48 protein-coding genes and 2 pseudogenes (1 of these 50 running past the window's edge) are annotated in these 49,386 nt (G+C 70.1%); 20 read left to right on the top strand and 30 right to left on the bottom strand.

Annotation, left to right across the window (positions count from 1 at the left end; genetic code table 11):
- A protein-coding gene (locus ACIBM5_RS07035; protein ID WP_396005793.1) for an RNA polymerase sigma factor crosses the window boundary here: on the bottom strand, positions 1-380 show its 5' portion. 190 nt of this gene lie to the left of the window's left edge; only the first 380 of its 570 coding nucleotides appear in the window; its start codon is at positions 378-380; the stop codon falls past the left edge of the window.
- Between the two features lie 302 nt (positions 381-682).
- Positions 683-1,513 (bottom strand): hypothetical protein, encoded by an 831-nt coding sequence (locus ACIBM5_RS07040; RefSeq protein WP_396005795.1) that lies wholly within the window; start codon positions 1,511-1,513, stop codon positions 683-685.
- Positions 1,514-1,854: 341 nt separating this feature from the next.
- On the opposite strand from ACIBM5_RS07040, the gene ACIBM5_RS07045 reads away from it, so the two are divergent.
- Positions 1,855-2,784, top strand: coding sequence for a LysR family transcriptional regulator (locus tag ACIBM5_RS07045; RefSeq protein ID WP_396006361.1), 930 nt, complete (start codon positions 1,855-1,857; stop codon positions 2,782-2,784).
- A 380-nt stretch (positions 2,785-3,164) separates the two neighbouring features.
- Here the strand turns inward: ACIBM5_RS07045 and ACIBM5_RS07050 are convergent, their stop codons facing one another.
- Positions 3,165-3,386 (bottom strand): hypothetical protein, encoded by a 222-nt coding sequence (locus tag ACIBM5_RS07050; RefSeq protein WP_391585860.1) that lies wholly within the window; start codon positions 3,384-3,386, stop codon positions 3,165-3,167.
- Between the two features lie 148 nt (positions 3,387-3,534).
- The gene (locus ACIBM5_RS07055; protein WP_396005796.1) at positions 3,535-4,497 is read right to left on the bottom strand and encodes a zinc-binding dehydrogenase; all 963 of its coding nucleotides are present in this window, start codon (positions 4,495-4,497) and stop codon (positions 3,535-3,537) included.
- A gap of 206 nt (positions 4,498-4,703) precedes the next feature.
- On the opposite strand from ACIBM5_RS07055, the gene ACIBM5_RS07060 reads away from it, so the two are divergent.
- Positions 4,704-5,339 (top strand): TetR/AcrR family transcriptional regulator, encoded by a 636-nt coding sequence (locus tag ACIBM5_RS07060; protein ID WP_396005797.1) that lies wholly within the window; start codon positions 4,704-4,706, stop codon positions 5,337-5,339.
- A 96-nt stretch (positions 5,340-5,435) separates the two neighbouring features.
- Here ACIBM5_RS07060 and ACIBM5_RS07065 read toward each other — a convergent pair whose 3' ends face one another.
- Both ACIBM5_RS07065 and ACIBM5_RS07070 read right to left on the bottom strand, forming a co-directional pair.
- Positions 5,436-5,819 carry a PPOX class F420-dependent oxidoreductase gene (locus ACIBM5_RS07065; protein WP_396005798.1) on the bottom strand — a complete coding sequence of 128 codons (384 nt, stop codon included), beginning with the start codon at positions 5,817-5,819 and terminating at the stop codon, positions 5,436-5,438.
- Positions 5,820-5,881: 62 nt separating this feature from the next.
- Positions 5,882-6,481 (bottom strand): dihydrofolate reductase family protein, encoded by a 600-nt coding sequence (locus ACIBM5_RS07070; RefSeq protein ID WP_396005800.1) that lies wholly within the window; start codon positions 6,479-6,481, stop codon positions 5,882-5,884.
- 92 nt (positions 6,482-6,573) lie between these two features.
- Here ACIBM5_RS07070 and ACIBM5_RS07075 point away from each other — a divergent pair, with 92 nt between their 5' ends.
- The gene (locus tag ACIBM5_RS07075; RefSeq protein WP_396005801.1) at positions 6,574-7,059 is read left to right on the top strand and encodes a winged helix-turn-helix transcriptional regulator; all 486 of its coding nucleotides are present in this window, start codon (positions 6,574-6,576) and stop codon (positions 7,057-7,059) included.
- A 263-nt stretch (positions 7,060-7,322) separates the two neighbouring features.
- On the opposite strand, the gene ACIBM5_RS07080 is transcribed toward ACIBM5_RS07075, so the two are convergent.
- Complete coding sequence (locus ACIBM5_RS07080) at positions 7,323-8,438, bottom strand: MerR family DNA-binding transcriptional regulator (RefSeq protein ID WP_396005803.1); 1,116 nt, start codon at positions 8,436-8,438, stop codon at positions 7,323-7,325.
- 239 nt (positions 8,439-8,677) lie between these two features.
- Here ACIBM5_RS07080 and ACIBM5_RS07085 point away from each other — a divergent pair, with 239 nt between their 5' ends.
- On the top strand, positions 8,678-9,961 hold the full coding sequence (locus ACIBM5_RS07085) for a damage-control phosphatase ARMT1 family protein (protein ID WP_396005805.1): 1,284 nt from the start codon (positions 8,678-8,680) through the stop codon (positions 9,959-9,961).
- A gap of 170 nt (positions 9,962-10,131) precedes the next feature.
- Here the strand turns inward: ACIBM5_RS07085 and ACIBM5_RS07090 are convergent, their stop codons facing one another.
- The gene (locus ACIBM5_RS07090; protein WP_396005806.1) at positions 10,132-10,497 is read right to left on the bottom strand and encodes a darcynin family protein; all 366 of its coding nucleotides are present in this window, start codon (positions 10,495-10,497) and stop codon (positions 10,132-10,134) included.
- 71 nt (positions 10,498-10,568) lie between these two features.
- The gene (locus ACIBM5_RS07095; RefSeq protein ID WP_396005807.1) at positions 10,569-11,462 is read right to left on the bottom strand and encodes an NAD(P)H-binding protein; all 894 of its coding nucleotides are present in this window, start codon (positions 11,460-11,462) and stop codon (positions 10,569-10,571) included.
- A 103-nt stretch (positions 11,463-11,565) separates the two neighbouring features.
- Between ACIBM5_RS07095 and ACIBM5_RS07100 the strand changes: the two genes are divergently transcribed.
- Positions 11,566-12,519, top strand: coding sequence for a LysR family transcriptional regulator (locus tag ACIBM5_RS07100; RefSeq protein ID WP_396006362.1), 954 nt, complete (start codon positions 11,566-11,568; stop codon positions 12,517-12,519).
- A 784-nt stretch (positions 12,520-13,303) separates the two neighbouring features.
- Entirely contained in the window at positions 13,304-15,355 is a 2,052-nt protein-coding gene (gyrB, locus tag ACIBM5_RS07105; protein ID WP_396005808.1) for a DNA topoisomerase (ATP-hydrolyzing) subunit B, read from the top strand.
- Positions 15,356-15,575: 220 nt separating this feature from the next.
- On the opposite strand, the gene ACIBM5_RS07110 is transcribed toward gyrB, so the two are convergent.
- The 5 genes from ACIBM5_RS07110 to ACIBM5_RS07130 all read right to left on the bottom strand — a co-directional run bounded on the left by ACIBM5_RS07110 (position 15,576) and on the right by ACIBM5_RS07130 (position 19,106).
- Entirely contained in the window at positions 15,576-16,337 is a 762-nt protein-coding gene (locus ACIBM5_RS07110; RefSeq protein WP_396005810.1) for an isocitrate lyase/phosphoenolpyruvate mutase family protein, read from the bottom strand.
- Between the two features lie 7 nt (positions 16,338-16,344).
- Positions 16,345-17,157 carry an SDR family NAD(P)-dependent oxidoreductase gene (locus ACIBM5_RS07115; RefSeq protein ID WP_396005811.1) on the bottom strand — a complete coding sequence of 271 codons (813 nt, stop codon included), beginning with the start codon at positions 17,155-17,157 and terminating at the stop codon, positions 16,345-16,347.
- Positions 17,158-17,356: 199 nt separating this feature from the next.
- On the bottom strand, positions 17,357-17,695 hold the full coding sequence (locus tag ACIBM5_RS07120) for an ArsR/SmtB family transcription factor (RefSeq protein WP_396005813.1): 339 nt from the start codon (positions 17,693-17,695) through the stop codon (positions 17,357-17,359).
- Positions 17,692-18,141, bottom strand: a complete 450-nt coding sequence (locus ACIBM5_RS07125; protein ID WP_391584332.1) for an SRPBCC domain-containing protein — start codon at positions 18,139-18,141, stop codon at positions 17,692-17,694. Before ACIBM5_RS07125 ends, ACIBM5_RS07120 begins: the two co-directional genes overlap by 4 nt.
- A 149-nt stretch (positions 18,142-18,290) precedes the next feature.
- Entirely contained in the window at positions 18,291-19,106 is an 816-nt protein-coding gene (locus ACIBM5_RS07130; protein ID WP_396005815.1) for an SDR family NAD(P)-dependent oxidoreductase, read from the bottom strand.
- Positions 19,107-19,193: 87 nt separating this feature from the next.
- Between ACIBM5_RS07130 and ACIBM5_RS07135 the strand changes: the two genes are divergently transcribed.
- From ACIBM5_RS07135 to ACIBM5_RS07150, 4 genes are all read left to right on the top strand, one after another.
- A complete protein-coding gene (locus ACIBM5_RS07135; protein ID WP_396005817.1) occupies positions 19,194-20,045 on the top strand; it encodes a helix-turn-helix transcriptional regulator in 852 nt (283 codons plus the stop codon).
- A 258-nt stretch (positions 20,046-20,303) separates the two neighbouring features.
- Positions 20,304-21,137 carry a helix-turn-helix transcriptional regulator gene (locus tag ACIBM5_RS07140; protein ID WP_396005819.1) on the top strand — a complete coding sequence of 278 codons (834 nt, stop codon included), beginning with the start codon at positions 20,304-20,306 and terminating at the stop codon, positions 21,135-21,137.
- A gap of 87 nt (positions 21,138-21,224) precedes the next feature.
- Positions 21,225-21,716, top strand: coding sequence for a DUF3291 domain-containing protein (locus ACIBM5_RS07145; RefSeq protein ID WP_396005821.1), 492 nt, complete (start codon positions 21,225-21,227; stop codon positions 21,714-21,716).
- 172 nt (positions 21,717-21,888) lie between these two features.
- Positions 21,889-22,338: a hypothetical protein gene (locus ACIBM5_RS07150; protein WP_396005823.1), complete on the top strand. Its 450-nt coding sequence runs from the start codon at positions 21,889-21,891 to the stop codon at positions 22,336-22,338.
- A 190-nt stretch (positions 22,339-22,528) separates the two neighbouring features.
- Here ACIBM5_RS07150 and ACIBM5_RS07155 read toward each other — a convergent pair whose 3' ends face one another.
- The 3 genes from ACIBM5_RS07155 to ACIBM5_RS07165 form a co-directional block, all read right to left on the bottom strand.
- A complete protein-coding gene (locus tag ACIBM5_RS07155) occupies positions 22,529-22,924 on the bottom strand; it encodes a hypothetical protein (RefSeq protein ID WP_396005824.1) in 396 nt (131 codons plus the stop codon).
- A gap of 301 nt (positions 22,925-23,225) precedes the next feature.
- Positions 23,226-24,272 (bottom strand): NAD(P)-dependent alcohol dehydrogenase, encoded by a 1,047-nt coding sequence (locus tag ACIBM5_RS07160; RefSeq protein ID WP_396005826.1) that lies wholly within the window; start codon positions 24,270-24,272, stop codon positions 23,226-23,228.
- A gap of 290 nt (positions 24,273-24,562) precedes the next feature.
- The gene (locus tag ACIBM5_RS07165) at positions 24,563-25,066 is read right to left on the bottom strand and encodes a nuclear transport factor 2 family protein (RefSeq protein ID WP_396005828.1); all 504 of its coding nucleotides are present in this window, start codon (positions 25,064-25,066) and stop codon (positions 24,563-24,565) included.
- Between the two features lie 369 nt (positions 25,067-25,435).
- On the opposite strand from ACIBM5_RS07165, the gene ACIBM5_RS07170 reads away from it, so the two are divergent.
- Genes ACIBM5_RS07170 through ACIBM5_RS07180 form a run of 3 tightly spaced genes read left to right on the top strand, consistent with a single transcriptional unit; the run spans position 25,436 to position 27,278 of the window.
- On the top strand, positions 25,436-25,927 hold the full coding sequence (locus ACIBM5_RS07170) for a DUF3995 domain-containing protein (RefSeq protein ID WP_396005829.1): 492 nt from the start codon (positions 25,436-25,438) through the stop codon (positions 25,925-25,927).
- A gap of 8 nt (positions 25,928-25,935) precedes the next feature.
- Complete coding sequence (locus ACIBM5_RS07175) at positions 25,936-26,670, top strand: RNA polymerase sigma factor (protein ID WP_396005831.1); 735 nt, start codon at positions 25,936-25,938, stop codon at positions 26,668-26,670.
- On the top strand, positions 26,667-27,278 hold the full coding sequence (locus tag ACIBM5_RS07180) for a hypothetical protein (protein ID WP_396005833.1): 612 nt from the start codon (positions 26,667-26,669) through the stop codon (positions 27,276-27,278). Before ACIBM5_RS07175 ends, ACIBM5_RS07180 begins: the two co-directional genes overlap by 4 nt.
- Positions 27,279-27,338: 60 nt before the next feature.
- On the opposite strand, the gene ACIBM5_RS07185 is transcribed toward ACIBM5_RS07180, so the two are convergent.
- Positions 27,339-28,316 (bottom strand): Lrp/AsnC family transcriptional regulator, encoded by a 978-nt coding sequence (locus ACIBM5_RS07185; protein ID WP_396005835.1) that lies wholly within the window; start codon positions 28,314-28,316, stop codon positions 27,339-27,341.
- A gap of 158 nt (positions 28,317-28,474) precedes the next feature.
- Between ACIBM5_RS07185 and ACIBM5_RS07190 the strand changes: the two genes are divergently transcribed.
- Positions 28,475-30,007 carry an MFS transporter gene (locus ACIBM5_RS07190; protein WP_396005837.1) on the top strand — a complete coding sequence of 511 codons (1,533 nt, stop codon included), beginning with the start codon at positions 28,475-28,477 and terminating at the stop codon, positions 30,005-30,007.
- A 74-nt stretch (positions 30,008-30,081) separates the two neighbouring features.
- Positions 30,082-30,228: a hypothetical protein gene (locus ACIBM5_RS07195; protein ID WP_396005838.1), complete on the top strand. Its 147-nt coding sequence runs from the start codon at positions 30,082-30,084 to the stop codon at positions 30,226-30,228.
- A gap of 164 nt (positions 30,229-30,392) precedes the next feature.
- Here ACIBM5_RS07195 and ACIBM5_RS07200 read toward each other — a convergent pair whose 3' ends face one another.
- Positions 30,393-31,346, bottom strand: coding sequence for a hypothetical protein (locus tag ACIBM5_RS07200; RefSeq protein ID WP_396006363.1), 954 nt, complete (start codon positions 31,344-31,346; stop codon positions 30,393-30,395).
- Between the two features lie 14 nt (positions 31,347-31,360).
- On the bottom strand, positions 31,361-31,900 hold the full coding sequence (locus ACIBM5_RS07205; RefSeq protein ID WP_396005840.1) for a YbhB/YbcL family Raf kinase inhibitor-like protein: 540 nt from the start codon (positions 31,898-31,900) through the stop codon (positions 31,361-31,363).
- Between the two features lie 99 nt (positions 31,901-31,999).
- Here ACIBM5_RS07205 and ACIBM5_RS07210 point away from each other — a divergent pair, with 99 nt between their 5' ends.
- Complete coding sequence (locus ACIBM5_RS07210) at positions 32,000-32,680, top strand: GntR family transcriptional regulator (RefSeq protein ID WP_396005842.1); 681 nt, start codon at positions 32,000-32,002, stop codon at positions 32,678-32,680.
- Positions 32,681-32,771: 91 nt separating this feature from the next.
- Here the strand turns inward: ACIBM5_RS07210 and ACIBM5_RS07215 are convergent, their stop codons facing one another.
- A complete protein-coding gene (locus ACIBM5_RS07215; RefSeq protein ID WP_391584316.1) occupies positions 32,772-33,419 on the bottom strand; it encodes a response regulator in 648 nt (215 codons plus the stop codon).
- Complete coding sequence (locus ACIBM5_RS07220; protein WP_396005843.1) at positions 33,407-34,504, bottom strand: sensor histidine kinase; 1,098 nt, start codon at positions 34,502-34,504, stop codon at positions 33,407-33,409. Before ACIBM5_RS07220 ends, ACIBM5_RS07215 begins: the two co-directional genes overlap by 13 nt.
- A 110-nt stretch (positions 34,505-34,614) precedes the next feature.
- Between ACIBM5_RS07220 and ACIBM5_RS07225 the strand changes: the two genes are divergently transcribed.
- Positions 34,615-35,943: a serine hydrolase domain-containing protein gene (locus ACIBM5_RS07225; protein WP_396005844.1), complete on the top strand. Its 1,329-nt coding sequence runs from the start codon at positions 34,615-34,617 to the stop codon at positions 35,941-35,943.
- Between the two features lie 444 nt (positions 35,944-36,387).
- Here the strand turns inward: ACIBM5_RS07225 and ACIBM5_RS07230 are convergent, their stop codons facing one another.
- From ACIBM5_RS07230 to ACIBM5_RS07255, 6 genes and pseudogenes are all read right to left on the bottom strand, one after another.
- Positions 36,388-37,167: a hypothetical protein gene (locus ACIBM5_RS07230; protein ID WP_396005845.1), complete on the bottom strand. Its 780-nt coding sequence runs from the start codon at positions 37,165-37,167 to the stop codon at positions 36,388-36,390.
- Positions 37,151-38,380 carry a hypothetical protein gene (locus ACIBM5_RS07235; RefSeq protein ID WP_396005846.1) on the bottom strand — a complete coding sequence of 410 codons (1,230 nt, stop codon included), beginning with the start codon at positions 38,378-38,380 and terminating at the stop codon, positions 37,151-37,153. The genes ACIBM5_RS07230 and ACIBM5_RS07235 overlap by 17 nt, the downstream gene beginning before the upstream one ends.
- A gap of 558 nt (positions 38,381-38,938) precedes the next feature.
- A complete protein-coding gene (locus ACIBM5_RS07240; RefSeq protein WP_396005847.1) occupies positions 38,939-39,121 on the bottom strand; it encodes a hypothetical protein in 183 nt (60 codons plus the stop codon).
- Positions 39,122-39,463: 342 nt separating this feature from the next.
- A complete protein-coding gene (locus tag ACIBM5_RS07245; protein WP_396005848.1) occupies positions 39,464-39,655 on the bottom strand; it encodes a hypothetical protein in 192 nt (63 codons plus the stop codon).
- Between the two features lie 94 nt (positions 39,656-39,749).
- Positions 39,750-39,854 (bottom strand): annotated as a pseudogene (locus ACIBM5_RS07250) (aldo/keto reductase); the annotation flags it as partial.
- Between the two features lie 41 nt (positions 39,855-39,895).
- Positions 39,896-40,015, bottom strand: a complete 120-nt coding sequence (locus ACIBM5_RS07255; RefSeq protein ID WP_396005849.1) for an aldo/keto reductase — start codon at positions 40,013-40,015, stop codon at positions 39,896-39,898.
- A gap of 399 nt (positions 40,016-40,414) precedes the next feature.
- Between ACIBM5_RS07255 and ACIBM5_RS07260 the strand changes: the two genes are divergently transcribed.
- On the top strand, positions 40,415-40,768 hold the full coding sequence (locus tag ACIBM5_RS07260; protein ID WP_396005850.1) for a VOC family protein: 354 nt from the start codon (positions 40,415-40,417) through the stop codon (positions 40,766-40,768).
- 1,289 nt (positions 40,769-42,057) lie between these two features.
- On the opposite strand, the gene ACIBM5_RS07265 is transcribed toward ACIBM5_RS07260, so the two are convergent.
- Together ACIBM5_RS07265 and ACIBM5_RS07270 are read right to left on the bottom strand one after the other, a co-directional pair.
- Positions 42,058-42,504 carry a nitroreductase family deazaflavin-dependent oxidoreductase gene (locus ACIBM5_RS07265; RefSeq protein ID WP_396005851.1) on the bottom strand — a complete coding sequence of 149 codons (447 nt, stop codon included), beginning with the start codon at positions 42,502-42,504 and terminating at the stop codon, positions 42,058-42,060.
- Positions 42,505-45,814: 3,310 nt separating this feature from the next.
- Positions 45,815-46,252 (bottom strand): annotated as a pseudogene (locus tag ACIBM5_RS07270) (putative immunity protein); the annotation flags it as partial.
- Between the two features lie 847 nt (positions 46,253-47,099).
- On the opposite strand from ACIBM5_RS07270, the gene ACIBM5_RS07275 reads away from it, so the two are divergent.
- Positions 47,100-47,927 carry a ParA family protein gene (locus tag ACIBM5_RS07275; protein ID WP_079026817.1) on the top strand — a complete coding sequence of 276 codons (828 nt, stop codon included), beginning with the start codon at positions 47,100-47,102 and terminating at the stop codon, positions 47,925-47,927.
- The gene (locus ACIBM5_RS07280; RefSeq protein ID WP_396005852.1) at positions 47,927-49,261 is read left to right on the top strand and encodes a hypothetical protein; all 1,335 of its coding nucleotides are present in this window, start codon (positions 47,927-47,929) and stop codon (positions 49,259-49,261) included. The genes ACIBM5_RS07275 and ACIBM5_RS07280 overlap by 1 nt, the downstream gene beginning before the upstream one ends.
- Positions 49,262-49,386: the final 125 nt, after the last annotated feature.

The following is a 49,386-nucleotide window of genomic DNA, read 5'->3' on the forward strand; positions in this document are numbered from 1 at the left end:
GGCAGCGCGGCGATCACCGCCGCCACCCGCTCGGCCTCCAGGCGCCGCAACACGTCGTCCTCCAGGCACTCGGTGGCCACCTCCCGGTCCGGTTCGGCCGGCCGCAGCACCGTCCGAGTGCGCCGCAGGCACTCGTTGCGCACGATGCGGAACATCCACGAGCCCAGCGCCGCGGTCGCCCGCAACATCCCGATCTTGCGGTAGAGGATGATCAGCGCCTCCTGCGCGGCGTCCTCCGCGTCGTGCGGCGACGCGCACAACGAGTGGGCGAAGCGCAGCACGTGCGGATACGACCCGGAGACCAGCGCGGAGATCGAGTCGACGTCCCCGCGCTGGGCGGCGAGGACCAACGGTTCGCCGGGCCAGTCCTTGTCAGCCACGCGACTTCCCCCGCTTCCGGATCATCACGACACACGTACACACCAGCATCGCAACACCTACGGCGACACCGACCACGACAACTCCCATGGGTACCCTCCTCGGACTCCCGGGCCGACCGAGCGGTCGACGCACACACATAAGAGCCCGTCGGGCCGCGAAAGGATTCACCCGGGAACCCGAAACCCGAAACCCGGAATCGGGAGGCTCGGGTTCGTCGGTGGGTGACAGCCCGATCCGAGCCGATCCGAGCCGATCCGAGCCGAGCCGAGCCGGGGCTGTCCGAACGGTCGTACCCGAACAATCAGGCCCGGAAGGGGAGCACCGTGCGGGCACGGACCAGTTCCCCGTACGGCTCGGGCGTGCCGGCCGGAAGCGTGGCCAACCACAGGACGTCGGCGGCGGCGCGCTCGATCTCCGCGGCGCGCTCGGCGGGGTCCACCGGTTCGGTCGGGTCGGCGCGGCACACGCTCGCGGCGTTGACCACGATGTCGCGCCGGGCCGCGTGCCCGGCCAGGTCCCGGGCCAGGATCTTCATCGCGGCGATCCGGCCGATCATCGACGGGACGCCGATCCAGGCCGGCCAGCCCTCGGCCGCCGCCCGACCCTGCTCGACGGCGCATACGTAGTCGTCCATCACCTCGGCCAACTCGGCCAGACTCGCCCGATCCACGTCGAAGCGCGTTCGCAGCCGGTACGGGAGGTGCCGCAGTCCGCCGAAGTCGCCCGCCAGGAGTACGAATCGCGCCCCGTCGCCGAGCAGCGGCGCGAACGCCTCGATCAGCCGGTGGGTGTCGTGGTTGTCGGTCTGCACGTAGGACCTGACCTGGTCCTGATTGCGTACGCCGAACGCGATCCGGGCGGCGGTGCCGGCGATCACCACGTCCACGACGCCGTGTCGCTCGGCGAGCGTGTCGGCCAGCGCGCCGACGCCGGCCGCGTCGCCCGGTTCGAGCACCGCGAGCCGCGGCGCGAATCCCTCGCCGTGCAGCCGGGCGACGGCGGCGCGCCCGCGTTCCGGGTCCTGGGAGGTCAGGTAGACCACGCCGTCGTCGCCGAAGCGACGGCACAGCCCGCGCACCAGCGCGAGACCCAGCGCGCCGGTCGCGCCGGTGACGAGGGCGGTCTTGGCCATGGTGATCCCCGATTCGGTGAGGGTGGGAGGTACGCGGCCGGGCGCCCCGATCGGTCGCGTCGATCGGTCGCGTCGATGTGGTGTTCGAGCGTTTCACTCGGCGTGTCTCTACGATCGTGCCGGGACGGCGCCCGAGCAACGACGATGCTCGCAACCCTTGTTAACCGAGGGGTTACCGATGACGAAGCGGGAATCCGATCCGGCTCGGTTCGGCTGACATCGAACAGGACGCCGCACGGGGCAGCGGGGCAGCGGGGCGCAACCCGTGCGCGGCAACAACGGCAGGGCACGGCACGACGCAACACGGCATGGCATGGCGCGGCGACGAACGGCGGGGGCGTATGGAACTGCGGGACATCGAGATCTTCCTGGTGCTGGCGGAGGAGTTGCACTTCGGCCGCACCGCCGAGCGGTTGTTGGTCTCCTCGGCCCGGGTCAGCCAGGCGATCAAGCAGCAGGAGCGCCGGATCGGCGCACCGTTGTTCGAGCGAACCAGCCGGCGCGTGGCGCTGACCCCGATCGGTCGGCAGCTTCGCGACGACCTCGCGGCGGGCTACCAGCGCATCCAGGACGGGATCGAGCGGGCCGCGGCGGCGGCCCGCGGCCTCTCCGGAACGCTGCGCCTGGGCACGATGGATGCCACGCTGGCCGAGATCCCCGACGTCGTGGACACCTTCCGGACCCGGTATCCCGACTGCGAGCTGCGGATCCGCGAGGCGCACATCGGCGACCCGTTCGGGCTCCTGCGCAGCGGCGAGGTCGATCTGCAACTGGTGTGGCTGCCGGTGGAGGAGCCCGATCTGACGGTGGGTCCGATCGTGCTGACGGAGCCGCTGGTGCTCGCGGTGTCGGCCCGGCACGAATTCGCCGGCCGGGCCTCGGTCTCGATCGAAGACCTGGCGATCGGGCCGGTGTTCCGGACCGACGACTCGGTCCCGGCGTACTGGGCCGAGGCGATCAACCCGACCCAGACACCCAGTGGTCGGCCGATCCCGCGCGGCCCCTCCAGCGCCACGGCACACGAGACGCTCACCGCGATCGCGGCCGGCCTGGGCATCTCGCCGGTACCCCTGCACGCGGTCAAGTACTTCCCGCGCGGCGACATCGCGTACATCCCCATCCACGACTCACCCACTCTGGCCTGGGGCCTGGTCTGGCGCACAGCCGCCTACTCCCCCCTCGCCCAGGCCTTCACCCGGGCCGCCACCGACACCTTGGCGGCGTCGGCGAAGCCGGGCCCGGATCCGGCCGGCGCAACCCGCCGCCCCTGACCGACCGCGCGGCCGACAACCGTCCGAGGCGCCGATCGAGGCGGCCGTCCACTCCTCGGACGAACCGCCTCACCCGGAGCCGGCAACCGATCCGGCCCACCCCGGACCGGCCCGCGCAGCCAACGTCGCCCAACCGGGCCGCGTCGACCGACACCACGACACCGCGGCTGCGGGGCCGGGGCGGCGGCGTCCACTCCTCGGCCGTCTCCCGCCCAGGCCGTGTCCGGTGGATCCTGGTGGATGAGGTCGCGTCGTCCGGTGCCGTGGCTCGGCGTGCCGGAGAAGCAGCCGCACAGTGGTTCCATTCGGCTGTTTCCCCGGTGCGGCGAGGTGCGGTGCCGGGCGGCGCGGCCCCACCAAGATCCGCCGGACACGGCCTACTAGGACTTCACCCATTCCCTGGGGTCGCCGTCGGGGCGGCGGACGGTGCCGGCGGCGAAGTCCTGGAACCCGGCGAGCCGGTTGCGGACGGAGTCGGCCACGTAGTCCTCGATGGACGCGGCGAGCCCGAGTCCGATCAACGCCCGTACGCGTTCCACGGCTTCCGGAGACAGGCTGACTCGGACCTCGGCCCCACCGGCGCGAGTTGATTCGATACTCATCCGACGGACGCTATCGCCGCGCACCGACACGGCCCCCGGTCCGACATGCCACAGCCCGGCCGGTGCGACCCGGCCACCGCACCCGGCCGTCGGCGGCCGGTCCTCGCAGGCCGGACGCGCGGGCCAGGATCGACCGCCACGGAACCGACTACGGTGTCAGCACGATCCGGCCGAAGACCTCGCCCGCGTCCATCTTCCGGTGCGCCGACGCGGCTGCCTCCAGTGGCAGCACCTCGTGCACCACGGTCTCGATCGCACCGCGGCCCGCCGCGGCGAACTGCTCGCCTCGCACGGCGCGCCGGTCGGCTCCGGGGACGGTTGCCGCGCTGAAGGTGGCGAAGGACATCGACTTCCGGAACGCCGCCATGATCTTCATGCCGAAGTCCGCCGGTGGCGGGCCTGCGACGGCACCCACGGCCACCATGCGGCCGTTCGGGTCGAGCCGGTCGAAGAACGACGGCATGTCCTTGCCGGCCACCACATCGATGATGACGTCGTACCCTTCGGGCGCTCGCCCTCCCCCGCCGCCGGAGCGGTCCAGCACGTGGGTCGCGCCGAGGCGTCGCAGCCGCCCGCCTCGTTCGGCCGAGGAGGTGGTGACCGCCACCGCGGCGGCGCCGCCGCGAGCGGCGAGTTGCACGGCCATGATCCCGATGCTGCCGGCCGCCCCACGCACCAGGACCGTCTCCCCGGGAGCGAAGTGGGCGTGGCGGAGCCCGAAATGCGCGACCACGCCGGAACTGCCGAGCGTCACCGCGTCGACGGCGGACAGGTTCACGGGCAGGGGGACGATCTCCTCGACCGGCACGAGGGCCTGTTCGACGTACCCTCCCCCGGTTCCGGTGAAGCCCCATACCCGACGGCCGATCCACGAGGCGTCGACGCCGTCACCCACCGCGATCACGGTGCCCGCCACCTCGCTGCCCGGGATGAAGCCCTCCTCGAAGCCGTAGGCGGCCAGGGCCCCGCTTCGGATCACGACGTCGACTCCACCCACGCCCACGGCCTCGGCGCCGATCAGCACCTGTCCGGCAGCAGGCGTGGGGGCCGGCAGGTCGACGACAGCCAGACCCTCCGGGCCTCCGTACGCCTGGATCACGATCGCCTTCAACGTCGCCTCCCCTGTGCTCGGGCCGATCGAGATCACCTGCGGCCGTGCCCGGGCACCCGCCGCCTCGCTCCGATCGCCGCCGAGGGCGGGAAGGGGTTCACGGCGTGACAGGGATCCGATCTCGGCGCGGCGCGCTCGGTGATCTCGCTGAACTGCGATGCCTCGAACGTAACGGACGCCCCCGTCCGTTTGGCTAAAGTGAGAACGTGATCGAACGTTTGCCTCACACGCTGCGTTCCGACGCGCTGGACAACCGTGAGCGCATCCTCGACGCGGCCCGAGCACTGTTCTCCACGGTCGGCCTGGACGTGCCGATGCGGGAGATCGCGCGGCGCGCGGGTGTCGGACCCGCCACCCTGTACCGTCGCTTCCCGACCAAGCAGCTACTGGTCGCCGAAGCCTTCGCGGACCGGTTGCGCGCTTGCCGCACCATCGTCGACGAGGGCTGCGCTCATCCCGATCCGTGGCGTGGCCTCTGCCTGGTGATCGAGAAGCTCTGTGAGTTGCACGCGCGGGATCGCGGCTTCACCGAGGCCTTCCTGGCAACCCTCCCCGGAGCACCCGATGTCGCGGGACGCGAGTACACGGTGAAAGCAGTCGCCGGACTGGCCCGGCGAGCCAAGGCCGCAGGGCGCCTGCGGCCCGACTTCGTCCTGGACGACCTCATTCTCGTCCTCATGGCCAACAAGGGAATCCACGCCGGATCGACGGCCACCCGGGTCATGGCCTCCCGACGCTTCGCGGCGCTGGCGATCCAGGCGTTGGAAGCCTGCCCTCGGCACGCACCGCTACCACCGGCGGCACGACTGGCGCCGAATGCACCGGACGGCGCCCGACCATAGGCGAGCGGTATCCACGCTCGACGAGCGAACCACCGCACACCCGGGAGGGGATCGCCGGGCCGAACCCGTGGGAACAGGTCGCCCGGGTCCGGCGCCTCAGCCGACACCGACGGTCTGTCGCTCCGGCTCGATCACGGCCACGACGCGTTCCTGCCCGCGGGTGTAGGGCGCACCGGTGTACTTCGTGGCGATGCGGTCGATGATCGTCCAGGCCGCCTCGCCCTCCAGCCAGTCGACGACCCGCCCGCGGATGACGACCGGCTCGAACGGGTTGTCGCTCGGCGTCAGGGAAAGCGCCACCCGCGGGTCGCGCCGCAGGTTGCTCGCCTTACGGCTGCCGGGCCCGGTGAGTATCACCACGTGGTCGCCTTCGGTACCGATCCAGACGGGAACGGAGTGCGGAGCGCCGTCCGGGAGAAGGCTGGCGAGGTGGGCGATCGAAGTACCGTCGAGAATGCGTCGGACGTCGGGGTCGAGCATGTCTGTGCTCCTTCGGCGAGAGTTGTGGTCGGCACGGGTCGTATTCGGCGAGACGACCGGGGTCATCGCACCACCTCGTAGCGCAGGTGGGTGACTCCGGGTGCCGGAACGGCCTCCAGCAGACGGAGTCGCACGTGCTCGGGCAGGCCGTGGAAGTACGGGCGGCCGGCGCCGAGCAGGACGGGCACCTGGTGCAGGATCAGCTCGTCGACCAGCCCCGCCTTCAGCGCCTCGGTAACCAGGACTCCACCCATGAGGGCGACGTCCTTGTCGCCGGCCGCTTCCCGGGCCGCCGCGACCGCGTCCGCCAACCCCGTCGTGATCAGCCTCTGGCGGTCGCCGGTCATCCGCGGTGCCGGCCGGTGGCTGACCACGAACAGTGGCGCCGCCGGGTGCGGGGTCCCGTCGTCGCCGAAACGGTCGGAGTCCTCGTACGTGTTGCGGCCCGCGACGCTTGCGCCGACCCGACCGGCCGCGTCGTCGAAGAACCGGGCACTGGGCTCGGAGAGCCTGAAACCGTCGAAGACCCGACTGGGCACGTCGCCGTCGAAGTACCAGTCGAAGAGCATCCCGCCATCGCCGAGCCCGCGGCCGGGGGCCGGGTCACGACCGGTGATGTATCCGTCGACCGATACCGACAACGCGCTGAACACCTTGCTCATCACCGGACTCCTCTTTGGGGTTCCTTCAAGAGACTCCAAGACCGTATCAGGTGAAGTTCCGTAAGGGAACCCCGATTGCTAGACTTCCGTCCATGCAACGCACAAGCTTCCGCGAGATGGCCTGTTCGATAGCGCGCACACTCGACGTGATCGGAGAACCGTGGTCGCCGCTGATCCTGCGTGACATCTGGGTCGGGATGAACCGCTTCGACGAGATCCAGGCCGACCTCGGCATCTCGCGCAAAGTCCTGACCGAGCGACTCAACCACCTCGTAGAACACGGGGTGCTCGAACGCCGCCCCTACGACCGACGCCCACGGTACGAGTACCACCTGACCACCAAGGGCACCGAACTCGTCGACCTGCTCATGGTCATGGCCGACTGGGGCGACCGCTGGCTCGCCGGCGAAGCCGGCCCTCCGGTGCTCTACCGCCACCACGCCTGCGGGGAGATCAGCCGAGTCGAACTGCGCTGCGCCCACTGCGGCAAACCGATGCACGCAAACGATGTCGACGTACTGCCGGGCCCGGGCAGCGCGACCCCCGAGGCCGCGGCAACCCCCTCCGAGCCGCGCTGACCGGGGACGGTCGGCCCTCTGCGGCATGCTCGCGCACGATGGTTCAGGCCACGAGAGGGCGAAGGTGCTTCAGGCCACCGGAAGGCGAAGGCGAGCTGCGCGGTCGCGCTGCCGCCGCGGCCGGGCGCGGTCCTGGCCACCGGGGGACCGTCCTGGTCGTCGCGTTCGGGTTCGCCAAGGTGCCCGCCCGCGGTTGTGGCGGGCGTGCCCCGCCAGGCCACGGGAGGGCGGCCACGGTTCAAGCCGCCAGGGGCGAAGTCGGTTCAGGCCACGAGAAGACGGAGGCCGAGTTCTGCCGCGTCGAGGGCGACGAGGTCGTGGTTGCGTTCGGCCCACCGCCCCGAGGAGAGGTCGTCGCGGAGTCTGCCGACCGCCCGCTGCTCGGCCGCCGGCCCGACTCTGGTCCATACCGATACCGCGCGGCGCACGTGTTCGTCCAGGTACGCCTCGGGCCGGCGCCAGTAGGCCTCGAAGAAGCCGTCGGCGCAGTCCCATGGGATGAGCACCGGTTCCATGCGCGCCCCGATCGCGTCCGCCAACCGGTCCACCGACGGCCGACCGGCGACCAGGCCGGCGACCTCGGGCAGGTAGTCGCGGCTGAGCCAGAACCGCTGACGCCAGCCGGTGTCACCGGTGTCGTGCGTGAACACCACCACGCGGCGGGCCACGCGCCGCATCTCGCGCAGCCCGGCGATCGGGTCGTGCCAGTGATGAACGGTGCTGAAGGCCATCGCGGCGTCGAAGGATCGGTCCTCGAACGGGAGGCTCTCCGCGTCGGCGGCCACACAGGGCGCCGCGCCCGCAGGACGCTGGGCCCGCATGACCGCCGACGGTTCCACCGCCGTGACGTCGCGGTCGGGGGGCTCGTAGGAGCCGGTACCGGCCCCGACGTTCAGTACCGTCCGGGCGTCCCCGAGCGCCTCCCAGACCCGCGCGGCGATCCGCGGTTCGGTGCGTCGCGTCGCGGGGTACGCCGACCCGATCGTTTCGTACAACTGCGCGCCGAACACCTTCAGTTGCTCCTCCGGTGTCGTTCTGATGCCCATGGCCCGGGCCTCCAGTTCGCTGTCTATGGCCGCCACCATGGCGGCGGTGCGGTCGCGCTGTTCCAGCAGCAGGCCGCGCAGCCGGTGCAGGTGCGCGATCGCGTCGGTGGTCGGGTCGTCGACCAGATCCGCGATCTCGCGCAAGCCGAAGCCCAGTCGCCGATAGGCGAGCACCTCCCGCAACCGCTCCACGTCACCTGCCGCATAGGCCCGGTATCCGGCCGCGGTCCGCGCGGACGGCTGCACCAGGCCGATCTCGTCGTAGTGATGCAGCGTGCGCACGCTCACCCCGGCCAGTTCGGCCACACGTCCCACCGTCAAGTGCTCTTCCACGCCACCGACAATGCGGCATGACGCAACGTGAGAGTCAAGCGCCGCCCGGTCGCGCTCACCGCGGGTGCCCGGGTGGCCGGGTGCCCGGGTGACCGGGTGACCGGGTGACCGGGTGGCCCAGCCCCCGCACCCGACCCCACGCGAAGGCCGCCGACAGGCCCACCCGACCGTCCCGTCTGCCGTCGACGTCCGTGATGCCCTGCTCGGGGAATTGCGGGACGCCGCCTAAGCTGATCGGCGTGCCGCCATTGCCGATCATGTGGAGCGATCCCGGCTCCTACGGACTCACCGTCTTCCACGACCGCCACCCCGAACTGGTACGCAGGCTGGCCGCGGCCTTCCCGCTCGCCGCACGACAACTGGACGCGTTGGAGGGGCTGGTCGCCGAGACGCTGCACGACGTCGTCCGCCCTCTGCCCCCGGAGGCTCACGACGCGGCACGGTGGGCGGCCTGGGCCGAACACGGCGGGTACTACGAACGTCCGTGGACGCAGGCCCCGTTCCTGTGGGCGGAAAGCTACTTCTACCGTCGGTTGCTGGGCGCCTTCGGCTACTTCGACAGCGGGCCGGGTGCGGGCCCCTGGCGCGGCATCGATCCGTTCGGCCCGACCAAGCGCGTCGAACTCGACGGTCCCGCCGTCGACGAGGAGTTGGCGGGCCTCGCGGCGACCGCCCGGCTCGACGCGGACGAACTGCCGTACGCGCTCGTCATGGCATCGCTGTGGGGCAACCGCGCCGACCTGGGCTTCCGCCTCACCGCGAAGACCGACTCGGGCACGGCGACGACCGACGCAGGCACCGCGGACAGCGACTCGGGCCCGGTGGGAACCGACTCGGGCACCGCGAGGCATCGTTACGGGCCGCAGGGTCCGCTGGTCGCCGACGACACCGCACGGCTCCTGCGCCACCTCGCGGCCGAACCGGGCGGACGCGTGTGCGTGGTCGCCGACAACGCGGGCGGCGAACTGATCCCCGACCTCGTACTGATCGACCACCTGCTCGACACGGGACTCGCCGCCGACGTCGTACTACACGTCAAGCCCCACCCGTACTACGTCTCCGACGCGACACCGGCCGACGTGCTCGCGTGCCTGCGTCGACTCAGGGCCGCCCCCGGGCACGCGGGGCGCGTCGGCGAACGCCTGTGGCAGGCGACGGCGGCACGCCGACTCGACGTGCGCACCCACGCATTCGCATGCGCGCCCCTGCCCTACACCGCGATGCCCGAGGACCTGCGCGCCGACTTCGCCTCGGCGACGGTGACCATCCTCAAGGGCGACCTGAACCACCGCCGCCTGGTCGGCGACCTGCACTGGCCGCCGACCACCCCCTTCCGCGACACGGTCGGCTACTTCCCGGGCCCGGTCGCATCGCTACGCACCCTCAAGTCCGACGTGATCGTCGGCCTCGAACCGGATACCGTACGCCACCTCGACGCCACCGAACCCGCATGGCGCACCTCGGGCACACACGCCCTCGTACAGTTCCACGCACCCCCCGACACCACTGCCCGCACCGACTGAATCCCGGCCCGTCTTCCTCCACCCCGGTGCCGGTCGGTGGTCGGGATGCACCCGGGGCCCGGGTGGGGCCGGCGCCGAGAGGGCCGGGTGTCGTCCGGGGCCGCGGGCGGTGTTGTCGGTCGGGCCGCCGTTCGGGGCGCCGGCGACCGGTCGCGCGGAACGGACGGTGGTCATGTGGAGATGCTGGTGACCGCGTCGATGCCGTAGGTGCGGGCATAGCCGTTCTCGGTGCCGACGAGGAGGTCGACGATGTCGAAGTAACGGTCCCAGAACGGGGTTTCGCGCAGCGCGTCGATGAGGAGCTGGTAGGCGTGGTGGTCCACGGCCTCCCAGACCCAGACGTCGGTGACGCGCGTGGAGTAGAACTCCGTGTCGTAGAAGCGTGACCGGACGCCGGTGACCTTGCCCTCGATCGCGGGGACGACCTCGGTGGTGAAGGCGTCCAGCCGCTCCCGGGGGGTCATCGCGAGCCATTCGGGCGTGGTCTTGACGAGCATGAACGCCGTCACCGGGGTTTCGGTTTCCACAGAGAGCATGGCAAATCCTTTGAGGCAGTGGTGGTTTCGGTGCGGTGAATGCCGCGGATGCGAGCTGTTCGCGGTGGGTGTCAGGGGTGGAGGGCGGGCATGAGGGTCTGGGCGCACCACTGTTCGAAGGTCGTGGGGGAAGCGGTGTCCGGGGTGCGCGTGACGCCGGCGTCCAGGCCGTCGTCCTTGGCCCGCTTCATGTCGACGATGCCCTGGACGAACGCCTCGTTGAGGCCGTAGCCGACGAGGTCGGTCCGCAGACCCTCGTAGGACTGGCGTTCGTAGCGGACGGAACGACCCGACTGCTCGCCGATGATGCGGGCGACATCGTTGGAGGAAAGGTCTTCCGGACCGAGGACCGGGACGCTCTCCGTGCCGGTCCAGGAGCGGTCCAGCAGCAGTCGGGCGGCGACGGCGGCGATGTCGGCGGTGGCGACGAGAGGGGCTTTCCGGTCGGGGGCGACGACGTCGACGAAGACGCCCTTCTCCCGGATCGAGTCGGCCTCCTCCAGGAAGTTCTCGAAGAAGGACGGGCAGGCCAGTGCCCGGTAGGCGACGCCGGTGCCGGCAATGAGGTCGTCCATGGCGAGGGTCGCGGTGACGAGTCCGGCGCGGTCGGCGAGCGGGGTGCCGCGGCCGAGCGCGGAGATGCCGACGACGTGGCCCACGCCGTGGGCGGCAAGCGCCTTCGCGGCGGGAAGGGTGAAGCCGGAGTAGGCGTCGTAGGGGGTCAGGGAGGCGTCCGGCGGGGCGAGCCAGAAGACGGCGTCCGCGCCCTCGAAGGCACGGTCGACGACCTCGGGGGTGCCGTGCGAGCCGGTGATCACCTCGGCGCGTTCGCGCACCGCGTCGGTGAGTCGGGCGGGGTCGCGCACGATCACGCGCAGTTCCTCGCCTCGGTCCGAGACGGACTCCAGGAGCAGGGTCAGCAGCCGGCGGCCGATGTTCCCGGTGGGAGCGGTGACGACGATCATGAAAACCTCACGGGTCGTGCCTGATGGGTACGACCTCATCCTGCGGAGGATCACGGTGTTGCCACAATAGGAATCTCAGCAACGAATCATTGCCTGAAATGGAATTACCCTGGTGAACAACCCCGACGCAGTCATCGACGCCAACCTCGCCGTCGCGCTGGACGCCCTGTTGACCGAGCAGAGTGTGACCCGCGCCGCCGCGCGCCTGCACACCTCCCCCGCCGCCATGAGCCGTACTCTCGCCCGCCTGCGCCGCATCCTCCAGGACCCCCTCCTGGTGCGGGCCGGACAGGTCATGGTCCCCACCCCCCGCGCTCATGCCCTGCGCAACGAAGCCGCCACCGTGGTGCGCCGGCTCGGCGCGCTGCTGACCCCCGACGCCGGTGTCGACCCCGCCGCCCTGAGCAGCACGTTCACCCTCCAGGCCGCCGACTTCGTCGGCGCGGCACTGGCGCCCGGACTGCTGCGACTGGCCCGACTGGAAGCGCCCGGGGTTTCGTTTCGGTTCAGAACCGAGGACCTGGAGGGCGGACCGGTCCTTCGCGACGGCCGGATCGACCTGGAAATCGGATCCATCGACCACATCGACCCCGAGACCCGGGTCGAAGTACTGCTCACCCTCCGGATGGTGGCGGGCGTGCGCCCCGGTCACCCCCTCACCGAGGGAACCCCGACCCCGGCCCGGCTCGCCGCCGCCGAACACGTCGTGGTCAGTCGCCGTGGCCGATTCACCGGGCCCCTGGACACCGCCCTGGCCGAACTCGACCTCCACCGGCGGGTCGCCGTCGTGCTCCCCGGCCACCTGGCCGCGATGACCCTCGCCGCCCGCAGCGACTTCGTCTGCCTCGTCCCCGCCACTCTCCCGGGCGCCGCCCCCTCGCCCCTGACCGAGACTGCAACCGCGCTGGGCCTCCACCTCCTCGACATCCCCCTGCCGCTGCCACCGGTGGCCATCGGCATGGCCTGGCACCCCCGCCACGCCGCCGACGGAGCACACCACTGGCTCCGCGACGCCGTCCGTCGAACCCTGCGCACGGCCGACGGAACAGACGCCTGACCGGTCCGCGACCGGGCCGGAACGCACCGGCCGAGCGCCGTCGGGAGTGGCGTCCGCAGAGCGCACCGACGCGCCCGGCGCCGCCGGCGACCTGCTCGTCGCCGCCGGCGATTCCGGGCACCGGTTCACTCGCTCCCCTGGAGGACAACCGAGGAGAACCTCGCGGGCCGAGCGATCGATCGCGGTCTCGGCAACGAGTACCGGTCCGACCCGCGCGGCCGACGGTCGGCTCCGGAAGTCGCCCTGCCCCCATGCCCGTTGCCACCGGCCGCCGATATCCCGACCGGCACCGGCCGGCACCGAGCTGCACCGGTCGAGAAGGAAAGCCCGCACGAATCGGCGGCAATGCGCCGTGGGCGCCTCCACCCGGGACGGCGGGTGGATGACCTCGATGCGGATGCCTCATGTCTGCGTAGGCGGCTTCGAGGGGCTCCACGGAGCAATTCCGGGCCGTGCCGGGGTCCCTTTTTTCAGGGCCCGCAGCTCCGAGCAAGAAAATCCCCAGACGGCGATCCAACGAGTTTTCATGCTTCATACGTAGGGGGGATCAACTCCGGCGCTACACGGCCTTCACAGAGGCACCTGAAGCCCTTTTAGCCACGCCTGCATTGCACGCATCGGGTGTGCTAAACCTGGTTCTCGGTTCTATGGTGAACCCGGCGGAACAGGACCCGGCCGGTGGGCCGATCCCGCGCCGACCTCCGTCCGATGTCATGCCGCTCCCGTCCACCGGGTGGGAGCGCGGTTCGTCGTGCCAGAAACGTGCAGAAAAGAGAGCGCCCCTGTGACCGATCCCGGCATTCCTTCCGACCTTTCGGCCGACACCACCGCAGCCGCGCACACCACGGGCAACGCGGGGGACGTGTCCTACACCGCCGGCCAGATCCAGGTCCTGGAGGGCCTGGATGCGGTCCGCAAGCGGCCTGGCATGTACGTCGGTTCCACCGGTGAGCGCGGTCTGCACCACCTGGTCTACGAGATCGTCGACAACTCGGTCGACGAGGCCCTCGCGGGGCACGCGGACCGCATCGACGTGACGATCCTGGCCGACGACGGGATCAAGGTCGTCGACAACGGGCGTGGCATCCCGGTGGACATCGTGCCGTCCCAGGGCAGGCCGGCCCTGGAGGTCGTCCTGACGGTGCTGCACGCGGGCGGCAAGTTCGGCGGCGGCGGCTACGCCGTCTCCGGCGGTCTGCACGGCGTGGGCATGTCGGTGGTCAACGCCCTGTCGACGCGGGTGGAGGCGGAGGTGCGCAACGGCGGGCACCGCTGGAGCCAGGAGTTCGAGAGGGGCGTGCCGACCGCCCCGCTCAAGCAGCACGAGGAGACCTCCGAGACCGGCACCTCGCTGACGTTCTGGGCCGACGGCGACATCTTCGAGACCATCGAGTATTCCTTCGAGACACTGTCGCGCCGCTTCCGGGAGATGGCCTTCCTCAACAAGGGCCTGACCCTGACGCTGACCGACGAGCGCGCATCCGCGAAGGCAACGGTGGGCGCCGACGACCCGGACGCGGACGTGTCCGAGCCGATGGCGCGGACGGTGACGTACTTCTACGAGGGCGGCATCGTCGACTTCGTGAAGTACCTGAACGCGCGCAAGGGCGAGCCCGTCCACCCGTCGATCATCTCGCTGGAGGCGGAGGACACCGCGCGCCTGCTGTCGGTGGAGGTCGCGATGCAATGGAACACCCGGTTCTCCGACAGCGTGTACTCCTTCGCGAACACGATCCACACGCACGAGGGCGGTACTCACGAAGAGGGCTTCCGCGCGGCGCTGACGGGCCTGGTCAACCGGTACGCGCGGGAGCGGAGGTTCCTGCGCGAGAAGGACGACAACCTCGCGGGTGAGGACATCCGCGAGGGTTTGACGGCGATCGTCTCGGTGAAGCTGGGTGAGCCGCAGTTCGAGGGTCAGACGAAGACCAAGCTGGGCAACACGTCGGCGAAGACCTTCGTGCAGAAGGTCGTGCACGAGCACCTCAACGACTGGTTCGACCGGAATCCGAACGAGGCAGCGGACATCATCCGGAAGTCGATCCAGGCGGCCACGGCGCGCGTCGCGGCCCGCAAGGCCCGTGAACTGACACGCCGCAAGGGTCTGCTGGAATCGGCTTCGCTGCCCGGCAAACTGTCGGACTGTCAGTCGAACGACCCGACGAAGTGCGAGATCTTCATCGTCGAGGGCGACTCGGCCGGTGGTTCGGCCAAGTCCGGCCGTGACCCGATGTACCAGGCGATCCTGCCGATCCGCGGCAAGATCCTGAACGTCGAGAAGGCCAGGATCGACAAGATCCTGCAGAACACCGAGGTCCAGGCGCTCATCTCGGCCTTCGGCACCGGTGTGCACGAGGACTTCGACATCGAGAAGCTCCGCTATCACAAGATCATCCTGATGGCGGACGCCGACGTCGACGGTCGGCACATCAACACCCTGCTGCTGACCTTCCTGTTCCGCTTCATGCGTCCGCTGGTCGAGGCCGGTCACGTCTACCTGTCGCGGCCGCCGCTCTACAAGATCAAGTGGAGCCGGGACGACTTCGAGTACGCCTACTCCGACCGCGAGCGCGACGCACTCCTCACCCGCGGAACCGACGGCGGCAAGCGCCTGCGCGACGACACCATCCAGCGCTTCAAGGGCTTGGGTGAGATGAACGCCGAGGAACTGCGCATCACCACCATGGACGTGGACCACCGCGTACTCGGCCGGGTCACCCTGGACGACGCCGCGCAGGCCGACGACCTGTTCTCGGTACTGATGGGCGAGGACGTCGAAGCCCGCCGCTCCTTCATCCAACACAACGCCAAGGACATCCGCTTCCTCGACATCTGAGCCGGCCGCGATTGCGCCCTCCCGGTACGGGGCCCGCGGTGGCGGGCCCCGGCCGCGCCACCACCTGCTCGTCGTCGTCGAAGTCCTCGCGGTCCTCAAGCAGCGTCCTTCAAGCAGTACCGGAACTCGGCGGCACACCGCTGTGAGCCGCCGAGTTCCGGTACGCCTTTGCGAGTTCGTCCTCGTCGTTCACCACCCTGTACGCGGCAGTGACGGCCCGTCACTTTCGGGCGTCGAGGAGATGCCGGAGATCGGCATGCAGGTGGTCGAGTGCGCTGCGGTACAGCTGGGGTCCCACGGAGACTCGGGCCACACCGAGGGCACGGAGCTCGGCGAGCGACCCGCCTTTCAGCGGAAGGCCCCCGTTCACCGGCGCGTCGACCGCGGCGACGATGGCTCGGAGGTCGTCCGGCCCGGCTCCGGGTGGGAACACGCAGTCGGCGCCGGCCGACCGGTACGCCTTGGCCCTGCCGATCGCATCGGCACGCTTGCGATGCTCGGCCAGAGGCGAGGTGGGGAAGAAGGAGTCGATCCGGGCGTTGATGACCAGCGGCACCCCGATACGGTCGGCGGCTGCGCGCATCCGCGCGATATAGGTGGCACGGACGTCGACGTCGATCAGGCCGCCGTCGGCGTGATCGCTGTCCTCGATGTTGCAGCCGACGACTCCGATCCCGGTCAGCAGTTCGACCAGTTCCTCGGGCGCCATCCCGTAGCCGGCCTCGGCGTCGACGGTGACCGGCACATCGACGGAGGCTGCGATGCGTCGGGCAACGAACATCATCTCCGCGCTCGGAGCACCCTCACCGTCGTTGTAGCCCAGAGCGGCGGCGATCGCGTTGCTCGCGGTCGCGACCACCGGGAAGCCCGCGTCGACGACGGTGCGGGCGCTGCCCACGTCCCAGGCGTTGGGCAGCACCAGCGGAGCGCCCGGGACGTGCAGGGAGCGAAGCAGTTCGGCCTTGTCGGCCCGATCGCGCACAGCGACCTCAGTCGACAAGTGCGCCGGCGGACAGATTGGCGATCGTCCCGGTCATGGCGCCGGCTCGATCCGAGGCCAGGAACGCGGCCGTCTCCGCGATTTCGGAGAGCGTGGGCAGCCTCTTCAACAGCGTCCCCTCCACCATGCCCCCGCTTTCGAGCATTTCCTGAACCGACTGCCCCGCCGCCGCCGCGGTTCGCCCGAAGAGTTCCTCGGTGTAGGAACCCGCCGCCGGCGCATCGACGACAGCGTGCGGACGGATGCCGATCACCCGGATGTTGCCGGGTGCCAGCTCCGCGGCCAGTAGCCGCGAGAACGCCTCCTTGCCGGCGGCACTCACCCCGTGCCCCAGGATGCCGCCCACGGCCAGCTTGGCACCCGGCTCGGACAAGGTCAGGATGACGCCGGGACGCTTGTGACCCATGTGCCGTGCCACAGCCTTGCTGGTGATGAACAGCGACCGCAGAAAACCGTCGATCGGCCGCATGAACTCCTCCGCCGAGAGGTCCGCCAACAAAGTGCCCTGGTCGTGCATGACACTCACGGCGTTGAGGGCGATGTCGATACTCCCGGCCGTCGCCGCGACCGCGTCGGCGTGCGCTTCGACCGCCTGTTGATCGAAGACGTCGACCAGCGCGGTCTCGACCGTTCCGCCCGCGGCGGCGATGTCACGGGCCACGGCGTCGAGCTTGGCCTGTGTGCGTCCGGCGATGAAGACCCGCGCACCCTCCCGGGCGAATACCCGCGCGACGGCGCCGCCGATGGCGCCCCCGCCGCCATGGATCACAGCGTTCTTGTTCTCGAGCAGCAAGCCACTCATGGTGTCCTCCGGGTGATCGATGTTTCCGTGATGGCGCAGGCTCGGGCGTCACATCCGCCACCACCGCGAGTTCCGTCGCGACCGCAACTACGGGAGGCTTCGCGAGGCCCGGCGGCCGGTCGGTCGCCCTTTCGGTCCTTCGGTCCTTCGGTCCATAGGTCCTTAGGTCCTTCGGCCTGTCGTTCAGCCGGCCTGCCGGTCAGTCGTGTTTCCGACGCTCGATCTCTTCTGCGATGCGCTTGATGCGGTTCAGTCGCGCATCCCACGTCTTGCCGACTTCGTTCAATTGCCGGACGGCGCGGCCGAGTTGCGCCTCGTCGACCTCGTAGCGCCGCTCGCGGCCCATCGGTGTCGCGTGTACGAGGCCTGCGCGATCGAGCACGCCCAGGTGCTTGGTGACCGCTTGGCGCGAGATCGGGAGACGATCACTCAGGCCGGTCGGTGTGCCGACCCCCTCCGCGAGCAGCAGGTCGAGCAGGCGGCGCCTGATCGGGTCGCCGATCGCCGACCAGAGTTCGTCGTCGACGGCGGCGGTCATCGCGCCACCACGGAGGGGGCGTAGCCCTGCAGCCTGGGCAGGAACAGGTCCCAGCCGCGCTCGTGGTCGTGGAAGGCGTCCTCGAGCACAGCGGCCTCCCAGCCCCGCTCCCGCCAGCCGCTCTCGGTCAGGCGCAGAATCGTGCCGTCACCGGATGGCTCCAGCTCGAAGGTCACCAGGAGGGAGTTGCCCGCATCGGGCAGCTGATCGGCAGGGGCGACCCAGCGGAACGTGAACCTGTGCGGAGGATCCACATCGATCACCGTGATCGCTTCAACCGCGGCGCGATCGCCCCACACCAGTTCGCCGACCGCGCCCGGCACCGGCTCGAACGACGCGTCGTCGGACCACCACATCCTGATGTGCTCGGGACGACTCACCACATCGAACACGACCTCCGGTGCCGCGTCGATGCGAATCTCGCGCTCCAACTGTCCAAACTCCACTGCGGACCTCCAATAAGCAACCATCGGTTGCGCATTACCTTAATCGGCACACCGGCAATCCGCAACCTTATGTTGCGCAACGACGGTGCGGCCGACCCGGGCAAGCCCGGCCCGTCGTCCCTGCCCCTCCCCCTCCCCGACCCCGGGCGTCAAGCGCTCATGCCGCCGTCGACGCGGAGGACCGTGCCGGTGATGTAGGAGGAACGGTCGCTGAGGAGCCAGGCGGCGGCCTGGGCGATCTCCTCGGGCTCGGCGGCGCGGCCCAGCGGTGTCCGGGCGTTCAGGCGCTCGATGACGCCGGGGGAGTTGTCCTCCCACTCGCGCACCATCTCGGTGAGCGTGGTGCCGGGGGCGATGGCGTTGACCCGAATGCCCTCGGGGCCGTACGTGACGGCGGCCGACTCGGTCAGGCTGTTGACCGCTCGCTTCATCGCCCCGTAGGCGGGCAGTTCGGGATTGCCCCACAGGCTGCCGACGCTGGAGTTGTTGACGATCGCCCCGGTTCCGGCGGTGGCGCGGATCGCGGTGACCTCGGCGACCATGGCCAGCCAGGTGCCCTTGAGGTTCACCGTGTAGACGTGGTCGAAGTCCGCCTCCCGGACCTGGTCCATCGGGCCGGGCGGGGTGCCCGTCGCGCCGTTGTTGAAGGCGACGTCCAGCCGGCCGTACAGGTGCACGACACGGTCGACGGCGGCGCGCACGTCGTCCGCGTCCGCCAGGTCGCAGACCGTGTAGTCCGCGATGCCGCCCAGGGCCCGGATGTCCTCCGTGACCGCCTTGAGCCGGCTCTCCGTCCGCGCCGCGAGCAGCACCCGGGCGCCCTCCCGGGCGAACAGCCGGGCCGCGGCGGCGCCGATGCCGCTTCCGGCGCCGGTGACGAAGGCGACCTTGCCGGCCAGCAAACCGTCCCGGACGACGGCGGGGGTGGTGGTGTTCGGCGTGGGGGTGTTCGGTGTGGTGTCCATGGCGGCGAGCCTGCCGCCGCCGGTGATGCCCAGCCAGGCACAGGCGGTACCTGGCTGGGCATCGACGCCGCCGCGCACACTGGGGGAGTGGACAGACGAGAACTGGGCGAGTTCCTGCGCAGTCGGCGCGAGCGCATCACCCCCGCCGACGTGGGCCTGCCCGCCGGGGCGCGCCGGCGTACCCCGGGGCTGCGCCGTGAGGAGGCGGCGCAACTGGCGTTCATCTCGACGGAGTACTACACGCGACTGGAACAGGCCCGCGCGCCGCGCCCCTCGCGCGAGGTGTTGGCCGGACTGGCTCGGGCCCTGCGGCTGTCGGACGCCGAGCGCGATCACCTCCACCACCTCGCCGGCGCCCCGCCGGGTCCACCGTCCGGGCCCTCGCGGGAGGTACGGCAGAGCATCCTGGACCTGCTGCACCGCCTACCGCAGGCGGCCGCGCTGGTGATGTCCGCGACGTACGAGGTGATCGCCTGGAACGATCTGGCCGCGGCCCTGATGGAGGACTTCTCCGCCCTGTCCCGGCGCGACCGCAACCTGGTGCGCCGGGTCTTCCTGGGGCCGCACCCGCAGGATCGGCGGCTGTACGGCCTGTCCGACTCGGACGCCTTCGCGCGCACCGCGGCCCGGCACCTGCGCGCCACCGCCGCGCGCTACCCGGACGATCCGGAGGTGGCCGAGCTGGTACACGAACTCCTGTCCGGAAGCCGGGAGTTCGCCGAACTGTGGGCCTCGCACGACGTATGCGCCGAGCCCACCCTGTGCAAGACCCTTCAGCACCCGCTGGTGGGTCCGATCACCGTCGACTGCGATGTCCTGGACATCACCGACCGCGACCAGCGCGTGGTGATCTACACCGCGGCACCCGGTTCGCCCGCCGAGGAGGCGCTACGACTGCTGTCGGTCGTCGGCACCCAACGCCTGGACGTACCCGGCTGAACGAAGCCGCCGAACCGGGGCAACCGCCGAACGCGAACAAACCGGGCCCGCTCGCCGACCTGTCGATTCACCGGGTAGGCCCACCGGACATCCCAGCCGCGCGACCGCGACCCTCAAGTACGCCGACCGCAGAACCGAGCCGCCACCCACCCGCGAGGCCGCCCGCCCCGGGCCCGCACCTCGGCGGTGCCGCCCGCGCTGCCGCGCTTGGCCGGCCCGTCCCGGGAGCGTCGGCGCCGGCTCGCCTACACTCCGGTTGTGTCCGACCTCGCTTCCCCTCCCCCGCCCGGTGACGACGCACTCGATGCGGTCGGTGTGCTCGCCGATCCGGTACGCCGGGCCCTGTACCGCTACGTCGCCACGGCCCAGGGCCCCGTCGGGCGGGCGGAGGCGGCCGATGCGGTCGGGATCCAGCGCACGCTCGCGGCGTTCCACCTGGACAAGCTGGTCGAGGCACGACTGCTGAGTACCGAGTTCGCGCGGCCCGCGGGTCGGAGCGGCCCGGGCGCCGGTCGGCCGGCGAAGTTGTACCGGCGCAGCGCGGTCGAGACCACCGTGACGCTGCCGCCGCGGGCCTACGACACGGCCGGGCAGATCCTGGCGGACGCGGTCGAGCGAGCGGGCGCGGATCGGGCGGTACACGCGGCCGCGTACGACACCGGGCGGGACGCCGGGCGCACACTCGTCGGGCCGGGGCCGGGAACGGAGCAGGAGGGCGCGAACGAGCACGAACGGGAACGTGTGGTCGCGGCGCTGACGGCACGCGGGTACGAGCCGGTCCCGGATCCCGAGCAGGGGTGCGTCCCCACGGCGTCGGCGGCCGACGAGCCGGCGCACACCCCCTCCCGGATCCTGCTCCGCAACTGTCCCTTCCACCAACTGGCCGAGGATTTCCCGCCGCTGGTGTGCGGGATGAATCTGGCACTCCTCGAAGGGCTTCTCGACGGTCTGGAAACGAGCGCCTACCGGGCCCGGCTCGACTCGGTACCCGGACGCTGCTGCGTGGTCCTGGAGCGGGTGACGGAGGAGGTGGACGAGGTCGTGGACAAGGTGGCGGACGAGGTGCCGGACCAGGACCGACCGGCCGACTGAACCGCGCCGGCCGACCCCCTGCTCGTCGCCGGATCTCTAAAAACAATTCTCGTTGACATATAGCTCGGCACCTGGTGAGGTGATCCCATGCCCTCGACACACCACATCGCCCAATTCAACGTGGCACGCATGCTCGCCCCTCTGGACACCCCGACCATGGCCGACTTCGTCGCCGGCCTCGATCCGGTGAACGAACTCGCGGACCACGCTCCCGGCTTCGTCTGGCGGCTGAAAGGCGAGGACGAGGGGGTCGCCGACACGACCGACATCCGCCCGTACGACGCCGACACGATCGTGACCATGTCGGTCTGGGAGGACCCGGATCGGCTCTGGGATTTCGTCTACCGCAGCGGCCATCTGGAATACCTGCGCCGCCGCCAGGACTGGTTCGCACACATCGCCGAGATCTCGCAGGTCCTGTGGTGGCTCCCGGCCGGCACCGTCCCCACCTCCGCCGAAGGCCGGATCCGCCTGGACCATCTGCGCGAACACGGCCCGACCCCCTACGCCTTCACCTTCCGCAACCGCTTCCCGGCGCCGGCACCCGAGCGGGCACCCGAGCCGGCCGAAATCGCCTGACGAAGCGGGCGGCAGCCGGGCGACGGGCATGGCATGCGCTCACGCCACAATCCGGCGCGGAACGCGCGCGGATCGCGCCCCGATCGTGCCCGGATACATCCGAGCCGGCTCCGGGCGGGCCACACCCGGCCCACCTCCCGAGCGGAGGATCCCGGCCGGCACCATGACGCGGATGAACATCATCCCCGGGCGCGGCGTCGCGCTCGTCGAGGTCGGTGACGCCCGAGCGCGGGTCGAGGCCCGGATCGGCGAGCCGGTCCACGGGCCGGGCCGCTCCCGGGCCGTCTACCGCACCGATCCGACCCTGGTCATCTGCTATCTCCCGGACGACACCGTCGAGTTGGTCGAACTCGGCCACGGCGCCGGCACCCGTGCCGAGGTCCACCTCGACGGCGTGCAACTGACCTGGCGCTTCCTGGACGAGGTGGTCGCGGAGCTGACCGCTCTCGGCCACACCGGCACCGAAACCGACATCGGCTACGCCTTCCGGGCCGGATTCGCCATCTGGTCCATGGGTTCCCGCCAGGCCACCGACCTCGACCCCGAAGCGGACGAGGACGACGAACGAGCCGTCGTCGAAGGCGTATCCGTCGCCCCGTACTCCTACTTCACCGAGGACTGACCACCGAACTCCGCAAACGCGCACACGTTGCGGAAGGCAATCCCGCAACCCGACGACGCCGCACCGGCCGGCGCCGACAACCACCCTCCATCACCCGACCACCCGACCACCCGATCACAGGTCACCCGGTCACCCGGTCACAACCCGACCCGGCCCGGCTGCCACCGGACCAGCCCGCAACCCCCGACCATCAAGCCTGGTACAACTCATTGCGGCGATGGCGCGCCGCCGGAATCTCCACCGCGTCCGCCGCATCCAGGTCGAGCCCCCGCCCGGTCCGGTCGTTGACCAGCGCCCGCAGCATCGCGACACTCGCACGAAGTCGCGACCGTTCCCGCCGCTCGGCACGCGTCGCGGCTGCGGCGAGCGCGCCGTCGGAAGTGTTGTACCGCCCCCAGGCGTGGACATCCACTCGCCGGCAGATCCGCTGCGGGTGCGGACGCCGGCCCAGGCGCGCGGCTTCCGCCCGGACCCGGGCGCTGTAGCGCAGGTCGAAACGGACCACGGCGCGCCAAGGCGCCCCGGAGGCCCGATCGGAACCGGCTTCCCACCGGCGCGGGGTCGGGTGATGTGCGGTGCGAGACATGGAACTCCGTCGGGACACCGCCAGGTCTCTGCTCCTGGCGTACCTAACGAAACCCACACGGACCGACGGACCGGTCGCAGCCCACGCCTGTGCGCCTGCTCCCGACGTTCGCCACGCCCAGCACCCCCGCACGCCCGCAATTCGCGCCGGCTCATCATCATCGCCCGGCTCACTCAGCATGCCCGGGGCCGGCACGGTCCGGCAACCCATCGGGCCACCGGCGCGCCTCTCCCTCGCCACGTTTCGAGGGGGGACGGCCGGTTGTTCGCACGTCGGCGGCACCCCTCGACCGCGCCCCGGCCTACGGCAGTGTGATCACCACCTTGCCGAAGGGGCCGCCGGTGCGGAGGTGTTCGTAGGCCTTCGGGGTCTCGTCGAAGGCGAAGACACGGTCGATCACCGGGCGGATCCCGTGCTCGGCCAGCACGGTGTTGAGGTGCTCGAAGGTGGTTCGGTTGCCCACCGCGAGTCGCTGGACGCTGAAGAAGCGGCCGTTGAACAGGTTCGGGTCGAAGCCGGCTCCGTCCGAGGGGAAGGCCCCGACCAGGGAGATCTGCCCGTTGAAGCCGATCGACGCGATCGAGTTGGCGATGGTGGGCGCGCCGACCGCCTCCAGGATCACGTCGACGCCCCGACCGCCGGTGAGTTCGACCACCGCCGACGCCCAGTCGGGCGTGATCCGCCGGTCCACCACCTTCGCCGCGCCCAGTTCCACGAGCCGCGCGGCCTTGTCCGCGCCCGACGCGACCGCGATCACCCGCGCACCCGACGCCGCCGCCAACTGCACGCCGAACAGCGCCACCGCACCCGCGCCGACCACGAGCACGGTGTCCCCCGCGACCATCGGCCGCGGCCCGGTGGTCAACCCGGCCCAGGCCAGGACGGCCGCGCAGGGCAGCGTGGCCGCCTCCTCGTAGGACAGGTGCTCGGGAATCCGTACCACCGACTCCTCGTCGACGACCTGATATCCGGTCAGCATTCCGCCGAGATTGGCCCCGTACTGCTCACTCACCAGCGGGAGCGTCATCGGGCCGTCGATCCATCTCCGGAAGTAGGTGACCGCGACCCGGTCGCCGACGACGGCCCGCCGTACCCCCTCGCCCACCGCGACCACCTCGCCGGCGCCGTCGCTCAGCGGCACCACGCCCGGCGTCGCCGGGATGACGTACGTACCGTCGAGGATCATCAGGTCCCGCCGATTGAGCGAGGCCGCCCGCACCCGGATCAGCACTTCGTTCGGGCCCGGCCGAGGCACCTCCTCCTCCCGCCGGACCAGCCCGTCCAAGCCGTCCTGCGGCCGGTCCAGGTGGTAGCCGACCGCGGTCGTGCGCTGCTGCGTGTGCGCCATGAACTCGTCCTCTTCGTGGGTGCGTTCCCGTCGGGCGGGCTTGCGCCCCCGAACCGACCTGACGTGCGACGACGCCGATGAGCCGCCGTACTCGACCGCGCATCGTCCGCCGCGAACAGGACCCTACGAACGTCACGCGGCTGCGGAATCGGTAGCGCATCGGTAATTTCGCGACCGGCCGACCGGCCGACCGGCCCCGCACGCACCCGCGGCCGTGACGAGCCGGCCGCACACCCGAGCCGGCCCCACGCGGCGGGCGGCGGGGCAGTGGGGTGCCGGGATGTCGGAGGTCAGGGCGTCAGGGCCGCGTCCACCGCCTTGGTGTCCCAGTAGAACGGGCGAATCTCGGTGATCAGGCCGTCCCGGACGGTGATCATCTGCATCACCCAGGTGTCCAGGACCCGGCCGGTGGCACGCGCGGTCAACAGACCCCGGTTGAGGATCGCCACCGACTCGCCGTCGACGGCGAAGCGCTGTTCGAGGAACTCCATCTCCCGCCACGCCTCGCTCATCGCGGCCATGAAGTCCTCGATCCCGCTCGGACCGTAGCGAGGACCGCCGTAGGGGAGACCCGGCGACTGGTACATGACCACGTCCGGCGCGAGACACGCGGCAAGCGCCTCGAAGCTCGCCTTGCCACGCCCGCCGCCCGCGATGTAGGCGGCCTCGGCCGCAAAGAACGTTTCCAGGACCGCAAGCGCGGCGCGCTCGGGGGCGGGGGTGGGGGTGGGGGGCAGCATCGGCTCACGCGCGGTCTCGGTCGCCCCTGTCGGGGCTTTGCTCTCGAAACTCATGAATCCATCGTGACGACCCGGCCCACCCACCCGCCGGCGGCAATCGGCCGTCGCGCTCCCCTCCCACCCCACCCACGAAACGCCCGCAACCGGGCCACCCGGCCCGGATGCGCGTCGACGGGCCGCCTCATACCGCACCCCGCGCTGCGGCCGACCGAGCCAGGGCGGTGCGCGGCAGGGTTTGCGGTGGTGTGTCCGGCGTCACAGGGAACCTTTTCCGGCCCCGCGTCCTCTTCCCGGCGACCGGCTGACAGCTCGTCAGCCCCGAGAGGGGACCGTGCCGTGCACACCACCACCGGATCCACCGGAGTCACCGAACCCGCCGGAGCCAACGGGCCCGGCCGAGCCGCCGGACCCGAGCGAAGGGCCATGCCGACCACCGACACATCCACCGCCGCCGGCAAGCGGGCCGGTACGGCGGTCGCCGCACTGCTCACCGCCGATGCCCTCCTGCACGCGTTCTGGGCGACCGGCTCGACCTGGCCCGCCGGCAGTACCGAAGCGCTCTCGCAGGGGCTGCTCAACGCCGACGTCCCGTTCACCCCACGCGTCCTGCTGCCGCTCTGCGCGCTGCTCGGCACCGGCGCCGTCGGCGTGTACGCGCACAGCCGCGGTCGAGGCGGCCGGATCAGCGCGCTGATCACCGCGGCGGTGGCCGCCGGACTCGCGATCCGGAGTACGGCCGGACTGGTCTGGGCGGTGGGCATCGGGAGCGACCCCGGCAGTACGTTCCATCGCCTCAACCTGGCCGTCTACACGCCGGTTTGCCTGGCATTCGGCTACGCGGCCGCACGACTCGCCCTGACCGGATTCCGCCGCACGCGGAGCCGACTGCCCCGGACCCGGGCCACCGGGAGATGATCACCACCGTGCCGGATCGTCGAACCGAAGACCGAACCCGAGAAGTCCGAGGCCGAGTCGAAGACCGAGTCGGAAGCCGAGCCGCGGACCGAACCGAGAAGCCGGCCGAAATCCACGCCGCGCACGCCGCGCAAATCGGGGACGGCGCCCACGTCGAGGACGCCGCCCACGTCGGGGACGCCGCGCACATCGGGGACGTCGCCCACGTCGGGGACGTCGCCCAGGTCAGAGACGGCGCGGCCGACCGCCGTACGCGCGGGATCGCCCTCGCCCGCGTCGCCCGTCGCGGCGACACCCTCGCGATGAGCGACCTGCTCGACCATCTGATCCCCTACGTCGCCACCATCTGCGGTCCGATCGCCCTCGACGCCCGCCAGGACGCGGTCCAGGAAACGCTGGTCGTGGTCTTCCGCGCGCTGCGCACACTCGAGGAACCGGAGGCGCTGTACGGCTGGGTGCGCGCGATCGCGGTCCGCGAGGCGATCCGGATCGCCCGCCGGGCGGTACGCGACACCCCGGTCGAATCCACCGAACTGCCCGCCCCCGGCGACCCGCAACTGGCCGCCGACATCGACGACGTACTGGCCAGGCTGTCGCCCGAGCACCGCGCCGTACTGGTTCTGCGCGACATCGAGGGCCTGGACGAACAGACCGCCGCCGAGCTGCTCGGCGTCCCCGAAGGCACCGTCAAGTCCCGGCTGCATCGCGCCCGGGCGGGATTCCGAAGGATGTGGACGGCATGACCGAGCCACTCGACCCCGGCACCGTCGGATCGGGCGGCGTCGAACCCACCCGAGTCGCACCGGCGGGCATCGAACCCACCGACGTCGCGCCCGTTCGCGTCGAACCCACCGGCGGCGAGCCCGTTCGGCTCGAACCGGCTCACCTCGAATCCATTCGCCCCGAGCCCGTTCGCGTGGACGCCGTGGCCCGACTGCGGACGTTGACCGCCGCGATCCCGGGCGCTCGGGTCGTCGAGGGCGTGGTGCCCGCGCCGTTCGCCGACGTCTGGGCGGTGATGGGCGACCTGGAGCAGGGCTTCGGTCGGTTCCAGCCGGACATGCGTCACGTCCGGGTGTCCCGGCGCGACGGCGATCGCGTCGAGGCCTACGCGCGCAGCCGCTACGGCATGCGGGCCCGTTTCGACGGCATCCTGCGCCCGGGATGGTGCTGGTTGCAGAGCCGATTCGTGATCATCGGCATGGCCGCGGTCGCCGAGCACGACACGACCCGGGTCGCCCTCACCGGCGGTGTCCGGGTACCGGGTCGAGCCGCCATCGTGCCGATCGGCACCGAACGCGAACTACGCCTGGCCCTGGCCCGATTGCACACGGCGGTGGGCAACGCCTGAACCGGCCGCCCCCTGCCGGCGCCGGAGCGGGCGCAAGCAGGAGCGGAGCGCGGCATTTGGTCAGCCGCGCAGCGTCGCGGCGGCCTTGTAGGTGCGCAGGACCGGTGCGGTCTCGATGCGGGTGATGGCATCGAGGGCGACGCGACGTGTCAGGTAGTGGTGCAGGGCCTCCGCGTCGCGGCACAGGGCGTGGGCGACCAGGTTGGTGGGGCCGGTGGTGGCGGCGACGACGGCGAGTTCTTCGTGGCCGGCCAACACGGTGGCGACATCGTCGAGGCGGCTGGGAGCAACCTGCATCCACAGCAGCGCGGACACGGTGGCGCCCAGAAGGGCGGGTTCGATGTCGACGTCGAAGAACAGCGCGCCGCACGAACGCAGTCGAGTAAGCCGACGGGTGACCGTGGAGGGCGTGGAACCGGTCGCGGCGGCCAGATCCGCGTAGCCGGCCCGGCCGTCCTCGCGCAGCGCGGCCAGCAGGCGCAGGTCGGCGTCGGTGAGCGGGTCCGGATCGTCCCTCTCCACGTCGGCGGCCGGCGCGTCCTGGGCGCGCAGCCGGGCCTCCTGTTCGGGGGTGAGCGCGCCGAGCCGGCCGCGCCACGCGGTGGGCCCGCCCAGGTAGGTGTGCAGCAGGTAGTGCGCGGAGACCGCGGTGACCCCGGCGGTGCGCGGGATGTCGCGCAGCAGGAGGGAATGGGCGTCCGGGCCGCTGGGCGCGGTGTGGATGATCGCGACGATCTCGGTGCCACCGGAGGTCAGCCGAACCCACGAGCTGTCCGGGCGGCGGGCCAACGCAACCGCGATGTCGTGGGCGGTACGGGTGGCGGCGGTCAGACGAACGAACCACTGGTGCGCGCGGATGCCGCGCGGGGTCGGCAGGGCGACCACACGCAAGCCGCCTTGGGCGTGCAGGCGGCGGTAGCGGCGCACCACGGTCTGGGTCGAGGAGCCGAGGACCTCGGCGATGAGGGTGAACGGGGCGCGGGCGTCCACGTGCAGGGCATGGATCAGGCCGCGATCGAGATCGTCGAGTTCGAGCATATCCCGCAAAATAGCCGACCCTCATGGATGTAATCGCCCATCCGATCATGGGAAGTGGAACCGGAAGACGAAACCCGATCAAGGTGGGGTCGAGCCGCACATCGGGACGACAACCCGGGAAGCCGCGGACCCGCGCACGACACCGATCACGGGGACCCATGACCGAGCACGCCACCGAGCCCACCAAGAAGCACTCCACCGAGCCCTCCCCCGCGCCCACCGACACACGGGCCACCACCACCATCACCCCCACCGCCCACGACACCCCGGTCGCTCCGCCCGACCGGTCGACCCCCGTCGCGTACCGCCGGCGGTGGACCGCCCTGATCGCGCTGCTCACCGCCGAGGCCATGAACCTCCTCGACGCCACCATCGTCCAGGTCGCCGGCCCCGTCATCCACGCCGAACTCGGCGGCCCCGCCGCTGCGATCCCCTGGTACAGCGCCGCCTACACCCTCGCCTTCGCCCTCGGCCTCCTCACCGCCGCCCGCCTCGGCGACATCGCCGGCCGCCGCCGGATCTTCCGGATCGGCGTCACCCTGTTCGCCCTCACCTCACTGGCCTGCGCGTTCGCCCCAACCGCCGGCACCCTCATCGGCCTGCGCGCGGCACAGGGTGCCGCCGCCGCCCTGATCATCCCTCAGACGTTCGGACTGATCCGCGCCATGTTCGACGGCGACGAACTGTCCAAGGCGCTGGGCACCATAGGCCCGGTCATGGGCCTGTCCGCGGTTCTCGGCCCGGTCCTGGGCGGCGTGCTCACCCACGCCGACCTGTTCGGCACCTCGTGGCGCGCGGTGTTCCTGGTCAACCTGCCGCTCGCGGCCGCCGTCCTGGCCCTCTCCCCGAACCTGCGCGAGGACCGCGCCCCCGTACGCCCTCGCCTCGACCCGACCGGCACCGCCCTGGCCATGGTCGGCACCGCACTGCTGGTGTGCCCGCTCACCGCCGGCACCGGCGCGCCGAGTGCACGCGCGTGGGCCGTCGCCGCGTTCGGCGCACTCGTCCTGCTCGCGTTCACCGCCCACCAGCGCCGCGCGGCCGCCGCCGGCCGCACCCCACTGGTCGAGCCGTCCCTGCTGCGCGGTCGTACCTTCCCCGCCGCACTGGCCACCTCCACCCTGTTCTTCGCCGTACTGAACGGCGTGATGATCACCGTGGTACTGCACCTGGAACTGGGCCTGGGCAACGGTCCGCTCAGCGCCGGCCTCACCCTGCTGCCGTGGTCCGCCGGCCTGGCCGTCGCCTCCTGGGCCGCGGGCAGCCACCTCGTCCCCCGCTACGGCACCCGCGTCCTGCACGCCGGCATCGCCACCCTCGGCGCCGGCCTGGCCGCCGCGGCTCTCGCCTATCGGGCCGCGCCCACCGGCCACTACCCGCTGGGGCTGCCGTTCGCCCTCGCCCTGGCCGGCCTCGGCGTGGGCCTGTTCACGGCGCCGTTCTTCACCGCCGCGCTGCGCCACGTCTCGCCCCAGGAGAGCGGCTCGGCGGCGGGGCTCCTCAACGCCGTCCAGCAACTCGGCGGCACGCTCGGCGTCGCCATCGTCGGCGGCGTCTACCTGACCGGCAACGCCTCCGGGCAGGCCGCGGGCCCGAGCGCGCAGAGTGCCCTGGCGACGGCCGGAGCACTGCTCGCCGCGACCGTACCGGCCGCCTGGGCGATGACCGCCCGCCGGCTACGCGACAGCTGATACCGAACAGGATCCGGTCCCGCTCGCGCACCGACCCGCCCCGGCGGCAAGCACCGCCTCATTCGCTCCTCACGGTGATCACCCGCATCTGGGGTGACCAGCCGCCGGCCCAGACCCTCCTCGGCGTCGCTGCGCCGGCCCTTCCCGACATGCTCTTCGAGGTCGACGCGCTAGCGGTCCGCCCGAAGCCCCGTCCCAAGCCGATGACCCCGCCCGGCTGAGTCCAATCGGAAACGAGTCCAATCGGCCGACGAGTCCAATTGGACTCGTCGGCCAAGGCCCGCCGCGTGGACCGATACCTCCGGACCTCCGGACCTCCGGTACTACCGGTCCACGCGTCATAAGCCGACCAAGAGGCCAGGGGCAACAGACCCGACTGCGGCCCTCAGCCCTTGCCGAAGAGCGCCGCGGGGAACGCGCCGGCCGCCCGGAGCATTCCGGTGAAGCCGCCGGCCAACTCGGTCAGGCGCGCGGTGGCGGCCGGGCCGAGGTGGTCGTACGGGGCGGCGTCGAGGCGGTCGGTGAGCGCCTCGACCTCACCGCGCAGGGCCGACCCCGCGTCCGTGATCTCCCCCGCCTCGTCCAGCAGGCCGCGCTCGCACAACCGGCCCCGGGCGGCGGCCCACTGCTCCGCGGACCATCCGCGGGTCTGTTTGAACACGGCCGACTTCACCGTCGTACCGGTGGCGTTGTGCAGGACGAGGGCCTCGATCCCGGACAGGCCCGCCACCGTCAGGGCGGCGAGGTGACCGTCCCCCCGGTGCTCGCGCAGCAGCGTCGCGGCGTGCCACAGGGCCAGGTGCGGTTCCTCGGGCACGGACAGACTCGCGTTGGCGGCGTACAGCGGCCGCGCCTCGCGGCGGCCCGCCTCCGTGGCGCGCAGTGCCAGTCCGGCAGCCTCGGCCATCTCCTTCGAGGCCAGGGCCTCCTTTCCGAGCAGCCGCCGCAGCGTCGCGTCCACGCCGCGCAGCCGGGCCGCGAGCACCGCCTCCGGCGTGGTGACGGCCCATGCGGCGGGGATGTACCGGGCCACGTGCTCGTGGTTGAAGTTGTAGAACGTGGCCGTGACGGTGCCCGCGCCGACCGCCCCGAGCGGGGCCGCGCGGCCCGCGAGGTAGGCCATCGTCCCGCGCTCCAACCCGAGCACCGCCAACGCGTCCTCCCGCTCCGGCGCGAAGTACACGCACGTGTGCAGGGGATTGAGCACGTTGTGACAGAGGCGGCCCACGCTCGCCTCGGACGACGTCGCGCCACCGAAAGCCGCACCGCCGGATGAAGTTGCACCGTCGGACGCAGCCGCGTCGTCGAACGAAGGCGCGTCGCCGAAGCCGCCGCGCATCGAGTGCCCCGCCCTCATTCGCCCGCCGCCCATGGCACCAGGATCGCGCGGGCGAGCGTGTGCCCGCCGATGAAGAAGCCGAGGGCGGCCGGGGTCGACTCCGGGGTGATGCCCAGAGCGGTCACGGACGGTATGTCCAGAGCGGTGACGGCGATGTAGTAGCGGTGCCTGCCGGTCCCCGGCGGCGGCGCGGCGCCGACGTAGGCGGTCGCGCGCACGTCGTTCGCGACATGGAAGGCGCCGTCCGGCAACCCGCCACCGCCGGGCGCGCCCGCACCTGCGTCGAGGGACGTCACGTCGGCGGCGATGTCGGCCACCGCCCAGTGCCAGAAGCCGGAGGGGGTCGGTGCGTCCGGGTCGTACATCGTGACGACGAAGCTGCGGGTGGCAGCCGGGAAGCCGCTCCAGGACAGCTGCGGCGAGCGGTCCTCGGCGCCGGTCGCGCCACTCATGGCGGCGAACTGCGCCGGCGACAGCGGCGCGCCGTCGGCGGCATCGGAGCTCGTGACCGCGAACTCGGGAACGGCGGGCAGGGTGTCGTAAGGGCCGGCCATCGGGATCTCCCATCATCGGTGCCAGGCGGTTCCTGACTTTCAATAGTCAATCACACTTTTAAAAGTTTCACCATCTGTCGAATGTTGTAGGATCCGTCCGTGGCGAGAGAAGCCGGGCAGCAGACCCGCAGCGAGGCGGTGCACGACCGCATCCGGGCCGACATCCTGGGCGGCCGACTCCGGCCCGGCGCGCGGCTCAAGTTCCCCGAGCTCAGCGAGCGCTACGGGGTGAGCACCGGCGCCGTACGCGAAGCCCTGCTCAAACTGGTCGCCAAGAACCTGGTCCGCTCCGAGGCCCACCACGGTTTCCGGGTCACCGACGTCACCCCTCGCGGACTGGCCGACCTGACCGACGCCCGCACCGAGATCGAGTCACTCGCCCTGAGTCGCGCCATCGCCGAGGGCGACCTGGCATGGCAGGCCCAAGTGCTGGCCGCCCACCACACCTTCGAGCAGACCCCACGCGGCGACGGCGACCAGCCGGGCGAGGACTGGCTGATCGCCCACGCCGACTTCCACACCGCTCTCCTGGCCGGCTGCGCCAACCCCCGGCTGCGCAACCTGGCCGCCTCCCTGCGCGAGGAGGCCGAGCTGTACCGGCGCTGGAGCCGGCCCACTCCGGCGGACGCGCGGCGCTGGACCGACCGGGCGGTCGACGAAGTACACCGCGACCTGCTCGACGCGGTCATGGCCCGCGACAACGAGCGGGCCGATGCCGTCCTGCGCCGCATGATGGCCGGCACGTCAGGCATGGTCCTGGAGACCGAACCGCACGAGTGACGCCACTCGACCGAGACGGCGGCCGGGCCACCGCACCCTCTCTCGAGCCCGCAGCCGCGGCTGCCCGAGCGGGCGAGTTGCACGCGGGCCGTCAGTGCGGCGAGGCGTCCAGGTAGGTGAGGACGGCAAGCACGCGGCGGTGACCGGCGTCGCCGGCGGCCAGGCCCAGCTTGGCGAAGATGTGCCCGATGTGCTTGTGCACCGCGTTGTCCGACACCCGCAGACGTGCGGCGATGGTCAGGTTGTCGAGGCCCTCGGCCATCAGACCCAGGACTTCCCGCTCCCGTGTGGTCAGCGTCGTCAGCGGATCGTCCCGCCGGCGGACGACCTGCGCGATGACCTCGGCGTCGAGTGCCATGCCACCCGCCGCGACCTTGCGGAGCGCGTCGATGAACTCGGCGACCCGGCCGACCCGGTCCTTCAACAGGTAGCCGACGCCGTGGTGACCGGTGGACAGCAGCTCCGTCGCGTACGTCTGCTCGATGTACTGCGACAACACCAGGATGGGGAAGCCCGCCCGTCGTCGCCGGAGCGCAATCGCCGCCTGCAGGCCCTCGTCGCGGTACGACGGCGGCAGCCGCACATCGACGATGGCCGCCTGTGGATCGTGTTCTTCCACCGCCGCGAGCAGGTCGTCGGCCGTCTCGGCGACCCGGGCGACCTCGAAGCCGTGCTTGGCCAGGATGAGCTGTAGACCCTCCGCGAGCAGCACGTTGTCCTCGGCGATCACCAGCCGCACGGCAACTCCACCGTGATGGCCGTGGGGCCGCCGGCCGGACTGTCCACCGTGACCTCGCCGTCGAGCGCCTCCACCCGACGGCGTATCCCGGCCAGCCCGGTGCCCCGCGCCTCGTCGGCGCCGCCTGTCCCGTCGTCGGTGATCCGAATCCGCAGCCGGCCGCCCTCGCGTTCGACCGCGACCGTGGCGGCGGACGCCCCACTGTGCTTGGCCGCATTGGTGAGTGCCTCGACGACCGTGAAGTAGGCGACCGTTTCCACCGCGGCGGGGACATCGCCCAGCTCGCCCATGTCGAGCCGGGCAGGCACGCCCGAACGCCCGGCGACCGCGGTCAACGCCCCGGGCAGCCCCCGGTCGGCGAGGATCGGCGGGTAGATCGTGCGAATCACGTTGCGGAGTTCGGCCAGCGCGGCCTCGGCGCTCGCGTGTGCGCGTTCGATCAAGCTCTCGGCCGTGTGCGGTTCCTCGCGCACCGCTTGGCGCGCCAGGGCGAGTTGCATCGTCATCGCGACGAGCCTACCTTGCGTGCCGTCGTGCAAGTCCCGCTCTATTCTGCGGAGTTCGGCGCCATGCGCGTCGAGGACATCGGCTCGTGTCCGGGTCAGCGTGGCCATCCGGCGGGCCAACCGCTCCGCCCGTGACGGTGCGAGGAGACGAGTCTGGGCACGTGCGAGCGGCGGCAGCAGCAGGCACAGCACAGCACCGAGGCCGGCGACCTGAACGATGCCGAACGACAGTGCGTCACCCCAGTCGTCGACCGGCACGTCGAACCACAACCGCGGGCGGTCGGCAGGCGGAAACGCCCACCAGGCGGTCGTACCGACCACGCCGACGACGATGTTGCCGACAACCAACAGCGCCAGGAGGCCCGCCGGTACGCCGGTCAACGCGTTGATCGCCAGCCAACGGCGCGTGGTCGGTGAGGAGTCACTCGGTACGCCGAGCCATCGCCGAGCCGCGGACCGCCGACGGTCCGCCCAGTCGCCCGCTGCCCCCGGGTGGAGGAGGAAGAGGAGACCACCGATCGCCGCGACCAGGTTGCCGAGCAGGTAGGCGCAGGCGCGCAACGCGTTCGCTCCATACATGACGGCCAGTATGCGAACAGGAGTACGACCCCGTAATACAGCCCGCTGTATCGAAATACCTCCAGCCTGCGGTATCGGTGCGCGTCCCGGCTCCGCCTAACTTTCCCGGCATGAGAAACCACCTTCACGCCGCTCCACTGAAGTCGACGACGAAGTGGGCGCTGACCTTGGCGCTGAGCACCGCCGCGGCCGCCGTCGTGATCGCTCCACCCGCCGCGGGGGCGAGGGCGGGCGCGGGGGCGGAGGCGGGCGCGGGGGCAAGGCCACCCTGCTCGCCGATCGCCAACGACAAGTCGGCCATCGGCAAGACGGTTGACGACACCACGGCCATCGGCGACACCGACACGCACGACCTCGCCAACGCCTTCGACCTACCCGACTACAGGCAGCTGCATCGCAATGCCGAGGCGGTATCGGCTCTGGGAATCCCGGCCGTTCAGGCGAGGGCGACGACGCGTCAGGCCACCTGCGCCGCGCGCGTCGGCGTCGCCGATGTGCGCACCGGACGTGCGATCCCCGCCGACGGCGCGTTCCGAATCGCCAGCACGTCCAAGGCCTTCACCGCAACCGTGGTTCTCCAACTCGTCGGCGAGGGTCGTCTGCAACTCGACGACCGGGTCGAACGATGGCTGCCCGGGGTCGTGGCCGGCCGCCCGATCACGATCCGCCAACTGCTCCAGCACACCGCGGGCCTGCAGGACGCCATCCCGACCTGGAACACGAAGGCGGAATACCTGGAGATGCGCTATCAGCGCTACTCCACGGAGGAGTTGGTGGCGCACGGGGTCGCCCTGCCGCAGCTCTTCGAGCCCGGCGAAGGCTGGGCCTACTCCAACACCGGCTACATGATCGCCGAACTGCTCATCGAACGCATCACCGGGCAGCCGTGGGACCGCGAGTTCGACCGCCGCATCTTCCGACCGCTGGGCATGCGACACACCTATTCGCCCGGAACCTCACCGGAGATCCGGCTGCCGCACGCCAAGCAGTACCAGCGCTTCGACGGCGAACTCGTCGACGTCACCTCCCAGATCCCCGCCTACGCGGCCGGCGGCATCGTCTCCACCACCCGCGATCTCGACACCTTCTTCCGGGCACTCCTCGGCGGACGCCTGCTGCGCCCCGCCGAATTGAGCGCGATGAAGACCACCCGGCCGGTCGGCCCCGAGATCGAACCGTTCTGGCCCGACGGCCGATACGGTCTCGGACTGGTCTCGCGTCCGCTGCCCGGCGGCGGACGCTACTGGGGTCACGACGGCGGCGATTCGGGCTCCATCGTGACCGTCGGCGTCACCGAGGACGGCCGACGAGGGGCGGTGGTCTCCATGAACTTCGCACTCGACGGGAGCATGCCCGAAACGCTCTCCCAGCAACGCGCTGCCGACAAGGTCGTCACCGACGCGCTCCGGCCACCCCACCAGGCGCTGTCCAGCGATTGACCCCCGACGATGGCAGGACCGCCTCGCCCATCGGAGCAGCAGCCCCGACCCCCGCGGCGCGGGGTGTTCTCTCACGTCCCGTTCTCACGTTCGGGCTCAGGGCAACGAGCACAGCCGCCGCCCGCCACGAGGCCGGCCGCCCCGCAACCGCACAACCTCTCTCCGCCCGCGCCCATCGTCCCTGCGCCGCAGCCCCGTCCATGGAGGTACCTCACCGGGCCCCAGCCGCCCATCGCAACCAAATTCATCCGGCATTCGACGCGGGAGCACGCACGGGCCGAACGCCGATCGGCAATGCCGCGTCGGCCTCCACAACCGCTGCCACCTCGACGAATCGCAACGCCGCGGCCCGTTTTCCGAATCCGGCTCCGGCTCCGGCTCCGGCACAGCCAGGGCCAACTGCCGTCCCCTCAGGTTCTCCGGCCCGGTCCGGCGCCCTCGAGGTCAGACGGGCGGCAGCAGATCGCTCTCGCTGACGGTGTATGTCAGCAGGGGATAGGTGAAGTCCGTTTCGTTGTTCTCACGGCGCCTTAGTCGGTAAAACTCGTGCTTCTGCTCATCGTCGGCCGACACGAGGCGCGCACCCTGCGGGAGGTATGCATGTCCGTCGCGAAACCGAACGAAGGTCTTTGACGTTCGGAAGGTCACACCCAACCATTGATTGTCTGCCGTCCGGACGGCGGGCGCGTCCAATACGATTTTGTGTCGGAGTCGCCGATTCGATTCGACAGAAAACGCGACGATACTGTTGTGGGCGAGAGTGATCTCGAACGTCTCGCCACCGGACTCGGACTCCTTTGATGCGAAGATCAGCTTCCTCGGCGGGCTCGCTTCGGGATGCCGGTAGCAGGAGAAGACCGCGATAAACGACTCATCGGCCAGGTCGAGGGCCTGGTCGGAGTGGCTGCCCATGGTTGTGTAAGCGTTCGTGTAGCTCTCGATGAGAGCGTTGTTGAAGCCGACCGACAGCCCCGCACGTTCTTGAACCTGTTGCGCCAGCCGTTCGTGCACCTCCCGGAAACGCTGCGCCGGGCTGCTGTATCGAGTCGTGGTACGCACGAGAGGCACACCCCCCGCCTCGTCGACCCTGGCAAGCACGGCGCCTCGTCGGCCCTTTCCCACGTCTTCCCAACGAGCCGACGCGGACAGCTCCGCAAAGAGATTCTCCTCGGCCGGCAGAGCACACGAGAGGATCTCTTCCGAGATCCTAGATTCGGGGGGCAACGTAGTCTCCCGTGTTCATACTGAAGAGAAGTTCGTCGCCGTAATCGATGACGGACGAGGTCCTGTTCTCCTCGGCGTACAGCCTGCGCAGCTCGTTCATGCCGTCCGGTGTGGGCGGCCCCAACTTCAGCAAGTCTCCGGCCACTTTGAGAAACGTCTGACCGTTCTTGTGAACTGCTTCGGCGCTCGAACAGCGCACCACGTAGCCCAGGCGGGTCGGGAGCAATTCGGCGTCCAACGTCGACGGCCGGATTTCGTGCGTATACAGGCGGTTGGTGGACAGCGGCATGAAGAACACGGAGCCGGGATAGAGAGTCAGGGTGAACTGCGTGGGCAGCGCGACCTCGTCGCGTCCTTCGGTTGGCTCCTTGAGGCGGAAGTGAAGTTTGGTCAGCCCGCCCGCACCCTTCACCCCGAAGTCGAAGGGGTCCTCGGCCAAGGGCTGTAGCTTGTCGAGCCCGTCATAGAACGTGCAGAAGGCCATGATGCCATTGACGGGCATGTCCTTGGTCTTGTCGGCGTGGGCCGAGATCTTGGCCTTGGACTGCTTGCGCTCGGCCGTGGCAAGGGTGTTGTGGTAAATCTGCGCGAGGACGTGATTCAGCGGTGCCTGGTTCCGGAAGACGGTGGCGGCCTCGCGGTTCAGAGCCTCGACGATGCGCGTATCGGTCGGGCGAAAGCTCTCGGTCGGCCCCGAGAGGTTCGTGGAGCACCGGAGCAGGCGGAAATGTAGTTCGTCACCGTCTCGTGTGACGTGCGTCAGATAGATTCCACTGCGATGGGCTGTTCCGGGCTTGGTGGACTCCGTCAGGGACTGGAACGCATGCTCTGCACTGATCCGCCCGAAGTAATCCGCACCGAGCCCGAAAAAGCGGCGATAATACACGCCGACGCCATGCACGCGGATGGGAACTCGGCCGAGATCGACGAAGGTCCACGGGGTGTCCTCGTCCTCGCGGTAACCGTGTGCCAGCTCCCGGATAACAAATACCCGAGCGGCCGCATGCAGTTGGCGGCGGCTGATCCCGGATATATCACCACACAGGTAGACAGTCTTCAGCGCGAGGTCGGGCGAACCGGAAGCAAGGTCCTCCGGCGTGATTGTGGACCCGAAGAATTCCCTGATCAAGTCATTATCGTGCAACATCGAAGGCGCAACCAGGATGTTGCTCGCATCCTCGATGCAGGCTTCGGCCGGCTCTGTCGCGGACATCAAACGGTACCTGCCATTCGCAGACCCTAACGAATTTGCTCAAAACCGTGGACATGGCAAAGGCCCGCACTCTCATTCGCGTTGCGAAGCATAAATGAAAGGAGACGGACCGTTGAACCTTGATGCTCTCACGGGCCCCGACAGCGGGCAACGGGGTTCTACTGCACGGACGCGGTGCAAAGAGCCGCTCGGCGAGGCCGGGAGGCCGGGAGGCCGGGAGGCCGGGAGGCCGGGCAGATGGGGCGGACGGGCGGACGGCTCGCGGCAATCGGGCTGTACCAGTCGGTGGGTGATGCCTGTGCTCTGCCCTAACTGCCAGTCGACGGCATCGAACCCGCTCCGATCAACCCGCCGCCCAAGACCGAACTACCCGCCGTCGACCCGGCTTTCAACACTCGGCTTCCAAGCTCCGCAAGCCCTCGTCGAACAAGCCGTCGCAACACCCAAGGGCCGGTGCGCCACGGCCGACAAGGCAGCCGCCAGGAGTTGTTCGGCCGGTCGTGTGTGCGCGCGGTCGCGCTCGTCGTCCGGCTCCGCACCAGAACGGGTGCCACAACCTCAGCTCGCCAAGGCACCCGGCGCCAACACCAGGCCTGCTGCCGCGAGGAAGGCCTCAAGGCTGATGACGCCGCCGCCGGTGCCGTCGTCCCATTCGGCCAGGACCCCCGAAAGGCCCTCGTTCCACGAGTCCGGCGTTTCGGCATCATCGTCAGGGCCGGGATGCCACTCGACACAACCCACGCCATGCCGGTATCGGAGGTACAAGTACTGGCCGTCTACCGTCCAAGCGTCCCACTGCGACGGGTAGGCAGAACACGTCTGCACAACCCGCATCAGCTTCCGACCCGCGTCCCTATCCATCCGACGATGGTCACGCAGCAGCAGACCCCTGGCAATCGACTTCAGGCCGCCGTCACCAGCGCATCAAGCAGCAGCCGGACGCACGCCATCAATGATCGCCCGGACAACCAACCGGACCTCGCCATCGTTTGCAGGGCGGCCGCGCGAACCGACCCGGTCGGAGCCGCCCGCGGTTGATCGCCGTGGATGACGCCGTCTGGACGCCCGGAAAGCCGGGCGGGTTCAGCAGCCGAACCGTGACTGCAACTGCTCGGGGAGACGTTCACCCTGGATCCGGATGTTGGCGGCGGCCTCTTCGATCCGATGTAGGCCGCCGGTTGTCAGTTCGACGTCGACTGCGCCCAGATTCTCTTCCAGGCGGTGCAGCTTGGTGGTGCCGGAGACCGGCACGAACCACGGCTCCTGCGCCGACACCCAGACGAGAGCGACCTGGGCCGGCGTGGCTCCTTTGTTCGTGGGCAATCTGCCGCAGCAGGTCGACCAGCACCTGGTTGGCTTGCCGTGCTTCAGGGCTGAAGCGCGGGAGCAGGCGACGGAGGTCGTCGTCCGCCGGCGACGTGCTGGAATCGATCTCGCCAGTCAAAAATCCTTTGCCGAGCGGGCTGTAGGGCACCGGACCGATGCCCAGTTCCTCCAAGGTCGGAATGATTTCGGTTACGGTCCGTAGACCTCGGCAGTGTCGAAGAACGCCACGCCGTGGTCAACGGCCGCCCGCAGCAGCTTCGTCATCTCGGCTGTGTCTTGTGGCTGACCGTAGAAGAAGCTCATGCCCATACAGCCGAGCCCGAATTTGGCCGGGAGCCGGTATCGAGGTTGGGCAGCCTTCCTGCAAGCAAGCGGTATTGCAACGACCCCTTGAACCCAAGCGGTACACCGGCCGCGAATTCGCCCTGCTCGCAGCAGACTTCGGCATCCGACTCTCGGTAGGACACACCGGCCGGTGCTGGGGGAACGCACTCGCCGAGTCGTTTTTCGCCACCCTCGAATCGACCTGGGAACGGGCCGAGGTGGTGCCCCCTGGAGTGGTGTAGCGGCGATCACTTCTCGCGACTTGCTGCCACCACATCGCGCTACTACACCGCTCTGCGGGATACGATCCGCGCACCGGACCGGCGGTCGACGGTACTTACCCCCAGCCCCGGCAGCCGGCCGACCCCGTTTATGCTCACGCCCATGGCACTCGAATGGGAACAGATCATCGTTGACTCCTCCGACCCCATCGCCCTCGGGCGTTGGTGGGCCGAGGCTCTCGGCTGGGTAGTGGTCGACGAGTCCGAGGAGATCATCGAGATCCGGCCTGAGCCGGACCGGATGCCGGGGCTGCTCTTCGTGCCTGTCCCCGAGGGCAAGACGTCGAAGAACCGGCTCCACCCCGACTTCCGCCCCGACGACCAGGAGGCCGAGGTCGCCCGGCTGCTCTCCCTGGGTGCCCGGCGCGCCGACACCGTGCAGGGCGAGCAGCACTGGGTGACCCTTCTCGACCCGGAGGGCAACGAATTCTGCGTCCTGGGTGAACGGAAGAGCTGAGCCGGGCCGGGCAGCCGTTCGGGCGGAGGTGCCGGACGGTTTCGCCCACCCGCAGCTGCCCCAGCCGCTGCTCGCCGACCCGGCTGCGCCGGGTGCCCCTTCGACGACCGTGGTCCGTGCATGGCTCCGGCTGGTGCGTTGACGATGCGCGGCTCGGCCCGGACGACCTACGAGCCGGCCCCGGCCGACACGGGCCGCCGCACGCGCCGAGGCCAACATCCGCAGGCTGCACAGCAGCCTCGGCTACCGCGGCTCCGCCGAATACGAAGCCGTACTCGCGCCCTGACCACCACAAAGACGCTGTCCGCCAAAGCGGAGCAAGCTCATTCCACCCTGCTCCTTCGCCGCCGGGCGTCACCCCGCCCGCGTCTCCATCCGCTCGGCCGCCGCCAGGTCGATGGGGTAGAGCGCGAAGGGTCCGCGAGGCCCAGCTGCGCGATCACACCAGCGGGGGCCGGCCTCTGTCCGAACGATGCCTTCCGGACCCTCACCACAGGGGACCCGTCCTTGGGGACCCGTCCTCCCGGCTTGGCGTACGACTTCGCATCAACCGGTTTAAGAACGTGTATTCAGGCGCCAACTGGGGTTCAGATCAAATAGACGCATTTGTCAGGAGTATGACGCATCCCTGAACGACGCTCTGACCTGCGGCGATGCCGTGTGTGCCGTTCTGAGAGGCTAGAGCGGGAATGCATAGAGGATCACACCAACCCCCGGTGGATACTGGCTTACACGGGGATTCTGACATATGCGCAGGTCAGAAGGGGTCTCTCGGCTGCCGAGGTACGGATCTCGGATCGATCTTGGCGAATCGTCTCGCCCGCGTGCGTCCGCGTACAAACGGGAGGGCTTCGAGGGGGTGTCCGAGGGACGTTGAGGACGGTGCGGCGGGTTGGCTGAATTCGTTGGCCGGATCCGTTGGCCGCCGGACGGCTGGGTGACTGGGTGACTGGGTGACTGGGTGACTGGGTGAAGTCTCGCGGTACCCGGTGCGGCAAGGTTGAGTTCGAGCGGTGCGGTGATAGCGAGCGAGTGGTTGGCCGCGGCGGAGGGTCCGGCCGACGGCGTGTGCATTGCGGGTGGTCTCGCTGAACACGTCGCGCCGCAAGTCCCGCATGGCAACGAGGACAAATACCATCATCCTGGCGCCGGGGTCGTCGGATGCGAGCTCGATGCCCGAAAGCGGTCCGGACTCGACGCGCAGGTGCAGACCTCGGCAAATGCCCCTGCCACTCCGGGCCTTCGTCCCTTCGCATGCCGAGGGCAGGCTCTTGCAAGACCGTACGGCCCTACCACGCACATGGGTCCAGCACGAAGACGGGGATCACGCGGTCGGTGTTCTCCTGGTATTCCGCGTATGTCGGAAACGCGGCGACCGCGCGCTCCCACCACTCGGCCCTCTCGTCCCCGGCAACCTCACGGGCCATCATGTCCTGGCATACGGCACCGTCCCGGAGATCCACGTGCGGGTCGGACCTGAGGTTGAAGTACCAGTCCGGATGACGCGGGAAGCCTCCCTTCGAGGCCACGGCCGCATACCGTCCCTCGTGCTCCACGCGCATCAGCGGGATCTTGCGAAGCTTGCCGCTCCGCGCGCCGCGCGTGGTGAGAATGACGACGGGCAGGCCCGTGTCCCAAAGCGTCGTCCCCTGCGTGCCCCCCGAACTCTCGTACAACTCGACCTGTTCGCGGATCCACTGAGCCGGACTCGGCCCGTAGTCGCCCTCGAGAGGCATGGTGTCCACCCGTCGTCGCTTGCGGATTATGCTGCGTATTCCCACCATTCCAGCGCAAGTGACCTGATCCAAGCACCCTGCCCCGAGTAGCGAAGACTGGATCGATCGCGATGCCGAGGGATGAGGGAGCTCAGTCCGCCCAGGAGCAAGCTGGGAAGGCGGAAATACGGACCGATCCGATGGGACCGATGTGTCGTTTCCGCCGGTCGAAGGTGGGTGCTGTCGAAGGTGCGTGGCAGTCGGATCCGCCGGGGGGTGCGGAGTCGGCTGATTACGCCCTCAGCGATCTCGGAAACGGCCGACTCGCTAGACCGAGGCGCCACGTCTCCGAGCAGCCCCTGCCGGCGATCGAGCTCCACCACCTCGGCCGGGAAGACCCCCGCACTCGTAAGAACCGACCGTGCCGGTTGGCGAACAAGAAGGGAAGGTTGGGGAGACCAGGGTGCTTGATGTATCGGAGGCGCGGGCGAATGGAGAGAGTGGCTTCTCGGATACCCGGCCAGTCCAAGTCCACGATGGTTGGGCGACTCCTGGTGTGAGTCCGGAAGCATGGGCGTGGGGGATCGATTCGTTCGGGTGACGGAGATTCCGACCGCACGGGCGGCCATCTGCGCGATCGCGGGCCGGCCCGGACGCCGGTACGGCGGCCACTTGGCACGCTGTGAAGAACGCAGCGATGGGTAGGTCGAGGATCCGACTGTCACCTGCGGAGGGGTTGTTTTGGATTCCGAGTGATGTTCGTGGGTCGCGCCGAAGGTGCGTGGAACCTGCGACATCCGACCCGGCCGCGCTGATTGGGACGCGACGCCCCTTGCTTCGATCCGATGACCTGTAGACGAGGCTGGTGCTGTTCGTTTCCCCGCCCTGGTGAGTGTGCGCATGGCACCTCAGGGCATCCTGAAGAGCCCGGCCCGATGGCAGTAGTGGGGGCGAGAGGTCGAGGCTTAAAGCCAAAGGGGCTGACAGTCGCTCCAGCAGCGGGACTGGTTCTCATCGTTGCCCGGCCGTGAAACAGTAAGGAGAGAAGGCTCGAAGAGCCTCGCTGGTGGCAGGACTCGCGTGCTGCTGCCAGGCGATCAAGAGGTCCATACGGGCGCCATTTTTGGTGCCCGACTGTATGGCATGACACCAAGGGACAAGGACCTCTTGCGTCCGAGCCCGACGCGGATGATCCAGCCAGTCGAGGGTTCTGACCTGCGTGTTTCACAAGTTCACAACTTATGCAACGCAGCATGTTGCGGATGCTAGAGCGTAAATTACTCGGCAGACTGTTCTTAGAAGTGTCCTTGAGTATGTTGCGTTAAGTAGAGCGTAAGCTGCATGGCATGGTGCACGTTAGGAAGTGACGTGCCATGTTCGCGTTTCTACTACGGAATCTGTGCGGTGAACTGCAACGCTAAAACGGCGTCTGTGCGGGCGGGTGTGCGGGTGTGTGTTACGGCGGATGTATGGGTGTTGGTGTGTGCGGATCGATGGACGTGCGGCTCTGCGGCTGGGTGTAATGATGGGTGACTATGCGTTCGGACGTACGGATGGAGCTATGGATGGATGTAGGGATGGGTGGATGGATGGGTGGACGGTCGGATGTAGGGGTGGAGCGATGGATGTTGATACGGGTGTAGCAGCGGGTGTGACTATGTGTGGGTGGATGGATGAACGGGTGAGTGGTCGGGTGGAGCAGTGGGCGGAGCAGTGAGTGTGCGGCTGGAGCTATGAATGTGCGTGTAGGTGTATGGGCGTACGTACGGGTGGGCGGAGCGATGTTGGGATGGTCGGGCGTTCATTCGGACGGGCTGGTGGGTGGGTGGAACTACGGGCGATACGAACGATGGATGGTTGGCCGGGCGTAGCTGCGGATGGGCGGCGCAATGGATCTGTGGTTGGGTGGCCGCCTGTTCGGGTGGGCGGTGGGGTGGGCCTTGCGATGTACGGCCGCATGGATGGCTGGATGAGTGGGTGACCGGACGGACGTACGGGTGGGCGGATGACCGGAGCGATCGATCGAACGCTCTGCCTTCGGATGGGTCTGCCTTCGGGCGTACGGAGCGAGCGACGGATCACCGTTCGGGCGGGCGGCTCGGCGGAACAACGGTCGGGTGCAGGACACGCTCTGCGGACGGCACGAACTGCGTTGCCGACGGCGGGTGTGCGGCCGGAACGGCGGATGGTTGAGCCGTACGACGGGTGGCTGACCGACCGGACGTATCTGCGGATTGGTCGGTCCACGGAACACGCACTCGGTCGCCGAGTCAGCGGCCGGGCCTACGTACGGACCGATCCGACGGTCTTACGAGCAACCGAGCTGCGGCTCACCGGACGGCCGATGCTATGTGCGGCCGGCGCGATGGCCCACTCGAACCACGGCGCTCGCAAGCAACCGGCGGTCGGAGCAACGCACGGTCGGGCCGGTCTTCCTGTCGGCGTGCGGCCGACACACGCAAGCTAACAACGCACGGATCTGCGGTCGGAAGGGCCTCTCTGCGGCTCTGTGACGGCCTGGACGGGCAAAGCCCACAGCCGAACAACGGATCGGCCGCCGTGGAGCCCTCACGGACGACAGAACGATCCGACGGGCAACCGCCGGTCGCATGCCACAGCCGAACCACCACTGGGTGAACGAACACACGCGCCGACGGGCGGACAGCCGAACGAGCACCCGAATGCCCAGACGGTCGGATGGCCGACCCGACCGACAGTCCGGACCACGGATAGCTGGCGCGGCAGAGGGACGGGCTGACGGGCTGACGGGCTGACGGACGAGCAAGCGGGCAGATACGTGGGTGGCCAAGCAGGCAGCCGCCGAGTAGTCGAACCGGGCAGACAGGTACGGGCATAACCGGGACGCGGGCGAGCGGGCAGCCACGGACGGACGGCGGGACGGCCAGGCGGCCAGGCAGGCGGGCAGGCACGGACGAATGGCCGGGCGGCCGGGCGGCCAGGCGGCCAGGCGGCCGGGCGGCCGGGCGGCCAGGCGGCCAGGCGGCCAGGCGGCCAGGCGGCCAGGCGGCCAGGCGGCCAGGCGGCCAGGAAGGCAAGCAGGTGCTGGTCGAGCACGGGGCTTCGGTCGCTGGGCAGCACGCACGCGCTCGGCAGAGTAGGCGTCGAGTCCAAGTGGGTCACCGCGGTCGTGAGGGCACCCTGCCGGTTCCGACGGACCGCGACATCGCGCCCCGGCCGACGATGTCGACGGGAGTCATCCGCCCGCAGCCGGGGCGGGCATCCCGAGCCCGGCCACACCCGACGCCCAACCGGCAACTTCACGATGCATAGCGCTCATTGGGCCGCCCGTCAGGGGCGTGCAAGTTCCGCTTCAGCAGTCGAACACCGACCAGCAGATGTCGTTTCGCAACCGCTGGTCGTCAAGTACGAGCTCGCGGATCGCCTCCGGGAGCTGATTGCGTTGCCACTCGCACTCGAGTCGTCCCGCGATCTCGCTCTCGCCTTCCGGGGCCGCCGCACGTGCGGCCGTGATCGCGTAGGCGGCCGCGCCGAGTTCGTGAGCGGCGACGTGGGCGACGACACCGGCCTGGCCTGCGGCGTAGGCGGCATGTCGCGCTGCTCCCCGCAGGTCTCCGGCTGCCCCCATCGCATGGCCACCAGCCGCGCGGGCCTGCATCATCTCGACCTCACCACGCACCCATGCCCGGGCATGCTCGATCGCCCGGCGTGGCCGCGAATCCCGGGGCCGGGCCGACTCGAAGAGGCCCAGGACGTGCTCCGCACACGAGGCAGCCCAGAGCGCGAGGACCGGCGGATACGAAGCCGCATTCGCCGCGCGGCATGGCCGCCGCAGCGACTCTGGCCGTGGCCGCGGCCAAAGCGGAGCAGCTCGGTCACGGCCGGAGCCGCTCCCGGGCAACACCGACAGGGCTGCCCACCACATGCCACCCGCGAACCCGCCGCTTTCGCCCGATGCTCCTGGCCCAGACCCGCTCCCGGTCGGATTCGATGCGCATCATGCCCCGTTGGCAGCCCTCCCCGTCACCCACATACCGCTCAGGCGCCGATCGCGAGTCGTGGTCCGAGACGAGACGCGAGAACGAGACGCGAGAACGAGACGCGGACCTGACCTACGAACCTGACCCACGCCCCCCGACCCACGAGCCCGAGACCGACCCGAGACCGACCCCACACGGACCCGGAGGGGTGAAGTTGCCGGCCCGTCCGGGTGTCGTCTGGAGCTCGGCCGGGTCGACCATTCGGGCTGTGTCTCGATATGTCGAACGGGTGACCTATAAATCGAGAGTTCCATCGGCAATTCGTGCGTCAAAAGAGCCTGTTGGGGGCGTTGATTCGGCCGACCAAACGGGTTAACCGGGACATACGGGTGGGTTTTCCGAGTGTCACAGTGAATTTTGAGAATCCGCTGCTAACCTGACAGACAAAACTTAGGCCGGACCCCTCAAGGACGTCTTGGAGGTTCTGCCCGCTAGATCCTGGTTCGTTGCGCTTTCGGGCTTCCGACGGAAGTATCGAGCAGCTACCCCGGAGGTACGTCGTCTTCCCTGTCAGGTGCAGCGGACGGCTCTGACAGGCCACCGGCAGAAACCCGGCTCCCGCAGGCGGCCGGTCGGCTCTACTTGAGAGGACGCACGATGGGTGCAGTAGTGGCGGTGGCCAGCCAGAAGGGGGGTCCCGGGAAGACGACAACGACGGTGAACCTCGCGAGCGCTCTGGCGATCAACGGCTTTCACGCCCTCGTGGTCGACCTGGAGCCCCAGGCGCAGGCCGGCGTCGCACTCGGCGTGGTCCCGCAGCCCCAGCGCTCGGTCGGCTTCGCGCTCTATGCGCAGCTGAACGGCATGACGCCCGACGTGCCGGAGATGATCTTCGACCGCAGCGAGCTGCTCAAGTCCTTCGAGACCACCGGCAGCCTCAGCCTCTTCGGCTCGGTGCAGAGCACGATGGTCGACGCCGAGCGCAAGATCGCCGGAATGGACTTCTCCACCACCGGGATCCTGCGGCGCATCCTCGAACCCATCCGGCGGACCCCGACGATCATCCTGATCGACACCCCGCCCAGCGTCAGTGCTCTGTCCGCGGTCGCCCTCGCCGCCGCCGACTTCGTGGTCGCGGTGTGCGAACCGCTGTACGCGACCGTCCAGGGCGCCGCCGTGATCAAGGGCCTGACCGCCGCCACGTCCGAGCGCACCCTCGGCGAGTGCGAGCCACGCTTCATCGGCACCGTCATCAACAAGGCCAACGCCCCGTCCCGCCGCACCAGCGAGGACGACCAGGTCGAGCAGCGGCTGGCCGACTACGGCCTCGACCCCTTCCAGACGCAGATCCGCCGGGACAGCCGGATCTCGCAGGCGTACGAAATCGGGCGCCCCGTCTGCATAGAGCAACCGAACATCGCCGCGAGCGTTGCCTACACCGAGCTGGCCATCGAACTGTTCGACCGTGTGAAGCAGGCAGCCTGATGACAGACGAGAAGCCCGCGCCCAAGTCGAGGGCCAAAGCGCGAAAGGCGCCTGCCGTCCAGTCGTCGGTCCTGGCCGCCGCGCTCCAGGACGCCATGAACGGCAGCTTCCTCAACTCGGGCACCGACTCGACGGCGGCGCTTCTGGCACAGATGGGCGGCGGCAGCGGATCCGGCGGTACGACGTCGGGACCGCCGTTCAAGAACGCGGCGCCTGCCGTACCGGCTCCCGCACCCGCGCCGACCCCGGAGCCGACCCCGGAGCCCGAGCCCGTCCACGCGGCGGCGGCACCCGCCACCGAGGAGGCCACCGTCCCGGCGGCCCCGCGCGTCGAGGCGCCGCCGGCCCCCGAGGCCGTGTCCCAGCCTGCCCAGGAACCGACGCCGGAGCCGGTCGCGGCACCCACCCCGGAACCCGCAGCGGAGCCCACCCGGACCATGACCGCGCAGGCCACCCCGGAACCGACGGCTCCGGCCCAGGCTCCACAGCCCGAGCCGGCAGCCCACGTCGAGCCCGCCCCGAACCAGGCGCCCACCGCACCGCCCACTCCGGAGCCTCTCCCCGTGGCGGCCCGCCCGGAACCGACTCCCGAGCCGGCCCCGAACGTCCCGACTCTCAGCGCCGAACCGGCACCCGAGCCCAGGCCGGCCGCCGAGCCCGAGCCCACAAAAGCCCAGGGCCAGGCCCAGGCCCAGGCCGAGGCCCCGGCTCCCGCGGCCGAACCGGCACCCCGTGCTCCCGAGCCGGTCCGGGCTCCTCCGGCCCAGCCCGCCAAGGCGTCCGCACCCGCGAAGGCGTCGGCTGCCCGCGCACCCCGACGCAGCGCTCCGGCACCGGCCGCCCCGACCCCGGTCGGTACCGGCTCCGCCGACGAGCGGTCGGCGCACGCTTCGCTGCTCGATAGCTTTCTCGACGCGCGGATAAACTCGAAGGGTTGGGAGACCTGGGGTTTCCGGCTCCTGCCCGACGTCAAGGCGCGCCTGGGCAAGCGGCTCACCGCCGACAAGCGTTCGTCGCAGAACCGGCGGCTGGCGCTCGGCCACTACCTCAACGCCGCATTGCTCGAACTCCCCGACGACAACGACGAGCAGATCGAAATGATCCGCTCGTTCCTGCGTGCCAGGGGCGGAATCACCGACCCCAGCCAGTCCTCCAGCTACCGGGTGAGCCCGGCCGTGTACGAACTCGCGCGCGATCTGGACACCGAACTCACCGCGACCGAGAAGCGCGGTCTGGTCGTGTATCTGTTCTCGGCCGCCGTCGAACTGTTCCTCGAACGCCTCGACGCCGAGGGCGCCCTCGGCCGCCCCGAGATCTTCTCGCCCCAGCAGTAATCCGCCGTCGGGGGGGGCGGGGGGGGGCCCCGGCCCCCGGCCCCCCCCCGGCCGGGGGGAGGGGGGGCGCGGGGGGGGGGGGGGGGGGGGAAGCGCGCGGGCGCGCCGGGCCCGCGCGGCCCGGG

Source organism: Embleya sp. NPDC050493, from assembly GCF_044458105.1.
In the GTDB taxonomy this organism is placed as follows: domain Bacteria; phylum Actinomycetota; class Actinomycetes; order Streptomycetales; family Streptomycetaceae; genus Embleya.

Bases quoted from the DNA above. Each gene is read 5' to 3' on its own strand.
- ACIBM5_RS07065 (WP_396005798.1), bottom strand. From the start codon at position 5,819: ATGCTCGACCCCGACGTCCGACGCATTCTCGACGGTACTTCGATCGCC.
- ACIBM5_RS07205 (WP_396005840.1), bottom strand. From the start codon at position 31,900: ATGGCCGGCCCTTACGACACCCTGCCCGCCGTTCCCGAGTTCGCGGTC.
- ACIBM5_RS07255 (WP_396005849.1), bottom strand. From the start codon at position 40,015: ATGGGCATGAGCTTCTTCTACGGTCAGCCACAAGACACAGCCGAGATG.
- ACIBM5_RS07050 (WP_391585860.1), bottom strand. From the start codon at position 3,386: ATGAGTATCGAATCAACTCGCGCCGGTGGGGCCGAGGTCCGAGTCAGC.
- ACIBM5_RS07115 (WP_396005811.1), bottom strand. From the start codon at position 17,157: ATGAGTGGCTTGCTGCTCGAGAACAAGAACGCTGTGATCCATGGCGGC.
- ACIBM5_RS07045 (WP_396006361.1), top strand. From the start codon at position 1,855: ATGGAACTGCGGGACATCGAGATCTTCCTGGTGCTGGCGGAGGAGTTG.
- ACIBM5_RS07265 (WP_396005851.1), bottom strand. From the start codon at position 42,504: ATGCCTCTCGAGGGCGACTACGGGCCGAGTCCGGCTCAGTGGATCCGC.
- ACIBM5_RS07090 (WP_396005806.1), bottom strand. From the start codon at position 10,497: ATGCTCTCTGTGGAAACCGAAACCCCGGTGACGGCGTTCATGCTCGTC.
- ACIBM5_RS07180 (WP_396005833.1), top strand. From the start codon at position 26,667: ATGACCGAGCCACTCGACCCCGGCACCGTCGGATCGGGCGGCGTCGAA.
- ACIBM5_RS07170 (WP_396005829.1), top strand. From the start codon at position 25,436: ATGCCGACCACCGACACATCCACCGCCGCCGGCAAGCGGGCCGGTACG.
- ACIBM5_RS07150 (WP_396005823.1), top strand. From the start codon at position 21,889: ATGAACATCATCCCCGGGCGCGGCGTCGCGCTCGTCGAGGTCGGTGAC.
- ACIBM5_RS07280 (WP_396005852.1), top strand. From the start codon at position 47,927: ATGACAGACGAGAAGCCCGCGCCCAAGTCGAGGGCCAAAGCGCGAAAG.
- ACIBM5_RS07160 (WP_396005826.1), bottom strand. From the start codon at position 24,272: ATGGCGCACACGCAGCAGCGCACGACCGCGGTCGGCTACCACCTGGAC.
- ACIBM5_RS07040 (WP_396005795.1), bottom strand. From the start codon at position 1,513: ATGGCCAAGACCGCCCTCGTCACCGGCGCGACCGGCGCGCTGGGTCTC.
- ACIBM5_RS07095 (WP_396005807.1), bottom strand. From the start codon at position 11,462: ATGATCGTCGTCACCGCTCCCACCGGGAACATCGGCCGCCGGCTGCTG.
- ACIBM5_RS07120 (WP_396005813.1), bottom strand. From the start codon at position 17,695: ATGACCGCCGCCGTCGACGACGAACTCTGGTCGGCGATCGGCGACCCG.
- ACIBM5_RS07155 (WP_396005824.1), bottom strand. From the start codon at position 22,924: ATGTCTCGCACCGCACATCACCCGACCCCGCGCCGGTGGGAAGCCGGT.
- ACIBM5_RS07220 (WP_396005843.1), bottom strand. From the start codon at position 34,504: ATGTATGGAGCGAACGCGTTGCGCGCCTGCGCCTACCTGCTCGGCAAC.
- ACIBM5_RS07200 (WP_396006363.1), bottom strand. From the start codon at position 31,346: ATGCGCGGCGGCTTCGGCGACGCGCCTTCGTTCGACGACGCGGCTGCG.
- ACIBM5_RS07145 (WP_396005821.1), top strand. From the start codon at position 21,225: ATGCCCTCGACACACCACATCGCCCAATTCAACGTGGCACGCATGCTC.
- ACIBM5_RS07190 (WP_396005837.1), top strand. From the start codon at position 28,475: ATGACCGAGCACGCCACCGAGCCCACCAAGAAGCACTCCACCGAGCCC.
- ACIBM5_RS07070 (WP_396005800.1), bottom strand. From the start codon at position 6,481: ATGAGCAAGGTGTTCAGCGCGTTGTCGGTATCGGTCGACGGATACATC.
- ACIBM5_RS07225 (WP_396005844.1), top strand. From the start codon at position 34,615: ATGAGAAACCACCTTCACGCCGCTCCACTGAAGTCGACGACGAAGTGG.
- ACIBM5_RS07130 (WP_396005815.1), bottom strand. From the start codon at position 19,106: ATGGACACCACACCGAACACCCCCACGCCGAACACCACCACCCCCGCC.
- ACIBM5_RS07185 (WP_396005835.1), bottom strand. From the start codon at position 28,316: ATGCTCGAACTCGACGATCTCGATCGCGGCCTGATCCATGCCCTGCAC.
- ACIBM5_RS07165 (WP_396005828.1), bottom strand. From the start codon at position 25,066: ATGAGTTTCGAGAGCAAAGCCCCGACAGGGGCGACCGAGACCGCGCGT.
- ACIBM5_RS07260 (WP_396005850.1), top strand. From the start codon at position 40,415: ATGGCACTCGAATGGGAACAGATCATCGTTGACTCCTCCGACCCCATC.
- ACIBM5_RS07235 (WP_396005846.1), bottom strand. From the start codon at position 38,380: ATGTCCGCGACAGAGCCGGCCGAAGCCTGCATCGAGGATGCGAGCAAC.
- ACIBM5_RS07275 (WP_079026817.1), top strand. From the start codon at position 47,100: ATGGGTGCAGTAGTGGCGGTGGCCAGCCAGAAGGGGGGTCCCGGGAAG.
- ACIBM5_RS07075 (WP_396005801.1), top strand. From the start codon at position 6,574: ATGCAACGCACAAGCTTCCGCGAGATGGCCTGTTCGATAGCGCGCACA.